The following is a 57,671-nucleotide window of genomic DNA, read 5'->3' on the forward strand; positions in this document are numbered from 1 at the left end:
TTTCCACCATATCGTCCTGAAGGCGCTGGTGGATTCCTATACCGCGACGCCGGTCGGTGCGCTTATCAGCGGCCAGAAAATGCTGATCACGCTCACCGATACACTGCGGGCGACCTTCTCCATCATGCTGCGGCTCGCCAGCCCCTTCGTGATCTACGGCCTGATGTTCAACGTCGCGGTTGGTCTCATCAACAAGCTGGCGCCGCAGATTCCGGTTTACTTCATCTCGACGCCTTTCGTTCTGGCGGGCGGTCTTTTCATGCTTTATTTGTCGGTCGCGGCCCTCATCCGTCAGTTCGTGGATGGTTTCGGCCCGGTCTTCATCGGTTTTTGATCTGGAGAAAGCCATGGCTTCGGACAAGCGCTCAGCAAAACTCAAGCGTCTGGTAACGGTCCAGCGCCACATGGAAAAAATGGCCGAGGTGGAGCTGGCCGATACCACCCGCGTGCGTACCGAAGTGGCGCAATCCATGGACAACGTGCTGGAAGCCATGAGTTCCATGGAGCCGGTGCATCAGACGTTTTCCAGACATTATTCGGATCGTTACGGCCGCCTTGTCGTCAAGGACCGCCAGCTTGCCGGCGTGCAGCAATTGCAGGAAAACAAGGTGCTGAAGGAAAAGACCAAGGCCGATCGGCTTGAGGACAGAATGCACCTTGCCCGCGATCTCGAGGATCGCGAGGCCGACGACAATGCAATCTATGATCTGCTTGAAATGACAAACGCATCTCGGACACCAGCCTCCAGCAAGGTTGGCGATCCATAGTCCGTTCCATTGTTGCATCGCGGGCGTTCGAAAGACGTCTCCGGCGATGTTTCTTGATTGAACGGACGCGTCGGCTTTCCATGCCACACGTTCGTCAGCTCGGGAGATCGGGACGTGGCGATATCGGTTATAAGTGATCTGGTGATGGATGTGGTGCGCGCTGCGGACCCCCAGGAAGTACAGATCGCCCAGGAAAAACTCAAAGCGAACAAGGCGGCTTTTGCCGCAACCAGCCTTGCAGATGCGGGCAAGGGCTTTGGCGCCGCCGTCGATATGCTGGATGGCGCCTCTTCGAAGGCGGGCCTTGGCGATACCAATATTCGTTCAGCGCGCACGGAGATTCCTGAAACCTACCGCAAATATGAAGCCTCGGTTCTCCAGACCTTCGTTGCCAACATGCTGCCGAAAGACAGCGAGGAAGTTTATGGCAAGGGTAATGCCGGCGAAATCTGGAAAAGCATGATGGCGGAACAGTTTGCCGACACGATCTCCCGAAATGGCGGCGTCGGCATTGCGGAGCAGGCCTACAAGGATGCGTTGCGGAAAGCCGAAAGCAAAGGCATCACCGACGTATCGATGAATGAAAAAGACCATAATGCTGCAATTCGGATGGTGGCGGAGTTCGAGCGGCAGGTCCTCGGCGTTTCCAATGATAAAACGGACGAGGCTTGAGAATGAAAAACCTTAACGAGGAGACAAGCATGGACCTTATGTCGAACGACCACCGTATCCAATCCGTTCTCGGCCGCCTTGAGATGATCATCGACAATGAGAACGATAATATCGGTAAGGATCCGCAATTCGACTTCAAGGTTTCCAACGCCCATAAAAGCCGCTGCCTCTATGAACTCACCATGCTGTTTCGCGACACACCGCGCGAAGACATCGCCGGTGGTTATCTGGAGCAGGTGAAGGGCATCAAGTCCAAGCTCGCAACCAATGCCAGCCGCGTTGAGGCGCATCTGAACGCTGTTCGTGCTGTTGCGGACCTGCTGAAGAACGCGATCCAGGAAGCCGATACGGACGGCACCTATTCGCAGGAACAGTTCATGTACGGTGCCGCCTCCTGATGTTGAAGCTTCTTCTCACCGGCGTCTGGGTTTGCGCCGTCACGCTCGGCGCGGTGTATTTCTCCGTCCAGATGGCGACGGCGCCGGGAGATGAGGCGGGCGCGAAAAAGACCAATCTGCAATTGGTCAAGGGTGAAAGCATCACCATTCCCGTCATCAATGATGGCGGGGTGAACGGCTATTTCCTCAGCCGGATTTCGCTGCGCGTCGACAAGGACAAGATGGCGAAGATCGAGCTGCCGGCAACGCAGCTGATGACCGACGAATTGTTCACGCTGCTGGCGGGTTCTTCCATGGTCAACATCGCCAATATTTCCACCTTCGATCCCGCGGCCTTCAAGCAGCGCATCCGCGAGGGGCTGAACAAGAGGCTTGAAGACGAGGTGGTCGAGGATGTGCTTATCGAGCAGCTGGATTATCTGTCGAAGGCCGATATTCGCGAGCAGAACGGCAATGGCACGCCCCGTTCGGTCAAGATCGTCGAGGGCGAGAAGGCCGAAGCTGGAAAAGAAGCGGCCGCCGCGCCCAGCCACTAACGTCGCAGGGGGCGGCTCACGCGCCCGCCGACGGACGGTTTCCCGGTCTGGTTAACCGTTCCTTTGCACGAGCCCGAATATTCGAGCGATTGCTTTCAGCATAACTTCAACCTGCACCTGTATAAACAGATCCATGAGCCGCCGTCCCGCAACCATGCGCCGGATTGGCGGCGGTGGGTTTGGCATTCGGGGGTTGGTAATGAGTTTCGCGTCAGGTTTTGCGCGGCCGGGATCGCAACGGAATATCCAAGGACTGCGTGTCTGTGATCTCGACTGGAATGGGGCACTGGAACTGGTCAGCGGCCGGGCTTCGGCTTGCGAAGGGCACACGATGCTCTCCTTTCTCACCATCGATAAAGCCCGACTGTCGCTCAAAGATATCGCTTACCGCGAGATTCTCGAAAGCTGCCTGCTTCTGCCGCAGGGCAAGGCGATGAATGCCGCCGCCCGTGTGGAAAATGGCAAGCCTCTGCCTGTTGTCATCGATGGTGTCGCTTTCGTCATGGCGCTTCTGACCTATATGGCGGTGCCGAAACGGATCGGCGTTGCAGGCGACGATGCGGCGCAGCTTAGTGAAGTGCTGGCAAAGCTGCGCGCCCACGCACCATGGCATGATTTTGTGATGCTGGGCCGGGACGCCTCCGGGGTGAAGGTCGATATTCTGCTTGCCGGCATGAGCGGTGAAAATCAGGAGACATGGTTGCACAGGACCGTCAGCCGTCAGGACGTGCGCGTCGCAATCGCGGTCGGCCCATTGTTCAAGGTGCTGTCGTCCGAAGTGGCGGGCATGCCGGAAATCTTTCGCAAGCTGCATATGAGCTGGCTCTACAGCCTCTGTGCTGAACCGTGGCACATTGCGCTCGGCAAAGCTGAGACGGGTTCGCGAAGCCCACGTTAACCATTTGTTTGCCACGATCCTTTAACCTCTCGTAAGGTTTTGACAGTCGCCCGTTGCGGGCGGCACCGAGCGTGGCAGACGGCTTCAGATGGTTGATAACAGTCCGGATATGATGGCGATCCGCCCCGACGAGGACGATGTCGCCGTACTCCCGTCGCAATGGCGCAGACATTGTCTGCGGCTTTTGACTGCTGGTTGCGTCGTTGCCGCTACCGTTACCGGCGCGGCCCTTCCGTTGCTGCTGATCGATTCCGGCTTTCGCGGATATGTTTCGCAGGCCCGGATCGAGGTCACCCAGGCGTCCTATGATGCGCCCGATGCGACCCGCTTTTTGGCGATGGCGCGACGCACCCTGTTATCTCCCGCCGGGCTTGACCGGATCAGCGGCGATCTGAAGCTGAAACCCGCCGATATGGTGGGCGTTCGCAATCAGGGTGAGCTTGGCCTGCTCGTCGATCTTTTGACAGGCGCGGACGCACGTCCGCTTTCGCCGCGAGAAGCACTGAATGGCGCGGTGGGTGAGGCGATACGGCTGGAACTGACGCCGGATGAAAATACGCTGATCGTGACTGCGAAGGCCGCGACGCCGGAAGGCGCGATGCGGCTGACCGATTATCTTTCGATGCGGGTCATGGCGGATGGCAAGGCCGGCACCATGACGCCCGCCATGCGTGAGACCGAGCGGGCAAGGACAAGGCTGGACGAGGCGGAAGCGGCATTGAACGGCTTCCAGATGCGCCATGGCGATGCTGTTCTATCGGAAGTGCAGCAGCTCGAACAGCAATTGCGTGAGGTGAACGACAGCCGTGCGGGCAGCACACAGTACCAGCAGTCGCTTCAGGCAGATTTGACGGTAGCCTCCACCCTTAAGCCGAATGATGTTTTGTCGAAGCCTTTGCCGGCCGGCGCGGCTTTCGCAGCGCTTGAGGATATCAGGCAGAAACACGCGACCGCCAGCATGACACTTGCCAGTGTCTCGGTTGATTACGGTCCCAAACACCCTCGCCGCATCGCCGCCCAGAATGCGGTGGATGCCATACAGGCGCTGGCGGCTCCCGCATTGCGCCAAGTGGTTGAAGGTTTGCGTGTGGATGAAAAGCGCGTCGCCCAGGAGATTGCGACCGCGAATGGCGAGCGTAAGAAGCACCTTGACCGCTTAGAGGCTCTGGGCGTCGCCCCCGGTGAGCTTTCGCGATTGCAGGCTGAGCTTGAGACAGCGAGAAATGCCTATCTGGAAGCGAGCGAGCGCCGTGAGCTGTCCTCTTCCTCCACACCCGCCATCGAAACCCGCCTTGCAAAGAAGGCTGGACCCGGCGAGCTGTCGCGTGATCTGACGCAGGCGGCGATGATGGCAGGTGGCGGCGGCCTGATCGGTCTGCTGGGCAGCCTTTATCTTCTGAGCTATCGTCGCCATGACGAGGAGCAAGAGGACGCGCTGGTCGTCGAAAATGAAGCGCAACTTCCCGCTTCCATGGATGGGCCGGAGCAATCGCTGCAATTTTCCGAATTCGAGCAAATTGAGCCGGCGGTTTTCGATGATCTGGAAGTCCTTGCCGCAGACGATTACGTCCAGCCTGAAGACGCCGTCGCAGACTATTATGCCGAAGCTGCAAATGATGCCGATGATATGCCGCTGGACGAGCGCGTGCGGCAGGTGCTGATGGGTAACCGAACGGTCAGAAGCGCCACTCAAATGTCATCGGAGCTCCCGCCATTGCTCAATGAAGCCCTTGCCGGACACTTCGATCATGAACAGGCCGAAGCCGAGGAGTTGGCGGAATTGAGACGCGAGCTGGCGCATCTAAGAGAGCGTCTCGCCGATTACGCCGATCACCAGGACGACTACCGCAAAACTGCCTGACGAGGCTGTATTTTTGCTTGCATTCCTGCAAAGGGGGCACCATACGGGGCCAACGTAATCCAGCAGGAGCAAGACGCATGGCAGTTGTGATTGACGGGAAGGCGAAGGCGGCTTCGGTAACGGAGGCGGTCCGCATATCGGCAGAAGCGCTTGAGACGGAAAAGGGCGTGAAGCCCGGTCTCGCGGTTGTCATCGTCGGTAATGATCCGGCCAGCCATGCTTACGTGAACTCCAAGAGCAAGATGGCCAAGCAATGTGGTTTCAACTCCGTCCAGCACACGCTGCCGGAAGAGACGACGCAAAGTGAGCTTCTGAAGCTGGTCGGCGAACTGAACGCCGATGCCTCCATCCACGGCATTCTGGTGCAGCTTCCCCTGCCGAAGCACTTCAATTCCGATGAGATCATCCAGTCGATCCTGCCCGAGAAGGACGTAGACGGCCTGAGCGTGTTGAACGCCGGCAAGCTGGCGACGGGCGATCTCGCCACCGGGCTTATTTCCTGCACGCCGGCCGGCGCCATGCTTCTGGTGCGCGGCATTCACGGCGACGATCTTTCCGGTCTGAATGCCGTCGTCATCGGCCGCTCGAACCTGTTCGGCAAGCCGATGGGCCAGCTTCTTCTCAATGCCAATGCCACGGTGACGATGGCGCATTCGCGCACCAGGGATCTCGCCACAGTCTGCAAGACGGCCGATATTCTCGTGGCGGCCGTTGGCCGCGCGGCGATGGTGAAGGGCGACTGGGTGAAATCAGGCGCAACCGTCATCGATGTCGGCATCAACCGCATTCCCGCACCCGAAAAGGGCGAAGGCAAGTCGAAGCTGGTCGGCGATGTCGCCTTCGATGAGGCAAGCGCGGTTGCCGCTGCGATTTCGCCCGTTCCGGGCGGTGTCGGCCCGATGACGATCGCCATGCTGATGGCCAACACCGTCATCGCCGCTTATCGTTCGCTGGGCAAGACAGCGCCGACGTTCTGAGTTTTTGCGATCAGGCCGGCTGCTACGCTTTTGGAGCCGGCCCCGTCGAAGAGCGCACCACAAGCTCCGCCTTCCAGAGTTCCTGATGCGGTTCCATTTGCGCGAACTTGATCCGATTGATCAGGCGTTGACCGACGCGCACGCCCGCGGCACGAAGCGATGAGCGGGTGGTGGTGAGCGGCACGGAAAAATTATCCGGCTTCAGCAGCGGCAGCACGTCGTCATGGGCGATCAGCGAAATATCCCTGCCGGGTTTTAAGCCGCGCTGGTTAAGCGAGCGGATCGCGCCGAGCGCAAGCGCGGTACTGGCGCAGAGAATGGCGGTCGGCTTTTCCGGCCGGGACAGCAGCGCCTCCATACCGAGATAACCTTCCTCATCCGTCATGCTGCCATGTCTTTTATTGTTCGGGTGCAGGGTCAGGCCGTTCGCAGCCAAGGCCTTCTCCACCCCGAGACAGCGCCGATAGGTAAAGTCATAACCCTCCGGGCCGTTCAGAAGCCCAATGCGCGTATGGCCAAGCTGGAGGAGAAGCTGGGTCGCATCGCGAAACGCACCCTCATTATCCACATCGAGATAGGGATAATTCTCCTCCACGCCGACGGACCTGCCATGCACGAGGAAGGGCAGGGAGAGCGACTGCATCATGGCGATGCGCGCATCGTTCTTTTTCATATAAGCGAGATAGATGCCATCGACACTGCCGCTTGCCGCCAGCCCGCGCAGCGCTTCGCGTTCCTTCTCCGGCTCCGTGGGCATGATGACGAGGTGAAAGCCGCTGCGCGACGCTTCCTCCCCAAGGCCACTCAGGAATTCGCCGAAATGCACGTCGGAGCGGTGGTGTTCGCCAATCGGCATGACGAGCCCGATGGAGCCGACCTTACCGGTCGCTAGCCGTTGTGCTGCGGCATTCGGGCGATATCCCGTCTTTTCGGCGGCCTCCATGACACGGCGGCGTGTCTCGGCGCTCACCTCGGGATAACCGTTGAGCGCCCTGCTGACGGTGGTCTGCGAAATGCCGAGCAGTTGCGACAACTGTTTCAGGTTCATGTCCGTATTTCCTCCATGCGCGCGCCTTGGGAAACGGCAAAAGCCTCTCCTCAGATTCCCAAAGCGCTTTAGATTTTTACCAGCCTCTGCCGCTTTTCTCAATCGAAAACGATAGCCGCCTTTCTAAATAAATATGACTATTCGCAAGGCACGACAACCTTTCCGTAGAAACAGCCTCTTGACTCTTTCTCAATGACAATGAGATGAATAGGCAGCCAAAGCGCTTTGATTGGAAGAGGACGCTTTGAGGCTTTTATGTGATGGGAGGTAAATCACATGCGGAAGACTCTTTTGGCGACGGCGGCTTCGATGTTGCTGCTGTCGGGTGCGGCTTTTGCCGCCGACCTGAAATTCGCGCCCGGTGGGGACGCCAAGTTCAACTGGAAAAGCTACGAAGACTTCAAAGCGGCCCATGCCGACCTGAAGGGCCAGACACTGACGATTTTCGGCCCATGGCGCGGTGAGGACGAGGCGCTGTTCCAGTCGGTGCTTGCCTATTTCTCCGATGCGACCGGCGTGACCGTCCGCTATTCCTCGTCGGAAAATTACGAACAGCAGATCGTCATCGACACACAGGCGGGTTCGCCGCCCAATATCGCCATTCTGCCGCAGCCTGGCCTTCTGGCCGATCTCGCCGCCAAGGGATTCCTCGTGCCGCTCGGCGATGACACGGCCAAATGGGTCGAGGAAAATTACGGCGCCGGCAAGTCCTGGGTCGATCTTGGCAGCTACAAGGGCAAGGACGGCAACAAGGCTTATTTCGCATTCCCGTTCAAGGCCGACGTGAAATCGCTCGTCTGGTACGTGCCTGAGAATTTCGAGGAAGCGGGCTATAAAGTCCCTGAGACCATGGAAGACCTGTTCAAGCTGACCGACCAGATCGTCGCCGATGGCGGTACGCCCTGGTGCATCGGTCTCGGCTCCGGCGGTGCGACCGGTTGGCCGGCAACCGACTGGGTGGAAGACCTGATGCTGCGCACGCAGTCGCTCGACGTCTATCAGAAATGGACGACGAACGAGGTGAAGTTCACCGATCCGGCCGTAGTCGAAGCGATCAACGAATTCGGCAAATTCGCCAAGAACGAAAAATATGTGAGCGGCGGCGTGGCTGCCGTGGCCTCCACCGACTTCCGCGACAGCCCGAAGGGCCTCTTCGACATTCCGCCGAAGTGCTACCTGCACCATCAGGCATCGTTCATTCCGTCCTTCTTCCCTGAAGGAACCAAGGTCGGCACGGATGCGGATTTCTTCTACATGCCGACCTATGCGTCCAAGCCTGAACTCGGCAAGCCGGTTCTCGGTGCCGGCACGCTGGTTACCGTCACCAAGGAAGCGCCTGCCGCCAAGGCATTCGTCGAATTCCTGAAAACCCCGATCGCCCATGAGGTGTGGATGGCGCAGTCCAGCTTCCTGACGCCGTATAAGGGTGTGAATGTCGACACCTATGCCAACGAGCAGATGAAGCGCCAGGGTGAAATCCTGACCACGGCGACGACCTTCGGTTTCGATGGTTCCGACCTGATGCCCGGCAAGATCGGTGCCGGCGCATTCTGGACCGGCATGATCGATTTCGTCGGCGGCAAGTCCGCCGATCAGGTCGCGGCCGATATCCAGAAGGCCTGGGACGGCCTGAAGTAAACATACTGGATCAGGCCCGGCGGCTTGCTGCTGCCGGGCCTTTACCAAAGGAACGGCCCGACGACCGCATAAATCAGCGCGGCGCGGAAAGGATCAAGGGAGGGGACCATGGCTCAACAACTCGTTTCTGCCATCGGCGTCATGGTGGCAGGGGTTTTTGCCTGCGCCGCCTATTATTGGCTATCCGACAAATTGTTGCAGGTCATCTTTCCCGTCCGCTCGGGAGACGTGCTGCAGGCATCGCGCAATCTCAACCGCCGCGCGGCGGTTCGGCCATGGCTGTTTGTTGGCCCCGCCTTGATCCTGCTTCTCGTCTATCTGGTTTATCCCGTTGTCGCGACGCTGATCCTGTCGTTTTACGACCGGACAGGCAGCGAGTTCGTCGGCCTTGCCAATTACCGCTGGGCGTTCTTCGATGCCGGTTTCCGCCAGTCGATCTTCAACAACATCCTCTGGCTCGCCGTCGTGCCGGCCGCCTGTACCTTCTTCGGCCTCGTCATCGCCGTCATGACCGACCGCATCTGGTGGGGCAATATCGCCAAATCCATCGTCTTCATGCCGATGGCGATCTCCTTCGTCGGCGCGTCCGTCATCTGGAAGTTCATCTACGAATACCGTGCCGAAGGTCAGGTGCAGATCGGCCTTCTGAACGCCGTCGTCGAGTTTTTCGGCGGCAGTCCCGAGGTTTGGATTTCCATGCCCTTCTGGAACAATTTCTTCCTGATGGTCATCCTGATCTGGATTCAGACCGGTTTCGCCATGGTCATCCTTTCGGCAGCGCTACGCGGTATTCCGGAAGAGACCATCGAGGCTGCGGTCATCGACGGTGCCAATGGCTGGCAGATTTTCTGGAAAATCATGGTTCCGCAAATCTGGGGCACCATCGCCGTCGTCTGGACGACGATCACCATTCTCGTTCTCAAGGTCTTCGACATCGTGCTGACCATGACCAACGGCCAGTGGAACACCATGGTCCTCGCCAACCTCATGTTCGATTGGATGTTCCGCGGCGGCGGCGATAGCGGCCGAAGTGCCGTCATCGCGCTCATCATCATGGCGGCCGTCACCCCGATCATGGTCTGGAACATCCGCCAGGCCAACCGCGAGATGGAGGGTCGCTGAGATGAATATCGTCAAACGCCTGCGCCGCGTCGGCCTGCCGCGCCTCATCGTCCATGCCAGCGTGCTGGTCGTAGTGCTTCTCTGGCTGTTGCCGACACTCGGCATTCTCGTCAGCTCGTTGCGCGACAAGGACCAGATCACCGTCTCCGGCTGGTGGACGGCCTTCTCAAGCTCTGAACAGACGGCGGCCGTTCGCCTTGCCGATGCCACCGTCCAGAAGCAGGATGGCAGCCGTTACGTCATATCAGGCAATGTCTTCGAAAACGGGAAGGGCGGCAAGGTCGCAGCCTTTGGCGTTCGCGTGCAGGAACCGACGGCTTTCAAGGCCGGCGAAGCCGCGGACATTGGCGATGGCGAGACGCTGCTCGTCAACGAAGACGGCACTTACGAATATAGCAAAGCCTCAAGCTTCGAAGGCTCTCGCGGCAAGCGCGTCTATATTTCCGTCGCCACGCCGCCTGTCTTCACGCTCGACAATTATCGCACGGTCCTGACCTCGGAAGGCATCGGCCAGTCCTTCGTCAACTCGCTGACGGTGGCCGTTCCCGCAACCGTCATCCCCATCCTCATCGCCGCCTTTGCCGCTTATGCCCTGTCGTGGATGAACTTTTCCGGCCGTAATCTCTTGATTGCCATGGTGGTGGGCCTGATCGTCGTGCCGCTGCAGATGTCACTCATCCCCCTTCTGAGACTGTACAATGAAATCGGCACTATCTTCGGCGTTCCGTCCAAGACCTATGCCGGCATCTGGCTGGCGCACACCGCCTTTGGCCTGCCGCTCGCCATCTATCTGCTGCGCAACTATATTTCCGGCCTGCCAAAAGAGATCATCGAAAGCGCCCGGGTGGATGGCGCGAGCGATTTCGAAATCTTCGTCAAGATCATCCTGCCGCTGTCCTTCCCCGCACTTGCCTCCTTCGCCATCTTCCAGTTCCTGTGGACCTGGAACGACCTGCTCGTCGCCATGGTTTTCCTCGGTACGCAGAAGGACGAGCTGGTGCTGACCGGTGCGCTCAACGCGTTGCTCGGCTCGCGCGGCGGCAATTGGGAAATCCTTACCGCCTCGGCTTTCGTCACCATCATCGTGCCGCTCGGCGTCTTCTTCGCCCTTCAACGCTATCTCGTGCGCGGCCTGCTGGCAGGCTCCGTCAAGGGAGGCTGATAATTCCATGAACGCCCATACCAAACAGGACACTTCCATGATCGCTCCGGTGACTTCCGCTTTGACGCCCAACAAGGATTGGTGGCGCGGTGCGGTTATCTATCAGATCTATCCGCGCTCCTATCAGGACTCCAATGGCGACGGCATCGGTGACCTCAAGGGCATCACCGACCGGCTGGCGCATATTGCTGGCCTCGGTGCCGATGCCATCTGGATTTCCCCGTTCTTCACCTCGCCAATGAAGGATTTCGGTTACGACGTCTCGAACTATGTCGATGTCGATCCGATGTTCGGCACGCTTGCCGATTTCGACGGCCTGATTGCCGAAGCCCACCGCCTCGGCATCCGCGTCATGATCGACCTCGTTTTGTCGCACACCTCCGACCAGCATCCATGGTTCGTGGAAAGCCGCGCCAGCCGCAACAATCCCAGGTCCGACTGGTATGTCTGGTCTGACGCCAAACCGGATGGCACGCCGCCCAACAACTGGCTGTCGATCTTCGGCGGCTCGGGCTGGCAGTGGGATCCGACCCGCATGCAATATTACATGCACAACTTCCTGACCTCACAGCCGGACCTCAACCTGCATAACGCAGAAGTCCAGGAAGAACTGCTGAACGCCACCCGCTTCTGGCTGAAGCGCGGCGTCGATGGTTTCCGCCTCGACACCATCAACTTCTATTTCCATGATCTGGAATTGCGCGACAACCCGGCGCTCGCACCGGAGCGCCGCAACGCCTCCACGGCGCCTGCGGTCAACCCCTATAACTTCCAGGAACATCTCTACGACAAGAATCGCCCGGAAAACATCGCCTTCCTGAAGCGCTTCCGTGCGGTGCTGGACGAATTCCCTGACATTGCCGCCGTCGGCGAAGTGGGCGACAGCCAGCGCGGTCTCGAAATCGTCGGCGAATATACCTCCGGCGACGACAAGATGCAGATGTGTTACGCCTTCGAATTCCTCGCACCCGATGCGCTCACTCCGCAGCGCGTTGCCGATGTGCAGGCGGATTTTGCCAGAGCAGCACCGGAAGGCTGGGCCTGCTGGGCTTTCTCCAACCACGATGTCGTGCGCCACGTCAGCCGCTGGGGCGAGCATGTCGAGGATAAGGACGCCTTCGCCAAGGTGCTGTCGGCACTGTTGATGACGCAGCGAGGCTCCGTCTGCATCTATGAGGGCGAGGAACTCGGCCTCACCGAAGCCGATATCGCGTTTGAGGATTTGCAGGACCCCTACGGCATCCAGTTCTGGCCGGAATTCAAGGGCCGCGATGGTTGCCGCACGCCGATGGTGTGGGATGCGGGCCATGCGCAGGCCGGTTTCTCGACCTCGGACAAGACCTGGTTGCCCATTCCGGCCGAGCACAGGCAGAATGCCGTCAGCGCCCAGCAGGGCAACGAGGCCTCGGTGCTGGAGCACTATCGCCGCTTCCTCTCCTTCCGCAAAAAGCACCCGGCGTTCGCCAAGGGCGGCATCGAGTTTCAGCCGGTGGAGGGCGAGATTTCGAGCTACACCCGCACGCTCGGCAACGAAACCGTGCTGTGCCTCTTCAATCTGTCTGCAACGCCGGCAAAAGCCACGCTGCCGGAAGGGAACTGGGAGGTTCTCGAAGGCCACGGCTTTGCAAGCGGCCTTGAGGGCAGAAGCGTAGAACTTCCGGCATGGGGCGCTTTCTTCGCCCGTTACGCCTGACAGAATAGGGAGGAACACCCATGACAAGTCTCGTTCTCAAGGATATCCGCAAATCATACGGGCAGGTAAAGGTCCTGCACGGCATCGATCTGGAGATCGAACAGGGCGAATTCATCGTCTTCGTCGGCCCCTCGGGCTGCGGAAAATCGACGTTGCTGCGCATGATCGCCGGTCTGGAGGAAATCACCGGCGGCGAGATGTTCATCGACGGTCAGCTGGTCAATGAAATCCCGCCCTCGCGCCGGGGCATTGCCATGGTGTTCCAGTCCTACGCGCTCTATCCGCATATGACGGTCTACGACAACATGGCCTTCGGCATGAAGATCGCCAAGGAGAGCCGTCAGGAGATCGACCGCCGCGTCCGTGCCGCTGCCGAAATCCTGCAACTGACGCAATATCTGGAGCGTCTGCCCAAGGCCCTGTCCGGTGGCCAACGCCAGCGGGTCGCCATCGGCCGCGCCATCTGCCGCAATCCCAAGGTCTTCCTGTTCGATGAACCGCTGTCGAACCTTGATGCGGCGCTGCGTGTCGCAACCCGCATCGAAATCGCCAAGCTCAACGAGCAGATGGCCGAAACGACGATGATCTACGTCACCCACGATCAGGTGGAGGCGATGACGCTGGCGGACCGCATCGTCGTGTTGAATGCCGGCCGGGTGGAACAGGTCGGCCCGCCGCTGGAGCTTTACGAAAGGCCGGCCAATCTCTTCGTGGCCCGCTTCATTGGCTCGCCCGCCATGAACATCATTGCGGCAAAGATTGCCGGAACCGGTGAACGCACCTCGATCGAACTGGCTGGAGGCAAGACACTCGCCGTCACTGTTCCGACGCCCGCAACCGAGCAAGGCAAGGCCGCGAGCTTCGGTGTCCGGCCGGAAGATCTGAGCATCGTCACCGGCGATGACTATCTTTTCGAAGGCAAGGTCTCGATCGTCGAGGCTCTGGGCGAAGTGACGCTGCTCTATCTTGAGGCTCCGAAGGGGCAGGAGCCGATCATCGTCAAGATACCGGGCATCGTCTCCGTCGCAAAGGGCGAAACCCTGCGGTTTGCAGCACCGCAGGAAAAGCTCCATCTCTTCGACGCCGAGGGCAAGACCTACCGCCCATAATCGCTGGCGATATCTACAGACATGCCCCGGAACCTTACCGTTCCGGGGCTTTTTTGTGAGTTTTTGCCACTGTGGAAAAACATCGGGAATGTCCCGCTTCCGGTCTGTTTGAGACAAGTCTGATATGAATTGTTAAAGACTATGGCCTAATCTTGATCTGTTGAGAGAGCATGGGAGTCCGGGACGTGCAGAGCAGTGCGGGTGTCATCAGGAACAATTACCTGAGCAAGGAAGAATCCTTCATGTACGACCGCGAAGGCCGGTTTCGCATGGAAGACACCATGAATGCGGCGCGCATCGAATATACCGAGAAGGCCGTCATGCACATGGCCGCCCGCCGTTGTGACGTCATCCGCATCTCCCAGACCGAAGCGGTGCTGGCGCTGCTGACTAAATACAGCCTGCCGAACCAGTTCTATCTCGATATTCCCGACGCCCGCATCACCAAGATCGGCTGCGTGATGTTGCGCGTCAACGCCAACAACACCATCCACGTCCGCTTCCTGCGCATGTTGACGCAGAAGGAACTGGACCGCGTTTTCGTGTTCAGTACGCACCCGGGGCACAAAGACCGGAAGCTCGATATCCGGTCTTTCTGAGATATCCAGAGCTGTCGAGGGGATTTAAGAAAGCCCGCCCAGAACCGTCTGCTTCAGCTTCACTTCAGGCACTTCGGTGAAGGCGAGATCGCTGCGGCCGAAATAGGATTTCTGGTTGGTGGCTGACCAGTCGTTGCAGACCAGCTTGTAGCGTTGTTTCGTTTCCGGCTTTTCCGGCATGGCGTAGAGATAATCGCCGGTGCGCGCAGCAAGCGGAATGTCGCCATCCTGGTTGCAACGCTCAAGGATTTGGGCAAGCGCGTCACCATCCACTTCCGTCACCATCAGCTTGCCGTCGAAACGCAGCGAGGCGTTGAAATCGTAGCGGCGAATATCGCCCTGCGGCAGACCGGCGCCGAGCGACGTATGGCCGATGAAACCGACATCCGCGCCAGTTTTCGCAGCGATAAGCTGCGCCACATGGCGGCCGGCCTCATCGACAGTCATTGCCTTGGCGGATTTACCGACAACCGCCTGTTCTTCTGCCGTCAGGTGCTTTTCGAGCGTCTGTTCGATCAGGCTTTTGAGGGCCGGGGAGGCGGGAGTGTCGCTATCGATCGCGATCGTTTCAATGGCTGGAGCCTTGCCGGGGGTGGTGATGGTCGCAACCGTCATCGAGGTGCACCATGAGCCGGTATGGACATAACGCGTGGCGCCCTGTTCATGCACGAAGTTCAGGTGATCGTGACCGCCGACCAGCAGCGTGCCATCCGACAGCAGCGGCAGAATATCGCGGTCGGCAACGACGCCGGCATGGCTGAGAACGATGTTGATCGCATCCGGTTTAACGATTTGCGGAAGATTGGCCTTCGCCCATTCCACCGGCTGCGGAATGTCGAGCATTTCGCGTGTCGCCTTCGGATAGGTGTTGATCGCATTGGTGGCGAGACCTGCCACGACGACCTGCCGTCCACCGACGCTCACCTCGGCACTGGCAGGTGCATAAGGCTTTCCGCTACGCTTGTCGACGATGTTGGAAAGCACGGTGATACCCAGTGCCTGGGCGCGGCTGACGAAATTGGCAAGATCGTTGTCGATATCGGGTTCATGATTGCCGATATTGATGACGGTGGGGGCGAGCTTGGCGAGTGCGGCCAGGAACGTCCATTCGATTTCGCCGGCCGAACGGGTGGCCACCGCATTGCCCAGTTCGAACAGGTCGCCATTCAGCAGAATGATGTGGGGCGCCTTGTCGGCAGCAATGCGCGTTTCGATGGCAGCAAGAAGCTGGCCGATGCGTTCATAGGCGGAATGCAGATCGGAGATGACGATGGCGCGCAGGGCCACGTCCTGCGCCATCGCTGGTGTTGCCAACGCAATCAGCGGCAGCACGGCGGTGCCGGCCATAAGCTTCAGCACATCGCGGCGTTTGCTTGAGAAAATTGTCATGTCGTGGCCCCATCATCCGAAACTGCACCGTCGTCCCACGGTTGCTCGAGAAGGCCCTATAGGGCGATCATCACAGCCGCATGACAAGTGTGACTTTTAAGAAATGGGAAATAAAGCTGTTTCTGCGCCGGATTATCGGGGGCGAGAAAGTGCGGTGAAATGATACCGCAAAGCAGGGTTGAAAGGCGAAAGCCGTATCGGCCTTCGCCTCTCAAAAAATCAATGGAAGAGCACGCTGGCGCCCTGATCGGCCGGGCCGGCATTGCGGCGGAAGGGGGCGAAAAGTTCGCGGCCCATACCCCATTCATTGCCGGAAAGATCGGCGCGTGCCGGTTCGCGCTTTGCCAGTTCGGCAGCGGAAACGAGAACTTCCAGCGTTCCGGAAATAGCATCGAGACGGATGATGTCGCCATCGCGGATGAGTGAGATCGGGCCGCAGTCGGAGGCTTCCGGCGTCACATGGATGGCGGCCGGCACCTTGCCGGATGCGCCGGACATGCGCCCGTCCGTCACCAGCGCCACCTTGAAACCACGATCCTGCAACACGCCGAGTGGCGGCGTCAGGCGGTGCAGCTCCGGCATGCCGTTGGCCTTCGGCCCCTGGAAGCGGACGACGGCGATGAAGTCGCGGTTGAGCTTGCCGTCCTTGAAGGCGTCCTGAAGTGCCTGCTGGTCGTCGAAGACGATCGCGGGTGCTTCGATAATGTGGCGTTCCGGTTTGACGGCGGAAATCTTGATGACCGATTTGCCGAGATTGCCCGTCAGCATCTTCAGGCCGCCGGTCGGCTGGAACGGCGTTTCGATGCTGGAAAGCACCTTCGGGTCGTGGCTCTGCTCGGGGGAGGGCTGACGCGCGACCGCGCCCTTTTCGTCCAGCATGGCATCCACGGTATAGGCTGCGAGACCCTGTCCGAAGACGGTGCGCACATCGTCATGCACAAAGCCCTGTTTCAGAAGCTGCTTGATGAGGAAGCCCATGCCGCCGGCGGCGTGGAAGTGGTTCACATCCGCAAGCCCGTTGGGGTAGACGCGGGCGAGCAACGGCACGATATCCGAGAGATCGGAAATATCCTGCCAGGTGAGAATGATGCCTGCGGCGCGCGCCATGGCGATCAGGTGCATGGTGTGATTGGTGGAACCACCCGTCGCATGCAGGCCGACGACGCCGTTGACGACCGACCGTTCATCGATCATTTCGCCCGCCGGCGTAAATTCATTGCCCTGCGCAGTGATGGCGAGCGCCCGCTTGGTCGCTTCGCGCGTCAGCGCATCACGCAGCGGTGTGCCGGGGTTGATGAAAGAGGAGCCGGGCATATGGAAGCCCATGATCTCCATCAGCATCTGGTTCGAATTGGCGGTGCCGTAGAAGGTGCAGGTGCCGGGGCCATGATAGGATTTCGATTCCGCTTCCAGAAGCTCCTCGCGGCCAACCTTGCCTTCGGCATAAAGCTGGCGGATGCGGGATTTTTCGTCATTCGGCAGGCCTGATGTCATCGGGCCGGCGGGAACGAAAACGGCGGGCAGGTGACCGAAGGCGAGTGCCGCGATCACGAGGCCGGGCACGATCTTGTCGCAGACACCGAGATAGACGGCGGCGTCGAACATGTTGTGCGACAGGCCGATGCCGGCAGCCATGGCGATGGCATCGCGGGAAAACAGCGACAGCTCCATGCCGGGCTGGCCTTGTGTCACGCCATCACACATGGCCGGAACGGCACCTGCCACCTGGGCGATGCCGCCAGCTTCTTTGGCCGCATCACGGATGATCGCGGGAAAGATCTCATAAGGCTGATGCGCGGAGAGCATATCGTTATAGGCGGTGATGATGCCGAGATTGGGAACCCGGTCGCCGGCAAGGATGTCCTTGTCGGCGGGGGAACAGACCGCAAACCCATGTGCGAGGTTGCCGCAAGACAAAACGGAACGGTGAACGCCTTTTGAGACCTGCAGCCGCAACCGCTCGAGATAGGTCTCGCGGTAGGGCTTGGAACGTTCGACGATGCGGGCGGTGATGGCCTGAATGCGGGAATCGGCGGACATGGGCGTTCATCCTGTTCGTTGGTCGGCAACCGGCGTTCCGGGAGGTGAACGGCCGGTTGTCGTGTTTCTGTCTTCATGTCTTCGGGCGTTTTCGCGGGCCGCGGTTACGGCAGCCGCGTTGGCTTATGGCGCCCAGTATATGTCGACGGGCGTTTCTGCCCGGTTCAGCACGGCGCGGATCGGCATTTCGTCCTCATCCTCACCCGACTGCGCTTTTTCAAGCGTCGCTTTCTTGGCCGCACCTTCGATATGCAACACCAGAAAATCGGCGTCATGCAGGCTTGAGAAGTTGAACGTCAGCCGCTCCTCACCCGCATTTTCCGCCGCCATGGTCAGAACACCACGCGGTTCGTCGAGGTCGAGCGCCTCATAGAGATTGTCTCCGCCGGGGAAGAACGATGCCGTGTGGCCGTCCGTTCCCATACCCAGAATGACAACGTCGAAAGGATCGCAGATCGCCTCGGTCTTGACGGTCGCAAGCGTTGCCGCATCCTCCGGCGAGGCCGCCGGCTGGAACAGCGGCACGAAATAGGCCGCCTTTGCCTTGTCCTGCAACAGGTTATCGGCAACGAGGCGATGGTTCGAACGGTCGCTTTCCGGCGGCACGAAACGTTCGTCCACCAGCGTCACGCTGATATTGGGCCAGTCGAGATCGTGTTTGGAAAGCGCCTGAAAGAACAGCTTGGGCGTCGAGCCGCCGGAAACGGCGATGCTCGCCGTGCCGCGCTCCTGCGTTGCGGCCGAAAGGCGGCTGGCAACTTCAATTGCCAGCGCGGAGGCGAGCTCAGTGGCGCTGTCGAAGACATGCAATGTCTCACTCATCTCCGTCATCCTCAATCTCCATCGTGCCAGGTGCGGCCGTCACGCTCGATGAGCGCGATCGAGCCGCTCGGACCCCAGGTGCCGGCAGTATAACCCTGCACGCCCTGCGCCAGATCTTCCCAGCTCTTGAGAATGGGGTCGACCCAGTCCCATGCCGCTTCCACTTCGTCGCGGCGCATGAACAGCGTCTGGTTGGAGCGGATAGTGTCCATCAACAGCCGCTCATAGGCATCGGGGCTGCGCACGTTGAAGGCTTCGGCAAAGCTCATATCCAGCGACACTTGACGCAGGCGCATGCCGCCCGGGCCGGGGTCCTTGATGAGGAGCGACTGCTTGACGCCTTCATCCGGCTGCAGGCGAATGACCAGCTTGTTGGCCTCGATCTTGCCGGCCGCATCGTCGAAGATCGAATGCGGGATCTGCTTGAAGGTGACGACGATTTCCGAAACGCGGGTCGCAAGGCGTTTGCCGGTGCGGATGTAGAAGGGCACGCCGGCCCAGCGCCAGTTGGCGATTTCGGCCTTGATGGCGACAAAGGTTTCGGTGTTGGAAACGCCGCCTTCCAGCTCTTCCAGATAGCCCTTCACCGGACCCCCGGCGGAAGCGCCGGCGCGGTACTGGCCACGAACGGTCAGCTTTTCGACATTGCTGGTGTCGATAGGCTTCAGCGAACGCAGAACCTTGAGCTTTTCATCACGCACAGCTTCCGATTTCATCGAGGCGGGCGGTTCCATGGCTACGAGGCAAAGCAATTGCAGAATATGGTTCTGCACCATGTCACGCAGCGCGCCGGCCTTGTCGTAATAACCCGCACGGCCTTCAAGACCGACGGCTTCCGCAACCGTGATCTGCACATGGTCGATGTGGGCGGAATTCCACAACGGCTCGTAAAGCGCGTTGGCGAAGCGCAGCGCCATCAGGTTCTGCACTGTCTCCTTGCCGAGATAGTGGTCGATGCGGAAGATCTGCTCTTCCTTGAAGACGTGGCCGATGGTGTCGTTCAGTTCCTGCGCCGAAGCAAGGTCACGGCCGATCGGCTTTTCGACGACGATGCGGGTCGAGCGGGTGATCAGCTTGTGTTCGCGGATCCTGTCGGCAATGTCGCCGAAAATGCCCGGCGCGACGGCCAGATAGAATGCGCGTATGCGCTCCTTGCCCTCATCGAGCAGCTTCTTCAGCACGTCCCAGCCATTGCTGCCCTTGGCATCTACAGGCACATAGAAAAGCCGGTTGAGGAACAGCGTGACCTGCGCGTCGTCATATTCGCCGGCCTTCAGGTGCTCCTTCAGCGCGTCCTGCGCGAATTTGCGATATTCCTCATGGCTCATGACCGAACGCGACGCACCGATGATGCGGGTCGGCTCCGTGAACTGGCCTTCGACCTGCCGGTGATAAAGGGCCGGCAGAAGCTTGCGCTCGGCAAGATCGCCCGTGCCGCCGAAAACGACACAATCAAAAGGTTCAACAGGAATGATCTGACTGCTCATATCGATTCTCTCGATCTTCAAAGGTTGGGGCATCAATAATCTAATCGATTTAAAAATGCCAGACTCAGTTATGTGAAATTATGATTTTGGTTTGATGACAATCGTAATTGCTCATGCCGATGCCCTTGTCAAATAGCCCTGGGAAGGGTGAACGCGGTGTCGGAACAAGCCTTTAGCGGGTGGTGGAACTGAAAAAAAGAAGAAGACGAGCACAGCGGCAATCTTGCGCCAGTGCAGCTTCTGCGCCGCATCCGCGGTATTTTGTTCGGCCTCTTCAACGCTGTCCAGCAGCAACTCCGCATCGCTGGACTGTCGCTCGGCGACGCGTATCCGCATTCCGCCGAAAGCAAATGTGTAGTGCCAGAATATCGAGGCTGCCTGAGCGGGAACGACGATGGTGCGAATTCCGTAAGCGTTCAGGAACGAGCACGTCACCGCTGTCTCGGCAAGGCCGTAACCGGTCGCGATTGTCACAAACCTGTCGTTCTGGTTTTCCATGGCATCTCCAGAAATTGGCGGAACAATTAGAACCTGTCTCGCAACGCGTACCAGGAAAGCGCCATGAAAAGCAGCGGCGCACGAAGAGATGCCCCGCCGGGGAAGGATGGCACCTTCAGCCGCGCGAAGGGCGCCAGCATGTCCTGTCTGCCGAGAACGAGATCGGCATAGAGCTTGCCGCAATAATTCGACAGCATCACCCCATGGCCGGAATAACCGCCGATGGAGGTGACGCCCGGCATGACTTCCCGCACGAACACTTGCCGTGGCAGGGTGATGCCGACGGAGCCGCCCCAGGAATGGGTGATGTCGATATCCTTCAGCGCCGGATAGATTTCAGCGATCTGCCGGCGGATATGACTGGAAATGTCACGCGGCGTATCGGCCGTGTAGGCTTCGCGCCCGCCGAACAGCAGCCGGTTGTCGGCCGTCTTGCGGAAATAGCGCACCACGAAACGCGAATCCGCTACGGCTTCCTTGCCGGGAATGATGTCGGGAAACGCATCTAACGGTGCTGTCGCACCGATGAAGGAGCGGATCGGCATAATATGGGCGGCCGTTATCGGCTCCAGATTGCCGATATAGGCATTCGTCGCAATCAGCACCTTTGTCGCGGTAAGCGTGCCGAAGGGCGTTTCGATGATGGTCTTGCCACCGGATTGGCGGATGGATTTCGCCGGTGTCATTTCGTAAATGCCGGCACCCGCAGCTTTCGCCGCCTTTGCCAACCCGACCAGCAGCTTCAGCGGATGGATATGGCCGGTGCCGGTATCACGCGTGCCGCCAAAATAATGGGTAGAGCCAACGCATTTGCGCGCTTCGCCGCGTTCCATGTAGGAAATATGCGGGTAGCCGTAGCGATTGTTCATCGCATCGACGCTTTTGCGGTAGTCGTCCTCATAAGCGGCCTTGTGCGCCACATAGAGTTGCCCCGGCAGATATTCCATGTCGATGCCGCGATTGCTCGCGAAGTCGCGCACGTAATTTTTGGCGTCCTCGGCAATGTCGAACAGCAGTTTCGATTGCTCGAAGCCGATCTGTTCCTCCATCTCGTCGGGAAAAGAACGCTGGCCGGTGCCGAACTGGCCGCCATTGCGGCCCGACGCGCCATCGCCGAAACGATGCGCCTCTATGAGGGCGACCGAGACGCCGTTTTCGGCGAGGTTACACGCGGCTTGAAGGCCGGTATAACCGCCGCCGATGATCGCGACATCCACCTGTTTCGAGCCGTCGAGCGCGGAATAGTCCGGCCGCTCGCCGACGCTTGCCTGATACCAGGAAATTCCGGGCGCAATCGGGCTTTGCCATGTCATGCTCGGGATACCTCACACGTTGAGAAGCAGGAATTCCCGCTCCCACGGGCTGATAACCTGCATGAAGGTTTCGAACTCCCCGCGTTTCAGGCCGGCATAAAGGCCGACGAATTCATGGCCGAACACCCGGTCGAACTGCTCTTCGCCTTCCAGCAGCGCCACGGCCTCCAAAAGCCCGCGCGGCAGGTCGATGGAGCCTTCGTTGGCCGTCTCGGCGGTCGGTTCGGTCGGTTCGATATTGTTGACGATGCCAAGCCAGCCGCAGCCAAGCGACGCAGCAAGAGCGAGATACGGATTGGCGTCCGAACTCGGCAGGCGGTTTTCGACGCGACGCGCCTGCGGGCTGGAAATCGGCACCCGGAAGGCGGTCGTGCGATTATCGTAGCCCCAGGCATTGTTGACCGGGCAGGCCATGTCGGGCGTCAGGCGGCGATAGGAATTCACGTAAGGCGCGAGCATGACCAGTGCGTTGGGAACGTAACGCTGCATGCCGCCCACGAAGGAGAAGAACTCCTTGGAGGGGCCGCCATCCTTGTTCGAGAAAATATTGCGGCCGCTATCGATCTCCACCACCGACTGGTGGATATGCATGGCCGAACCCGGCTGGCCCTGCATCGGCTTGGCCATGAAGGTGGCGTAGATACCGTGCTTCAGCGCCGCCTCGCGGATGGTGCGCTTGAACAGGAAAACCTGGTCGGCAAGCTCGATGGGATCGCCATGACGCAGGTTGATTTCCAGCTGCGCCGGACCTTCCTCGTGGATCAGCGTGTCGATCTCGAGGCCCTGTTTTTCCGAGAAATGATAGATGTCGTCGATCAACTCGTCGAACTCGTTGATGCCGGCGATGGAATAACTCTGCCCGCCGACGATGGAGCGGCCTGAACGGCCCTTCGGCGGATGCAGCGGATAATCCGGATCGTCATTCACCGCGACGAGGTAAAATTCGATTTCCGGCGCCACGACCGGCTTCCAGCCCTTTGCGGTATAAAGCGAAACCACGTTCTTGAGCACGTTGCGCGGCGTGTAGGGAACGGAATTGCCCTCGGCATCCACCACGTCGCAGATCACCTGCGCGGTCGGGTCGCTCTCCCACGGCACGACGGACAGCGTGGAAAGATCAGGCACCAGCTTCAGGTCGCTGTCGCGCGGCTCATAGCGGAAATTCGCCGTCTCATCGGGATATTCGCCTGAGATCGTATGGCGGTAGAGCGCAGACGGCAGGGCAAGCGATGTATCGCCCGTGAACTTCGCCGTCGGCATCATCTTGCCGCGCGCCACGCCGGCAAGGTCGGGGGTGATGCATTCTATATCCTCGATCCCGCGTGCTCTCAGCCATTGCGCGGCTTCGCGCCAAGTGGAAACACCACGGGTGGAGGAAAGGTCGAGGGGAGGTGTCTTTGCCATGGTTGCCTGTTTTTTCGGGCGGAGCATGGTTTTCTTGGGGGGCATGTATCACCGGGTCTGTGTTTCGACTGGCGCCATCATAACCGTAGTTTGGCAATTGGCGAGGGGGAAAGCGCCATTGACAACGGGCGGCACTTCGAAAAGAGGAGAGGAAAAGGATCGGATGGAATGATGACAGAGAAATGTGACGTGCTGATTTTGGGGGCGGGTGCGGCCGGCATGATGTGCGCCATCCGCGCCGGCCAGCGCGGCCGCTCCGTCATCATTCTCGACCACGCGAAAGCGCCGGGCGAAAAGATCCGCATCTCCGGCGGCGGCCGCTGCAATTTTACCAATATCCATGCCGGGCCGAAGAACTACCTCTCCGCCAACCCGCATTTCGCCAAATCCGCGCTCGCCCGCTACACGCCGCGCGATTTCATCGCGCTGGTGGAAAAACACCGTATTGCCTGGCACGAAAAAACACTCGGCCAATTGTTCTGCGATGACAGCGCCAAGGACATCATCCGCATGCTGCTTGGCGAAATGCAGGCGGTGAATGCGAAGCTGCGGCTCGAAACGTCGGTTTCGGCGGTCGCCCGTGATGGCGGGCGTTTTCGCGTAACGACTTCTGGCGGCGTCATCGAGGCGGAAAGCTTAGTCGTTGCGACGGGCGGCAAGTCGATCCCGAAAATGGGGGCGACGGGTTTTGCCTATCAGATCGCCGAGCAATTCGGTCTGCCGCTCATCGAGACACGTCCCGGCCTCGTGCCGCTGACGCTCGATCCTGCTGCACTCGAAAAGCTGAGCCCGCTTGCCGGTGTCGCGGTCCCAGCCGAAATTTCCCACGGCAAGACGGCTTTCAACGAAGCATTGCTATTCACCCATCGTGGTTTGAGCGGCCCGTCGATCCTGCAAATCTCCTCCTATTGGCGCGAGGGCGATACGATCCGCCTGAAACTGGAGCCGGGGCGGCATATCGTCGCACTGCTGAAAGAGGCCAAACAGAAGAACGGCCGCCAGTCGGCCCAGACCGCCCTTGCGGAAATCCTGCCAAAACGGCTTGCCCAGCATGTGGTCGAACAATCCGGCCTGACCGGCAATCTCGCCGATATGTCCGAAAAGGCTCTTACAAAGCTGGCCGCGCAGGTGCAGGACTGGCAGATCAAGCCTGCCGGTTCGGAAGGTTATCGCACGGCGGAAGTTACGCTTGGCGGCGTGGACACCACTGGCCTCGATTCCCGCAGCATGGCGGCGAAATCGATGGCCAACCTCTATTTCATCGGCGAATGTGTTGATGTGACTGGCTGGCTGGGTGGTTATAATTTCCAGTGGGCCTGGGCATCGGGGCAGGCGGCAGGCGAATTTGCCTGAAACAACGCCCTGTTAACATCTTGTTAATGGGCGCGGAGTCATCCTGATAGAATGCCAGCAAAGCCGGGTCATCCAATGATCCCGCTGCACATGATGTCCTGCTGGAGGCTCTTAACAGGGCATGGGTCGGTTGAGTTTTTCGTCAGGAGCCCGCGCATGAACAGATCTGCACATCGCCGCCCTCGCGCCATTGCCATCGCCCGCGCTGAAAGCGAGAGCCGGCAGTTGGCCCTTCGCCTGAGCGTTATCGCAGCCGGCGCTATCGCCACCCTGATCGCTCTCTTTTACTGACCGACCGCTCTTCGCCCTCATCATGCTGATCAGCGCGCTGAAAAGCCGCCACAGCCGTGATGCCTGCGCCATGTCGGTATAAAATTTCTCTTCCTGCTGAATGGCCTCGCGCCGCGTGCGCGGCTGCTGGTTTTCGATGATGGCCCGGGCTGCAAAAATCGCATGCATATCACTCTCCTCGTAATGCGGAGGGCCATGATGCACGCCGTTTTTTGATTTATCTGCGCAAGAAAATGCGCTACGTTTTTCACTAATGAAAAACGTCACTTGGGATTCCTACCAGCTTTTCCTCGATGTGTCACGCGGCGGCGGCCTGACGGGTGCTGCCGCCGTGACGGGTTTGAGCCCCGCAACCGTGGGACGCCGCATGGTCGAGCTCGAAGAACGCGTCGGCAAGGCCCTGTTCCAGCGCAGCCAGGCTGGATACGCCCTGACAGCGGATGGCCATGTGCTGTTCGACCGGCTGCAGGCGATGGAGAGTGCGGCGAAGGATATCGAAGGGTGGCAGAAGGCGTCATCGGCATCTTCTGTCGTGCGTATTGCCGTCGGCACCTGGAATGCCTGGCTGCTGACCAGAAATTTTTCCGCCATCTGCACGGATCGCGATGATTTCCGCATCGATCTTTTCATTGCCGAGCAGAGGGCGTCTCTGGCCCATCGCGAAAACGATATTGGCATCCGCGCCTTTGAACCGCAGGAAAAGAACCTCGCCGCCATCAAGACGGGGGAGGTGGCCTATGCGCCCTACAGGCTGTGCAACGCCGCCACTTCCATTGCTGACCGTTGGCTGGCGGTGGCGGAGGAAAGCGCGATTTCCACCTATTTGCGCTGGCCGCATGAAAACCGGCAGAATGATATTGTGGTAACGGTGAACCGGCCGACGGCGCTGCTCGATCTGACACTGGCCGGGGCAGGGGTTGCCGTGCTTCCCTGTTTCGTTGGCGATGCCGATGCACGGCTGATGCGTGAGGGTGGCGAGATCGAGCCGCTTCGCCACAATCAGTGGATCGTGATGAACAACGACGATCGCCACCGCCGCGATATCAGGACGGTGGCGGACCGGATGACCCGTCTCATCAAGGGACATTCCGATTTATATGCCGGGCGCAAGAGCCGCCCGGCTTGAAGCATTTCAGGCTGCGGCACTTCCCTGCGCGACGATGACCGGGATCAGCAGATCGCCCCAGTTGCCGCCGCCACCGTGATGGCGGGCCGAGCGGACCAGTTCGACGGAAACGCCGGCCTCGACGGCTTTCATGACGGCCTGGTTGAGGCGGTGCAGATCATTGGCCAGCATGCGGATGGCGACCTGCTGATCCTGCGTCATGGCGGAGGACTGCTCCTCGGCGCGTTCCTTGACGTGGGTCTTGATGGGGTTATGGGCATTCATGGCATTTCTCCTCTCATTATTGGTTGGGGTTCTTGATGCGATTTGCAAGCCCTTCCCGGCGACGGGAAGGGCGTTTAGGGAGCTTTATTCCGCGGCCGGGCGGAACTGGTCGTGCTCGGTGGATTCCTTCATGGCGGTGGTCGAGGACATGCCGCCAGAGATCGCCACGGACACGGCGTCGAAATAGCCGGTGCCGACTTCGCGCTGATGTTTGGTGGCCGTGTAACCGTTCACCTCAGCTGCGAATTCCGCTTCCTGAAGCTCGGAATAGGCCGCCATCTGCCGGTCCTTGTAACCGCGTGCCAGTTCGAACATGCCGAAATTCAGCTGGTGGAAGCCGGCAAGGGTGATGAACTGGAACTTGTAGCCCATCGCGCCCAGTTCGCGCTGGAACTTGGCAATCGTCGCGTCATCGAGGTTCTTTTTCCAGTTGAACGACGGCGAGCAATTGTAAGCCAGCTTCTTGCCGGGATGCGCCTTGTGCACGCCTTCTGCAAACCTGCGCGCCTGCTCTAGATCCGGCTTGGATGTCTCGCACCAGATCAGGTCGCAATAGGGCGCATAGGCCACGGCGCGGGCAATGCAGGGTTCAAGGCCGTTCTTGACCTGATAGAAGCCCTCAACGGTGCGGCCGGCATCATAATCCACGAAAGGCTGGTCGCGCTCGTCGATATCGGAGGTCAGAAGCTTGGCGGCTTCCGCATCCGTGCGGGCGATGACCAGCGTCGGCACACCCATGACGTCAGCCGCGAGCCGCGCTGCCGTCAGGTTGCGAATATGCGCTGCCGTCGGGATCAGAACCTTACCGCCGAGATGGCCGCATTTCTTTTCCGATGCCAGCTGGTCCTCATAGTGAACACCCGCCGCACCCGCTTCGATAAAGGCCTTCATGATCTCGAAAGCGTTGAGCGGGCCGCCGAAACCGGCCTCGGCATCGGCAACGATCGGCGCGAACCAGGTATCGACCGAAAGGCCCTTGCCTTCCGCCGTCTCGATCTGGTCCGCACGCTGCAAGGTGCGGTTGATGCGCTTGGCAAGCTCCGGCGCGGCATTGGCTGGATAAAGCGACTGGTCCGGATACATGGCCGACGCCGTATTGGCATCGGCTGCAACCTGCCAGCCGGAAAGATAGATCGCCTTCAGTCCGGCGCGAACCATCTGCATGGCCTGATTGCCAGAAAGCGCGCCGAGCGCATTGACGAAACTCTCCTCGTTGATCAGCTTCCACAGCCGGTTTGCGCCCATCTCTGCCAGCGAATGACGGATTTCGACGGAGCCGCGCAGCCGCTCCACGTCGGCGGCGGTATAGGTGCGTTCAATCCCGTCGAAACGTCCCTGCGGTGCACCCGGAACAAGTTTGTAAAAATCCGTCATACTTCTCTCTCCCATGACAAGTGTAGTTTCGGAAGCGGCCTGTCATCAACATCGTGAAGCGCCGTTCGATGTGACTACATTTACATTTTTGGAGATTTAAGCGCCAGAAGAAACATAAAAACAGTGACTTGAAAGAGGTTATCCTGTAGGATGCATGACAGGGTAGCGCTGTAAAATTGTAAATTTTGTAAAAGCGATGCTCTAGCGAGTTTGTAACAGACTTGTATGAGTTGACGGGATGGAGGGGTGACACTGTGTCGGAAAACAAGATTTTTGCCGGGCCGCGCGTGCGCCGCATTCGCAACGGTCTGGGGCTGACGCAAACCGCCATGGCCGAGGCGCTGGCGATCTCACCCTCCTATCTCAATCTCATCGAGCGCAACCAGCGGCCGCTCACCGTGCAGCTGCTGCTGAAGCTTGCCTCGGTTTACAAGGTCGATCTTGATGACCTGCAGGGAGAGAGCGCCGGTTCCGCCGGGCAATTGCGCGAGGTTTTTGCCGATCCGCTGCTTTCGGGCGAGGTGCCGTCGCCGCAGGAACTGATCGAGGTTGCCGATGCCGCGCCCAATGCGGCGAGCGGCGTCCTCAAGCTCTACAGGGCCTACCGGGAGCAGGCGCAGCGCCTTTCCGACCTGTCGGATCTTCTGGCGCGGGAGGGGCATGAGACCGCGCTCTCCTCCACCCGCCTGCCGATCGACGAGGTGCGGCATGTCTTTGAAAACCGACCGGCCTATTTCCATACCATCGATGCGGCGGCGGAAGACCTCCATAAACAACTGTCGTCAGGCGACGACCTCGCCTCCGGTCTGCGCGCATGGCTGCAGAAAAACCACGGCATCGTGGTCAGAACCCTGCCGGTGCACGCCATGCCCAATCTGCGGCGGCGTTACGATCGCCATTCCATGCGGCTGTTTTTATCCGAGCGCCTGTCGCAGCCGGATCAGATCAGGGAAATGGCGATGGAGACCTGTCTTCTGGCGCTTCGCGAAGAGATTGGCGGGGAACTGGAGGCGCTGAGCCTGAAAGGCGAGGAGGCGCGGCGCATCGCCCGTTTCGAACTGGCACGATATGCCGCCCATGCCTTGATGATGCCCTATGGAGCATTTCTTGCCGCCGCCCAGCGCGCAAAATATGACCTCGATGTTTTGCGGTCGCGCTTCAACGTGTCGTTCGAACAGGCCGCTAACCGCCTCGTCAGCCTGCAACGGCCAACGGCGGCGGCAATCCCGTTTTTCCTGATGGAGATCGACAATGCCGGCAACCGGTTCCGCCTCGCAGGCGCAGGTGGTTTTCCGAGGGCGCGGTTCGGCGGCCTCTGTCCGCGGCTCAATATCCATGCGGCTTTCGCCCAGCCGGGGCAAGTGCTGGTGGAAGCGGTGGAAATGCCTGATGGTGATGCCTTCCTCACTGTTTCGCGCACGCTGGAAGGCCCGCAGGCGGGTTTTGGTGAAAGGGTGAGGCGCACGGCTGTGCTTGTCGGCTGCGATCTCTCTCAGGCAGGAGAGACGGTCTATGGCCCCGCCGCTTCGGGCGCGCCGCCCGTCGCCGTCGGCCCTTCATGCCGGCTGTGTGAAAGACAGGGCTGTCTGTCGCGCGCCGAAGCGCCGCTGACACGGCCGCTCGGTCTGGATGAAATGGTAACCGGTCTCAGCGTTTTCGACTTCCAGTAGGTGTTTCCATTCGCTTTTTCCCGGCCGGAACACATTTGGTTGAAAATGCTGTGCTGCACATTTCCCGCTTGCTCCCTTTTGTTTTCCTTTCTAGTCTCGCTAAAAAAGGGGATCACGCTTCCGTCGTGAGGATGCGTTAACAGGAGACATCATGAAAAACCGTTCTCTCCGCCTGACCTTGGCTCTCACCACCGCGCTCGTTGCAGCAGGCTCGGCAATGGCCCAGGAGAAGGTCGTCCACGTCTATAACTGGTCGGATTATATCGACGAATCAGTGCTTGCCGATTTCACCAAGGAAACCGGCATCAAGGTCGTTTATGACGTGTTCGACAGCAACGAACTCGTGGAAACCAAGCTTCTGGCCGGCAGCTCCGGTTATGACGTCGTGGTGCCGACCGGCCCCTTCCTGGCCCGCCAGATCAATGCCGGCGTGTTCCAGAAGCTCGACAAGTCCAAGTTGCCGAATCTGAAGAACATGTGGCCTGAAGTCTCCGAGCGTCTGGCGAAATACGATCCCGGCAACGAATATGCCGTCAACTACATGTGGGGCACCACCGGCATCGGTTATAACGTCGCCAAGGTGAAGGCCGCTCTCGGCGATGTTCCCGTCGATAGCTGGGATATTCTCTTCAAGCCGGAAAATGCCGAAAAGCTGAAATCCTGCGGCATCAATATTCTCGATGCGTCGGACGAAACCTTCGCGATTGCCATGAACTATCTCGGCAAGAATCCGGACAGCAAGGAAACGGCTGATCTGGAAGCGGGCGGCGAGGTCTACAAGAAGATCCGTCCCTCTGTGAAGACGTTTAATTCCTCCGCCTATATCGATGAGCTGGCGAATGGCGATAGCTGCATCACCATCGGCTGGTCGGGTGATATCCTGCAGGCGAAAAGCCGCGCCGAGGAAGCCAAGAACGGCGTCGAAGTGAACTACATCATCCCGAAGGAAGGCACCTATATGTGGTTCGACAACCTTGCCATCCCGGCGGATGCCAAGAATGTCGAGGAAGCGCATGCCTTCATCAATTATCTGATGCGGCCGGAAGTCATCGCCAAGGCGTCGAACTATGTTCAATACGCCAATGGCAACCTCGCCTCGCAGGCGCTGATGGACGAGTCGGTCGCCAAGAACCCCGCTGTCTATCCCGATGCCGAAACGATGAAGAAGCTCTTCACCATCTCGCCTTACGGACCGAAGGAACAGCGTGTTTTGAACCGCGTCTGGACGCAGATAAAGACTGGCAGCTGACACCGCAGCCCGCTGGTTGAGGAACGGCCGGCGGGCCTGTTTCTCTGATGCTTTTGCCGGCAGGTCACGTTACCTGCCGGTGCTGCCCGCCCCAGGCATCCGACCGAAAATAGATGCGGTTTTCGGTCCGATGCTCAAATCGACAAGACCAACGGGATTTGAGGGTAGGGTGCATGGCGAAAACTCTGGGGCCGGTCAAACGTAAATTCAGCCCGTGGGACAACCCCGATGCGGTGCCCTTCATCCGCTTTGAAAACGTCACCAAGCGTTTCGGCGATTTCGTCGCCGTCAACAATCTGACGCTTGATATTTACGAGCGCGAGTTCTTTTCGCTGCTTGGTCCGTCGGGCTGCGGCAAGACCACGCTGATGCGGATGCTGGCCGGTTTCGAGGAACCGACCGAGGGCCGCATCCTGCTGCAGGGCAGGGATATTTCCGGCGTGCCGCCCTATAAGCGCCCGACGAATATGATGTTCCAGTCCTATGCGCTTTTCCCGCATATGTCGGTGGAAAAGAACATCGCCTTCGGGCTGGAGCAGGACGGCCTGCCGAAGGCAGAAATATCTTCCCGCGTCGAGGAAATGCTGCGGCTCGTCAAGCTCAGTGAATTCGCCAAACGCAAGCCGAGCCAGCTTTCTGGCGGCCAAAAACAGCGCGTGGCGCTTGCCCGGTCGCTCGCCAAGCGCCCGAAGGTGCTTCTGCTGGACGAACCCCTCGGCGCGCTCGACAAGAAGCTGCGCGAAGAAACCCAGTTCGAGCTGATGGACATCCAGACCAATCTCGGCCTCACCTTCCTGATCGTGACCCATGACCAGGAAGAAGCGATGACGGTGTCGGACCGGATCGCGGTCATGGACAAGGGCAACGTCGTGCAGGTGGCGACGCCGGCCGAGATTTACGAGGCGCCGAACACGCGCTACGTCGCTGATTTCATCGGCGACATCAATATTTTCGACGCCAATGTCGTCGCCAACGCCTCAGACATCGGCAAGCCGGGTCTGGTGACGCTCGATTGCGACGGGTTGAAGGTAACGGTGGAGCAGGAATGCGCTGCTGCGACCGGCAGTCAGGTAGCTTACGCCATCCGCCCGGAAAAGGTCCGCATCTCGCTTGACCAGCCTGCCGACAGCGCCGTCAATTCCGCCTATGGCGAGGTCTGGGATATCGGTTATCTCGGCGACTTCTCGGTGTTCATCGTCAAGCTTGCCGATGGCCGTGTCATCCGCGCCGCGCAGGCGAACGTCTCGCGTCTCGTCGATCGCCCGATCACCTTCGGCGATATGGTGTGGCTGAACTGGAAACCGGATTCAGGTCTTGTCCTGACACGCTGAGGGAGGCTTTCATGGCGATCACCACTCCCGAAAACCGGCAAAGCCCCTGGCGCTGGCTGGTCGTCGCGGTTCCCTATTTCTGGCTGCTGCTGTTCTTCGCAGCGCCGTTTTTCATCATCTTCAAGATATCGCTGTCTGATACGGCAATCTCCATGCCGCCCTATACGCCGGTCTTCGAAGGATTTTCGAAGCTCGGCACGTTCTTCTCGCAGCTGGATTTCGAGAACTACCTGTTTCTGACGGAAGACCCGCTCTACATCGACGCCTACCTGTCGTCGCTGCGCATCGCCTTCATCTCCACCTGCCTGCTTTTGCTGATCGGTTATCCCATGGCGCTGGCCATGGCGCGCGCGCCTTCAGCCGTGCGGCCGACACTGGTGATGCTGGTGATCCTGCCGTTCTGGACCTCGTTCCTGATCCGCGTTTATGCCTGGATCGGCATTCTGAAGCCCGAGGGACTGCTGACGGTGCTGTTCCAATGGCTAGGTTTTCTGGGGCCGGACCAACAGGTAAACATTTTCCGCACCGAGACGGCGATCTTCATCGGCATCGTTTATTCCTATCTACCCTTCATGGTGCTGCCGCTTTATTCGGCGCTGGAGAAACTAGACAACACGCTTCTGGAAGCGGCGGCCGATCTCGGCTGCCCGCCATGGAAGGCCTTCTGGAAGATCACTTTCCCGCTGTCGCTTCCGGGTGTGGTCGCTGGGTCGATGATCTGCTTCATCCCAATCACTGGCGAATTCGTTATCCCCGATCTGCTCGGCGGCGCGCAGACATTGATGATCGGCAAAACGCTCTGGACGGAATTTTTCGGTAATCGCGACTGGCCATTGGCATCCGCCGTGGCCGTGCTGCTGCTGCTGTTGCTGGTGGTGCCCATCGCCATCTTCCAGAACCAGCAGAAGAAGGTGGGGTGAGGCCATGAAGCGCGGAAAATTCGACATCACCGTCCTGACGCTCGGTTTTGCCTTTCTCTATATCCCGATCATCATCCTGATCGTTTATTCCTTCAATGCCTCCAAGCTCGTCACCGTCTGGGGCGGCTTTTCGCTGCAATGGTACAAGTCCATGTGGTCGAACCAGGGGCTGATGGATGCGGCCTGGGTGACGCTGCGCGTCGGTATATTAAGCGCCACCATCGGCACCATCCTCGGAACGCTGGCGGCGCTGTCGCTCACCCGCTTTGCGCGGTTTCCGGGACGTGTGCTGTTTTCCGGCATGATCTATGCGCCGCTCGTCATGCCTGAAGTCATCACCGGCCTGTCGCTGCTGCTGCTATTCGTCGCCGTTGGGGTGGATCGCGGTTTCTGGACGGTGGTCATCGCCCACACCACCTTCACCATGTGTTATGTGGCAATCGTCGTGCAGTCGCGCCTGCTGACCTTCGACCGCAGCCTCGAGGAAGCAGCGCTCGATCTCGGCTGCCCGCCGGTGAAAACCTTCTTCCGCATCACCCTGCCGTTGATTTTCCCCGCGGTCATCGCCGGTTGGATGCTGGCCTTCACGCTGTCGCTCGACGATCTGGTGATCGCCAGCTTTGCCACCGGCCCCGGTGCAACCACGCTGCCGATCAAGATTTACTCGCAGGTACGCCTCGGCGTGACGCCGGAAATCAATGCCATCTGCACGATCCTCATCGGCCTTGTGACGATCGGCGTCATCGTCACCTCCATCACGTCCAAACGCACCGAACTGCAGAGGATGCGGGACGAACACGCCGCCGCCCGCAACTGATTATCGGCTCGGCTCCGATTTCTTCGCGTTACTGTTGAAATCGCAATAAAATTAGAAACCTATAATTTAGTTTTGGGACTCTACGGTCTCAAAATAGGAATTATCGTCGGTGATTGCTCGATTTTGGTTTTAACCGCTTGTTAATAGGAGTTGGCGGAAAGTAAACCTAACGCAGGGTTGTCAAATTTCTGACGGCCGGGATTGATAATTTCCATATGGCGAGGTTGTCCCCCTTTCTCTCGTTAAAAAAAGCACAACTAATACAGGCGGCCGAAAGGCCGCCTTTCTTTTTGCCGAGATACCGGGCGCGGCTCAGCTGTTTTCCGGATGATCCATCGATTTCGAGACGAGAAGCACGGGAATAAGTCCGGCAAGGATGATGATGATCGCCGGCACGGCGGCATCCTGCACTCTGGAGCGGGAAGCATCCTCATAGACCAGCGTGGCAAGCGTGTTGAAACCGAAAGGCCTGAGCAGGATGGTCGCCGGCAGTTCCTTCATGGATTCGATCAGCACGAGCAGAAAAGCAGTCAGCGCCGCCGGCCGCATGTTCGGCAACAATACCTTGAACAGCGTTTGCAAACGATTGCGCCCAAGCGTCCGCGAGGCCATGTCGATATGCGGCGAAAGCTTCTGGAAACCGGCATCGAGCGTGCCTTCCGCCATGGTCATGAAGCGCACGCTATGGGCATAGATGATGGCGAAGGCTGTGCCGGAAAGCAGCAATCCACTTGAAAACCCGAAATGCGACCGAATGAATCCGTCGACCCCATTGTCGAGGCTGGCGAGCGGAATAAGCACGCCGATGGCAAGCACCGTTCCCGGCACGCCATATCCCATGGAGCCAAGGCGGGCGGCGACCTTCGATGTGCGCGAGCGCTCGGTTCGAATGGCGTAGGAAAAGATGAAAGCCGCGATCAGGGTGACGAAAGCGGCGGAGAGCGAGACCTCGAGGCTGTGGCCCAGCGCTTTCAGAAGTTTCGGTGCAAACAGCGCATCCAGCCGCTTGGCGGCATAACCGCCAAGCACGATGACGGGAATGAAAAATCCGCTTGCCACGGGCAGGAAGCAGAACAGGCTCGCACACCAGCGCCGCCAGCCGGTCAACATCTTCAGCCGGTGGCGCTGCGCCATGCTCGTCGCTTTCGGTGCACCGAAACGCTGTTTCTCACGCGCATTGCGTTCGATGAAGATCAGCGCGCCAACGATGATGAGGATGACGGCGGCGATCTGCGTCGCATTGGCGAGATTGCCGCGATTGAGCCAGGTCTCGTAAATGGTGAAGGTCAGCGTCTGGACACCGAGATATTCGACTGCACCGATATCGTTCAGCGTCTCCATCAAGACTAGCGAAAGCCCGATGGCAATCGCTGGCCGCGCCATCGGCAATTGTACGGAAAAGAACACGCTGAGCGGCTTTGCGCCAAGCGTGCGGGCCGCTTCCGCCGCAAACCGGCCCTGCATGGAAAAGGCGGCGCGAGCCGAGAGATAGACATACGGGTAAAGCACCGAACTCAGGACGATCACCGCGCCGCCAAGCGAGCGTATGTCGGGAAACCAATAATCGCGGATGCTGTGATAGTCGAAGGCGGCGCGAATTGAGCTCTGAACCGGGCCGGTGAAATCGAGGAATTCGCCGAAAGCATAGGCGGCCAGATAGGAGGGAATGGCGAGTGGCAGCACAAGTGCCGCAGACAACAGACGCCGCAGCGGAAATTCGAATGTCGTGACGAGCCAGGCGCAGGCAATGCCGAAGAACGCCGTCGTTGCGGCCGTCATCCCCAGCAACATGAATGTGCGAAACCCCGCACGCGGCAGAACGTTGGCGAGAAGATGCTGCCATCCTTCCGTGCTGCCGGTGAGCGCCAGCCAGAAGATCGCCAGAATCGGCATGGCGGCAATGGCCGCGACGATGACCGCCGCGACAGGCAGTATCGAAACGCGTTTTGTGGCTGGAAGGGAAACCGTCATGGGCATGCGGGCCTGTCTTGCGAAAGCCTTGATCGGCGATCGTTGCGCCGGTGGCTTTCGCATTGCTACGCCCGCATGACCTCAGTTGGCAAGAACCCGTTGCGATGGAAAGGTGATTTCCACCAGCGTGCCTTCATTCGGCGTCGAGGTGATGGAGAAATTTGCCCGGTTGGCATCCACCATCGCCTTCGTCAGTGGCAGGCCAAGCCCGGTGCCGTCGCCGCGCACGCGCTTGCTGGATGAGGCCACCTGCCGGAATGGCTTCATGGCCTGTTCCAGCTCCGCCCGCGTCATGCCGATGCCGGTGTCGCGAATGCGCAGCGCCACGCTGCCATTCGCCTCATAGGCGGTGGAAACGACGATCTGGCCGCCCGACGGCGTGAAGCGGATGGCGTTGGACAGGATGTTCAGCACGATCTGCTTGATCGAGCGCAGGTCGGCAACGATCTGTGGCACGGATTGCGACAGTGCGGTGCGGATGATGACACGCTGATTGTTGGCCTGCGGCTGCACCAGCGAGACCGCTTCGGCCACCGTCTCGTTCAGCGGCACGGCGATGAAATCCACATCCATCTGCCCGGCCTCGATCTTGGAAATGTCGAGCAGATCATTGACGATGTCGAGCACGTGCCGGCCGGAACGGCCGATATCATTGGAGTATTCCGCATAACGCGGATGACCGATCGGCCCGAAACGCTCGGTCGCCATCATGTCGGCAAAGCCGATAATGGCGTTGAGCGGTGTGCGGATTTCATGGCTGACGCGCGCCAGGAAATCGGTCTTGTGGGCATTGGCGGTTTCCGCTGCCCGCTTCGCGTTGCGAAGCTCTTCCTCCGTGCGCTTCCACTGGGTGATGTCGCGGATGACGGCGCAATAGCCATGCGAGGATTTAAGCCGCCCGATGGTCATGAACAGTGGCAGGAAACCGCCGGATGCTTCGCGGCCGATCACCTCGCGGCCATCATTCAACACGCTGGCCACACCGTTATTGGCAAGGCCGGAGAGATAATCCAGCACGGCGCGCTGGCTCTCATGCGCAAACAGGGTGACGAAGGGCTTGCCGGCGATTTCGCCGTTGTCATAGTTGAACAGCGCGCTGGCGGAACGGTTGAGCGAGCGGATTTCGCCGCTGTCTCCCAGTAACACCACGCCGTCGGTGGCGGTTTCCAGAATGGAATGCAGTTCCTCGACTTCACCCTGCAGCACGGAAACGCTGCCGGCTTCTGCACCCGCTGTTGCTGCCGTATTTTCGTTGGCTGCTGCAACAGGCGTCTGCTTTTCTTCCAGCGGAACCAGCGACAGCATCAGTGCCTTGGTTTCTTCCCAGCGGACGGACTGTAACCGCGCCTTGACCGGAATGATGTCGTTTTCGGCACTGACCACGACCATGCCGCCCTCATTGTCAGGCATCTCGTCCAGTTCCTGCCGCTGCAGCAGCGCTTCCAGCCCGCCCACATCCTGGAGTTCCTCAAGCGAGGTGTAGCCCGTCAGCCGCAGGAAATCCGGATTGGCGTGGATCAGCCTGTCGCCGGCATGGACAAGAAGCGCTACCGGCATTTGATCCAATGTCTCGGCCGTCAGGACACCGGCGGGGCGAGGGGGAGGGCTAATCATCGCAGCGGCAATATCGGCCGTCGGCTGCAGGTCCGTTGCGGTGCCTTCCTTCTCGCCGGTATCGATTTCATTCGCCGGTGTGGGGGCAGCAATTGGCCGCTCACCGCGAACATAGTCGGCGAAGAGGTCGTCCTCCTCCACTATTTCTGTCGCCTTGGCAGGCTCTTGAACGTTCTGCGTTTTGTCCACCGGCATTTCCGGGGCGATATCTTCGCGACTATCCTGCGGAACCGGCTCGGCGGAACGAGCCTCTTCGTCCGCTTTGCGGTTCTCGTCGGCCAGGGTATCGATGGGTGCAAGCGTCCGGCCGATTTCCCGGAAGGCAGCCTGTTCGCCTGCGGTCAAACCCTCGCGTGAGCGCGAACGGCGGTCCTCTAGATGAACGACCTTGTCGGAATAGGACGGCTCGGGCGCTGGAACGGTCGCCGGCACGGGTGCTTCGAATTCCGGCGGGCTGTAATCGTGACGCTGGTCTTCGGCCAAAGCCTCGCCCGTCGTTTCGTCAGCTTCCACCGCCGGGGCCTCGTCTTCGGCCTCGTCATCCTCATCGATAAAAGCCAGCAATTCGCGGCTTTCATCCTCGGCATCCAACTGCGGCGAAGCTTCGGTCTGAAAAACATCTTCCGCGTTCAGGAAGGTAAGGCCGGTGGCATGCGGATCTTGCGCGGCGTCGGCAAGCCGCACGATGCCGAAACCCCGGAAACCATCAAATTCACGCGAGCGCGTATAGGTGGGCAGGGCGGCGAGGTCGATCGGCACCATCAGGGAGGTGCCTTCCACCGGCCAATAGATCGTCTTGCCCGACCATGTGTCGCGACGGCTAAGAAGTTCGCGAATCTTGCCATCCGGATCAAGGTTGAAGAGTGCGGCCACATCGGCAAAGCCCATGCCTTCGACAGCCGCCGCCTTTGCGCCGACAGCTTCTGCGAATTCATGCGAAATCGAGCTGAAGCGCCCCTCGGCATCGATTTTCCAGACGAAACGGGATGCGCGCGCACCGGCATTAAAGACAAAAGCCGGTGCTTCTTCTGCTGCGTCCGTTTCCGCCGGAATATCCTCTTCCGTCGGCACAGCGGCCTGCGCCGTCACGGTTTCGGCGATCTCTTCCGCTGGTACGCTTTCAGCTTCTTCCGACACCTCTTCAGCATGGTCGTGACCGGTGGCACGGTCGATTGCCGGCGCCTCTGCCTCATCCGCATCGAGTTCGAAGAGATCGGCAATATCGTCGGTCATCGCCTCCTGCGCGGCGGCATCGGCATCTTCGACAGGGATATCCAGTGGGGCCTCGGCCTGTTCTTCTGCCGGCAAGGGAAGGGCGTCCAGTTCCTGTTCGGCCACAATCTCGTCTTCGCCATCGGCGTGCAGTTCCGGCACGTCCTCCACATCCTCGATACCGGCAACGGCATCAAGCACGGAATCAAAGGAGGCCGCGGCGGCGACAACAGGTGCGGCCTCCGCGACTGGCAAATCGGGCTGAACGGCAGCCGGGGTTTCCTGCGGCTTGTCTTCGGCAAAGCCATTGACAGGATCGAGTGTGCCAAGCGCGGTCTCGACCACGAACATCAGGTTGAGTTCGGGCGACGTCGTGATCTGGCCGGTCGCCGCCGGCAGATAACCCTTGCCGGTCGGCACGGGGCGCTTGACGAGATGACCGGACTGGCCGGCGGCCATGCGCACCAGCGTCCTTGCCGTGTGCGGCGTAATGCCGAGAGAGGGGAAGCGCGGCGAAGCAGCAACGATCTCGTTGTCGCCATTCAGAACCGCCATATGAATATCGGGGTCGTCAAAACCTTCGATCATGCGCCGGGCGCATTCCGTGGTGTCCGGCGCGGCCTGGTCGGTAAGGGCGGAAAACAGTATTGCTGGCTGGCCCGGTTCTGCTTCAATGATTTCCGCCCTGGCGGTCACGGCAATGCTGCGGAAACCGGCATTGATGCGAATGGTAAACGGCAGGCTGTCGCCCGCCTGGGAAAGCCGCGCCGCCGTCGCCGCCAGCTGCCGGAAGGTCACATCCTGCCGCTTCGGGCCCTGTTCCAGAAAATCGTAGACCATCGGCGTGCCGAACAACGCCGCACCCCGGCCGTTGGCCCAAAGGGCGCTCTGAAGGTCGAGCGAGAACAAAGCCATCGCCTCGCCGCGCCCGAAACCTTCACGCACCCGTTCATGCACTGCTATATCGATAAAGGGATACTGGACGGCGGGCATGTCGAAACCTATTCTGGCACTACCGGACCTTGCGGGCTTTTCAGCCTCCTCATGAAGCTGAAAGGTAAACCCGCTATGGCACCACGTTAACAGAATTTTAAATAACTTCACAGGCCGGCGGGGTCCACCATCCGGCGGATGAATCGCCAAACAGAGTTAACATGAACAGGCCTTGCCTTCGCCCGTTATCCGTCTCGGCGCAATGAAAGCGCTTGCCTTTCGATGCCTTTTTTCGCAAAATTCACTGAGGCACTTGCAAATGGGGGAAACACCTTTTATGTCACCCCCCGTGACGCCGCTTCGGCGTTTCATGTGCGGTTGTAGCTCAGTTGGTTAGAGCGCAGGTTTGTGGCACCTGAGGTCGGTGGTTCGACCCCACTCAACCGTACCATTCCCTTCTCCCGATAAGTTCAAATGCTACAAGGACTTACCGGGAGATGGGAGTATTTTTCTCCCCGCCTGATATCCCGATTTTCAGACATCCCCGGAAATAATCACAGCGATTTCGGCAGTCAGCACCCGCGCTTCCTATCGCATGTGAACCGTTGCCGTTTTCGGCTCGGGAAAAACCATTTGGCTAAAATCTCTTGCGCTGGTATTGTCCACCCAACGAAACCTATGAAAGCCAGCAGCATAGCGTCTTTGCTTGTGCGCGGCGAAATGGACAAGACAGTGATCGACCCCGGAAACGGCCCAAAGCCGTCGGACCAAGGGGCATCGGTGGCGGACAAAGGGAAAGCGAAGCGATCCCGTCGTGGCAAGAAACACAAGCGTGACGGGAAACCCCGTGACGCCGCTGTGCTGTCGCATGATGTTGCCGCGGATGTTCCGGCCGGTTCCCCTTACGTGTCGGCTCTCGAGCCGGATGCCGAACCGCGCAAACGAAAGCGCCGGCGGCGTTCTCGCGGCAAAGGCGCGTCCTCCCAGCAGAGTGCGCCTGCATCTGGTGAACAGGCGCAGGTTCCAATTGCAACGGACGCCATAAATCCAACCTCTGCACCGCCCGGCGGTGTTCGCAAATCGCGCAACCGCAAGCGGGTTCACCGCGATCCGCGTGGTCGTGATCCGCAGGGCCGACCGCTGGTTCCCTCCCCGGCAGCGAGACATGTCGGCAAGCAGAACGGTCGTGCCAATGGGGCTTCTCAGGAACCGCACCGGCAGCAATCAGACATGTCCGCCCGTCAGGCGGGTCGTCAGCATGAGCATGGCCAGGACACGCCGGCAGATATGTATGCGGCGCTCGATCTCGGCACCAATAATTGCCGCCTGCTGATCGCGCAGCCGACAAGGCCCGGCCAGTTCCGGGTCGTTGATGCCTTTTCGCGTATCGTCCGGCTGGGCGAGGGATTGGTATCGACCGGCCGCCTTTCAGACGATGCTATGGATCGCGCGGTGGAGGCCCTCAAGGTCTGTGCCGCGAAACTCGCGGGTCGTCCCATACGGCGCATGCGGCTCATTGCCACCGAAGCTTGCCGCGCGGCAACCAATGGTGAGGAATTTCTGGCGCGTGTCACCCGCGAAACCGGGCTCAGGCTCGAAATCATCAGCCGTGAAACGGAAGCCCGCCTTGCGGTCTCGGGTTGCGCCTCGCTTGTCGGGCGTGAAGCACGCTCCGTGGTGCTGTTCGATATCGGCGGCGGATCGTCGGAAATCGCCGTCATCAAGGTCGGCGAAAACCGCTCGAACCGGCTCGCCAACCACATCACCCACTGGACCTCGCTGCCGGTCGGCGTCGTCACGCTTTCGGAACGCCATGGCGGCCGCGATGTGACGCCTGACGTGTTTGCGGCCATGGTGCGGGAAGTTGAAGGGCTGCTGGATGCCTTCCATTGCCCGCCTCTCGCGCCGCTTGTGCATCACGAGGATTTCCATCTGATCGGAACATCCGGCACGGTGACGACGCTTGCGGGTGTTCATCTCGATCTGCCGCGCTATGATCGCCGCAAGGTGGATGGCCTCTGGCTTTCCGATGCAGAGGTGACCGCCATGCAGGACAAGCTGCTGGCATGGGATTTCGCTGGCCGCGCCGCCAATGCCTGCATCGGTCCTGATAGGGCCGATCTGGTTCTGGCGGGCTGCGCCATTCTTGAGGCCATTCGCCGCCGCTGGCCGTCACGCCGCATGCGGGTGGCCGATCGTGGCCTGCGTGAAGGTCTCTTGACGGATATGATGGCGGATGACGGCGCATGGCGGCGCAACCGCATAAGGCGCATGCAGATCGTACGGCAGGACAGAACAGAAGGTTTGACATGAGCAAGGCGCCGACAAGCACCAATCGTACCGGCCGAAAGATCGGCCAGAAGGTCAAGAAGACCAAGCTCAAGGCCTCATCGCGCCGCTGGCTGGAACGTCATATCAACGACCCCTATGTGCAGCGCGCCAAGCTGGAAGGCTATCGCGCCCGTGCTGCCTTCAAGCTGTTGGAAATCAACGACAAGCACCAGATTCTGAAGGGCGCGACGCGCATCATCGACCTTGGCGCCGCACCCGGAAGCTGGTCGCAGATCGCTTCCAAGGTGACGGATTCGACTGAGGATGATATCCGCGTCGCGGCCATCGATTTTCTCGAAATCGATCCGATCCCCGGCGTGAAGATCCTGCAGCTCGACTTCCTCGATCCGACCGCACCGGACCAGCTGATGGAAGCTGTCGGCGGCACGCCCGATCTTGTCTTGTCGGATATGGCGGCGCCAACCACGGGCCACCAGAAGACCGACCACATCCGCACCATGCATCTGTGCGAAGTTGCAGCCGATTTCGCCGTTCAGGTGTTGGCGGAAGGCGGCCATTTCCTGGCCAAGACCTTCCAGGGCGGCACGGAAAAGGCGCTGCTGGACATGCTGAAGAAGAACTTCAAGCAGGTCCTGCACATCAAGCCGGCGTCGTCACGCTCGGAATCGGTCGAGATGTTCCTGCTTGCCAAGCACTTCAAGGGCCGCAGGAACGAGCCCGCTGTCGATGCCGAAGCCGAAGAGGCCGCCGAAGACTGATCATTCCGCCGGTTGCGAAACCTTGCCGCGGTGGCCGGAGACGGCCGCACCGGCCTTTGCGTCCATGCGGATGATCGGCACGATGGCGAACAGCGACACCAGCGCCACGATGGTGAAGGCGATGTGGAAATCGGCAAGCTGCAGATGCGTGCCTGACATTGCACTGCTGACTTCCAGAATGGATGCGGCGAAAGCCACACCCAGCGCCAGGCTGATCTGTTGCATCACCGAGGCCATCGAGGTTGCCTGACTGGCCTGGCTGTCTTCGATATCGGAATAGCTGAGTGCGTTCGATCCGGTGAAAAAGAACGACCGGGCAAATCCCGCCGTGACCAGAAAGATCATGATCAGCGGGTAGGGTGTTTCCGGTGTGAAGAAGCTGTTGGCAAGCGTCGTGAACGCGCCGACGACGCCCGCTCCGATCAGCGTTGACCTGAATCCTGTTGCCGCAAACACGCGCTTGGCCATGAATTTCGTGGTGATCGCACCGATTGCGCCGGCAAAGGTGATCATCCCTGATTGGAACGGGTTAAGCCCGAAGCCGATCTGCAGCATCAGCGGCATCAGGAACGGAATGGCGCCCGTCGAAATGCGGAAGATGGTGCCGCCAACGGAGGCCGCCCGGAACGTCGCATTCTGAAAAATGCGGAAATCCAGAATGGGGGCGGGATGGCGCGCGGCATGGCGCACGTAAAGAAAACCGCAGATAAAACCGATGATCGTCGAGGCGATGCCGATGGCGGGCGGCAGTGCCGGCAGGCTGACCACTGACACGCCGAAGACAACGCCGGAGGCGGCGATACCGGACAGAATGAAACCCTTGCCGTCCATCGGCGGCGGATTGGTGGTTTCGATTTCCGGCAGGAAGATGGTCGACAGCCAGATGCCGATAATACCGATGGGCACGTTGATCAGGAAAATCCAGTGCCAGGAAAAATAGGTGGTGATGAAACCGCCGATCGGCGGGCCGGTGAGCGGCCCCACAAGCGCCGGTATCGTCAACAGCGCCATGGCGGAGACGAGTTCGGTCCGTTTCGTCGTTCGAAGCAGAACGAGACGGCCGACGGGCGTCATCATCGCCCCGCCCATGCCCTGCAGGAAGCGCGAGAGCACGAACTCGAACACCGACGACGAGACCGCGCAACAGATCGACCCCACCACGAAGACGCCGATGGCGAAACGAAAGATTTTCTTTGCGCCGTATTTGTCGGCCATCCAGCCGCTGATGGGAATGAAGATTGCCAGCGACACCATATAGGCGGTCAGCGCGAGCTTGAGGGTGATCGGGCCGACATTGAGGTCTGCTGCAATCGCTGGAAGCGAGGTGGCGATGACGGTGGAGTCCATCTGCTCCATAAAGAGAGCGACTGCCAGGATGAGGGGGATGATGCGGTTCATGGGGCTGCCTGCGGCTTTCCGCTGCGACAAAGGTGTCTCTCGTTCCTCCTACGCCTGATGGGACCGCTTGCCAACATGTTAATTGTCTATTTCTAACGCTCCGATCAAACCTGCGTGAGGCCGGTTTCCTTGAAACTTTCTCGCTCTATTGTCCGTTGGGTGAGTTCAGTTGGTGATAACGGCCAGTTGGCGAAATCGGAGACAAGATGATGACCCAATCCTTGAGCATGAGCAGACGCGGCCTCATCGGTGCAGCCGGCGCAACCGTCCTCGGTGCGCCGCTGCTGATGGCGCGCACCGCAACCGCCCAGACCAACCAGCCGCAAACCTCCATGGAGATAAAGCACGCCATGTCGCCGGAAACCAACCGCTTCAAGCTCGGCAATTTCGAGGTGCTGGTGGTGAAGGACGGCGCGCGCGCCGCCCCAAACCCTGGTGAGACCTTCGGCACGGATCAGTCGGCGGAGACGGTCGGTAAATTGCTGGAAGATAATTTTCTGCCGAAGGAGCAATTCGTCAATTCCTTTTCGCCGGTTCTCATCAATACCGGCACAGACCTTGTGTTGTTCGATACCGGTTTCGGCGAGGCCGGCCGTGGGGCCGGCAATGGCCGCCTGATCGAGGGCATGGCGGCGGCCGGTTACACGCCGGAGGATGTGACCGTGGTGGTGCTGACCCACATGCACGGCGACCACATCGGCGGGCTGATGGAAAAGGGCGCGCCGGCCTTTTCGAAGGCGCGTTACGTGGTCGGCCAGGCGGAATATGATTTCTGGACGGATGAGAAGCGGGTCGGCACGCCTGCCGAGGGTGGGCGCAAGGGCGTTATCGCCAACGTCAAGCCGCTGGCGGAAAAGGCGACCTTCATCGGCGACGGCGCCAATGTCGTGTCCGGCATCACCGGCATTGCGGCCTTCGGCCATTCACCGGGCCACATGATCTTCCGGGTCGAATCGGAAGGTAAACAGCTGATCCTGACGGCGGATACGGCAAACCATTTCGTCCTGTCGCTGCAGAGGCCCGATTGGGAAGTGAAATTCGACATGGACAAGGCGGCTGCGGCTGCCACCCGCAAGAAGGTCTATGACATGATCGCCACCGACCGGCTGCCTTTCCTTGGCTATCACATGCCTTTCCCGTCCGTTGGTTACGCGGAAAAGCTGGATACGGGTTATCGTTTCGTGCCGAAGTCCTACCAGTTCGACATCTGATATCTGCTGCAATGCAGCAACAGGGAGAACCCGGAAGTCCATTCCGGGTTTTTTCTATTCCCTTCCTGTCATGAACGTGTTACCAGCCCTCGCCAACTTCCAAGCAATCCTTGCAGGGCGCCGGGGTGAACTTTTCGTTCCGGGACGGCCACGCATTTTTCATTATGAAGGAATTTGGTCATGGCACGCATCATTCAAACACCCACTGGTTTGGACGCTCTCACATTTGACGATGTGTTGCTGCAGCCCGGGCATTCCGAAGTTATGCCGGGACAGACGAATATCGCCACCCGCATTGCCCGCGATATCGATCTCAACCTGCCGATCCTGTCTTCGGCCATGGATACGGTCACGGAAGGCCGTCTTGCCATCGCCATGGCCCAGGCCGGCGGCATCGGCGTCATCCACCGCAACCTCACCCCCATCGAGCAGGCCGAAGAAGTCCGGCAGGTGAAGAAATTCGAAAGCGGCATGGTCGTCAATCCGGTCACGATCGGCCCGGATGCGACGCTTGCAGAAGCGCAGGCGTTGATGAAGGCGCACGGCATTTCCGGCATTCCCGTGGTTGAAAACGGCGGTTCCGGCGGCCACAAGAACGGTCGCCTCGTTGGCATCCTGACCAACCGCGATGTGCGGTTTGCCTCCGATCCGCAGCAGAAGATCTATGAGTTGATGACCCGGGAAAACCTGGTCACGGTCAAGGAAAGCAGCGTCGATCAACAGGAAGCGCGCCGGCTGCTTCATAAGCACCGCATCGAAAAGCTGCTGGTTGTAGACCCCAAGGGCAATTGCGTTGGCCTCATCACCGTCAAGGATATCGAAAAGTCGCAGCTGAACCCCAACGCCACCAAGGATGCGCAGGGCCGCCTTCGTGCCGCCGCCGCCATCAGCGTCGGTGCCGATGCCATCGAGCGCGCCGAGCGCCTCATTGATGCCGGCGTCGACCTTCTGGTCGTTGATACAGCACATGGCCATTCGCAGCGCGTGCTGGATGCCGTCTCTCTGGTCAAGAAGATGTCGAACTCGGTTCGCATCATCGCCGGCAACGTCGCGACCGCCGATGGCACCAAGGCGCTGATCGATGCCGGTGCTGACGCCGTCAAGGTCGGTATCGGTCCCGGTTCCATCTGCACCACCCGCATCGTCGCCGGTGTCGGCGTGCCGCAGCTGGCGGCCGTCATGGCTTCGGTTGAAGCGGCCAATGCCGCCGATATTCCTGTCATCGCTGATGGCGGCATCAAGTTTTCGGGCGATCTGGCCAAGGCAATCGCCGCCGGCGCTTCCGCCGTCATGATCGGCTCGTTGCTCGCCGGCACGGATGAAAGCCCGGGCGAAGTGTTCCTGTATCAGGGCCGTTCCTTCAAGGCCTATCGCGGCATGGGCTCCGTTGGCGCCATGGCCCGCGGTTCGGCAGACCGTTATTTCCAGGCGGAAGTGCGCGATACGCTGAAGCTCGTGCCTGAGGGCATCGAAGGTCAGGTTCCTTACAAGGGTCCGGTCTCCGGCGTCCTGCATCAGCTGGCCGGCGGCCTCAAGGCCGCCATGGGTTATGTCGGCGGCAGCAACATCAAGGAATTCCAGGAGCGCGCCACCTTCGTGCGCATTTCCAGCGCCGGCCTGCGTGAAAGCCACGCCCATGACGTGACGATCACCCGCGAAAGCCCGAACTATCCCGGCGCGGTTTGATCTTTCAAACCGAATCCGTAAAAAGATAGACTGAGTATTTGGCGCTCCCCGATTCCAGCCGGATCGGGGAGCGTTTTCATGATTGGGAGAGAAAGCATGTCACCGACGACCGCAATGTTCTGGCCGATGATCGCCCATGTCTTTCTCGTTTTCGGACTTTACATACTGCTGCTCTACCGGCGTAAAAAATACACCTTCACGGATCGTGAATCGGCCATCCGGCTTCGCGATAAGAGCGAGGAAGCGCGGGAAAGCTATCTGGTAAACCGCAATATCGCCAACCAGTTCGAACTTCCCGTCCTGTTCCACATCGCCTGCCTGCTGCTTTACATCACCGATGCGGACAATATCGTCACCATCGTGCTGGCCTGGTTGTTCGTGCTGTCGCGTTACGCCCATTCTTATGTTCATGTCACCAGCAATCGTCTCCGCCGTCGTGGGGCATTGTTCGGCATCGGCTTTGCCCTTCTGGTCTGCCTGTGGGGCTGGCTCGCCATTTGGTTGGCTCTGGAGTGAAACAGCATCGTCAGGTTGCTCCATAAGTGAGACAGTCGACGCCTCCAAAATAAGCCGATTTGCGATGGGTCAATTCCATGACGCCCCATCCCCGTTAATCTCTGCCCCGCCGTCGAGGATTTCAGGCGAGCAGAGATTGAGGAGTATGTCATGACAAAAACAATGAAGGCAGCCGTCGTCCGCGCGTTTGGAAAACCGCTGACCATCGAGGAAGTGGCGATACCGGATCCCGGCCCCGGTGAAATTCTCATCAATTACAAGGCGACGGGCGTTTGCCACACCGACCTGCACGCCGCAACGGGTGACTGGCCGGTCAAACCCAACCCGCCCTTCATTCCCGGCCATGAAGGTGCCGGTTATGTCGCGAAAATCGGCGCTGGTGTCACCGGCATCAAGGAAGGTGACCGTGCCGGCACGCCGTGGCTTTACACCGCCTGCGGCTGCTGCATCCCCTGCCGCACCGGCTGGGAAACCCTGTGCCCGAGCCAGAAGAACTCAGGTTATTCCGTCAATGGCAGCTTTGCCGAATATGGCCTTGCCGATCCGAAATTCGTCGGCCGCCTGCCTGACAATCTCGATTTCGGCCCGGCCGCACCCGTGCTGTGCGCTGGTGTCACCGTCTATAAGGGTTTGAAGGAAACCGAAGTCAGACCCGGTGAATGGGTGGTCATATCAGGCATTGGCGGGCTTGGTCACATGGCGGTGCAATATGCCAAGGCCATGGGCATGCATGTCGTTGCCGCCGATATTTTCGATGACAAGCTGGCGCTTGCGAAAAAGCTGGGAGCAGATGTCATCGTTAACGGCCGTGCGCCTGACGCGGTGGAGCAGGTGCAGAAGGCAACCGGTGGCGTCCATGGCGCGCTGGTGACGGCAGTCTCCCCCAAGGCCATGGAGCAGGCCTATGGCTTCCTGCGCTCCAAGGGTACAATGGCGCTTGTCGGCCTGCCGCCGGGCTTCATCTCCATTCCGGTGTTCGACACGGTGCTAAAGCGCATCACGGTGCGTGGCTCCATCGTCGGCACACGGCAGGATCTGGAGGAGGCTCTGACCTTCGCCGGTGAAGGCAAGGTCGCCGCCCACTTCTCCTGGGACAAGCTGGAAAATATCAACGATATCTTCCACCGCATGGAAGAGGGCAAGATCGACGGCCGCATCGTTGTGGACCTCGCCGCCTGAGGCGAATGACAGGGCCTGCGGCGCTCACGCAAAAGTGTGGCGCCGTCGCCGCCCGCTGCGTTCCCCGCAGGGCGATCTGCGTTATCCTCCCGTCGCATCCGCGTTCAAGGAGGACAGGCGATGGACAAGCCCAAGATTACGCAGGCCATGATCGACGCTTACGATGAATATACCCATCTCAGCCTCGACCGCCGTAAATTCATGGAAAAGCTCACGCTTCTTGCCGGGTCCGGTGCGGCTGCGGCCGCCATCGCACCGCTTCTTTCCGCCAGCAGCGCCCATGCGGCCATCGTCGCGCCTGATGATGCGGGCATCGTCGCGGAGGACGTGACCTATCCCGCCCCCGGCGGTGAGATGAAGGGTTATCTCGCCACACCGAAATCGGCATCGGGGCCGATCGGTTCCGTCATCGTCATCCACGAGAATAGAGGCCTGAACGATCATATCCGCGATGTGGCAAGGCGTGTGGCGCTTGCCGGTTTCCGGGCGCTAGCCGTCGATTTCCTCTCGCCGCAGGGCGGCACGCCGGCGGATGAGGACAAGGCGCGGGAAATGTTCAGCGGTCTCGACATGGACGCAACGGTCGCCAATGCCGAGGCGGGTCGGGTCTGGCTTGCCGCAAGACAGGGCGCGAATGGCAAGGTCGGCGCGGTCGGCTTTTGCTGGGGCGGCGGGCTCGTCAACCGCCTCGCCACCAAATCCGCAGGCCTGAATGCCGGCGTTGCCTATTACGGCCAGCAAGCGCCGGCAGCCGATGTACCGGCCATCAAGGCACCCTTGCTTTTGCAATATGCGGGTCTTGATGAACGCATCAATGCCGGCATCGATGCCTATAAGAAAGCGCTGGAGGAAAACGGCAAGACTTTCGAAATTTTCGTCTATGACGGCGTCAACCATGCCTTCAACAATGATACGTCCTCGGCGCGCTACGACAAGGCGGCTGCCGATCTCGCCTGGGGGCGGACGGTGGAGTTTTTCAAAAAATATCTGGCGTGATTGGGTTTCGGCTGCGCATCTCGTCTTCTCGCCGGTGGGGAAGGTGTTGTCCATTGATAGCGAGCCGAAGGCGCGTGTGGCTTACCCCCCTCTGCCCTGCCGGGCATCTCCCCCACAGGTGGGGAGATCGATATGCCGTAAGGTCTCGCCCATCTCAAGCTTGAGAGTGAAGTGGCGGTAGCGCCCCTTGCCGATCTCCCTCCTCGTTGGGGGAGATGCCCGGCAGGGCAGAGGGGGGTAAAGCCACACGCACCCTCGATCCGCTGCTCTAAACTCCACCAGCCCCACGCTTCAAATGCTCATCGAGCCGGGGCATGATTTCCACGAAATTGCACGGCAAGTGGCGATAATCGAGCTGCGCCTTGAGAATGCCATCCCACGCATCCTTGCAAGCCCCCGGTGATCCCGGCAGCACGAAGATGAACGTGGCGTTCGCCACGCCGCCGGTCGCGCGTGACTGGATGGTGGCGGTGCCGATCTTGTCATAGGAAATGCGATGGAAGACGGCGGAAAAGCCGTCCATGCGCTTTTCGAACAGCGGCTCCAGCGCTTCCGGCGTCACGTCGCGGCCGGTAAAGCCGGTGCCGCCGGTGGTGATCACCACATCCACGCTGTCGGCAAGTGTCCACTCGCGCACGGTGTTGAAAATGGCTTGTCTGTCATCCGGCACGATGGCGCGGGCGGCGAGGCGGTGTCCGGCCTCCTCGATCCGGGCGACGAGCGTATCGCCGGACTTGTCGTTCTCCAGCGTGCGGCTGTCCGACACGGTCAAAACCGCAATGCCAAGGGGAATGAAGGGTCTTTCGCCTGCCATGGCCTAATCCTCAAATGGTTCGCGTCGCCTGAAAATACCAGCCGGGGCGTTTCTTCCGAAGCGATGTTTCCGCGTTTCGGGCGGCATCGAAGGAATGAAAAACCCCAAAGCAGGTCGCACCCGACCCGGACATGCGGACAAGCGCGGCACCCTCCTGCGACAACATGCCGACGATCTCGCCGATCTCCGGCAGCAACGTCTGCGCGGGTGGTTGGAGATCGTTGCGGCTTTGCGCCAGAAAATCCATCCAGCCAATTGTCGCATGTGCCGGCAGGCGGGGATTGGTCTTGTTCTGCAAGCGTCGGAATATATCCGGCGTCGAGACGGCTTTCAACGGATTGGCGAGCACCAGAAAGAGGCAGGGCAGATCGATGACCGGTTCGATCTCCTCGCCAATGCCGCGTGCGATAAGGGGCCGGCTTTCAAGGCACATCGGCACATCCGCGCCGAGTGTGAGAGCGATTGAGGCGAGCTTTTCCGGCCCTATCGTGACATGCCAGTGTCTCAACAGCGCCCGCAATGTCGCTGCAGCATCCGCCGAGCCACCGCCGATGCCGGAAGCCACCGGAAGGTTCTTTTCGAGATGAATGGCGACCGGTCGGGTTGGTTGGCTCGTTGACACAAGCGCATCGCGCAGCAGGTCTCTGGCGCGGGTGACCAAGTTGTCGCCGCCATCGCCGGCGCGCAGAAGATCGCCGAAAGGCCCCGAAATCGAGAAGCTATCGGCATCGGCATCGCGAATACGGATCACGTCACCAGCTTCAGTGAATGTCACCAGCGTTTCCAGCAGATGATAACCATCCGCCCGCTGGCCGGTTACATGCAGTGTCAGATTGATTTTTGCCGGGGCCGCCTCGATGGTCTCGGTGGCCCCGGAAACTTCATGCACGCGCATGCGGTGTCAGGATTTCTTGTCCGGGGCAGGCGCAGGAGCCGGTGCCGGAGGAGCCGGCGGTTGCGGCGCGGCTTCCTTCTTGGCAGTGTTTTCGGCGTCCTTTTCCAGCGGCGGCAGGCCGTTGGCGATCTTTTCCTTCACCTTGGCCTGGTCCACATCGTCGCTATCGCCGATCAAGGCGCGGTTCCACTGATAGACGGCCTCAATCTTGCGGCCCACGCGCCAGTAGGCGTCGCCCAGATGGTCATTAATGGTCGGATCGCCGGCCTTGAGTTCGATTGCTCGCTCCAGTTCGGTCACGGCCTCATCGAAGGCACCTAGGCGATAATGCGCCCAGCCAAGCGAATCGACGATGTAACCGTCATTCGGGCGAAGCTCGACGGCGCGGCTGATCATCTTCATGCCGTCGTCGAGATTGATACCCTTGTCCACCCAGGAGTAACCGAGATAGTTCAGCACCTGCGGCTGTTCCGGGTTCAATTCCAATGCGCGCTTGAAATTCGGTTCGGCCTTGTCCCATTGCTTCAGGCGCTCATAAGCGATGCCGCGCTGGAAGAACACCGACCAGTCGGATTTCTGCGGCACGGCACCGATCACCTCGATGGCCTTGTCGTAATTCTCGGCCATGGCCTTGTAGTCCTTGGCATCGGAAAGCACGCTGCCATAGGCGAGATAAGAGCGGATGTCTTTCGGGTCGGATTCGAGCAGGGATCTGAGATGCGTGCGCGCCTCATCCACCTTGCCGGTCTGCGCCAGCGTCAGTCCGAGCTGCAGCTCGGAGATGCGGTACATCGGCGAGTCCTTCGGCACTTCGCGGTAGAAAACGATGGCGCGTTCGGGCTGCTTCATGGCTTCAGCAAGGCCGCCGAGAAGAATAAGCGTGTCGGGGCTCTTCTTGTCGAGGGCACGTGATGTCTGCAAATAAAGCGTGACGATCTCTTCGGCGCCTTCGCGGTTCAGCGCGCCGGCAATGGAGAACATCACGGAAGCAGCGCCTTCGACGGCATTGGTGATCTGCTGTTCCGGCTTCTCGCCCTTTTCGATTGCCTCGCGAAGCGCCTTGAGAGGCGCATAATTCGGCGCGAAAGTGTCGCCGACCGCAATCGCGTCGAGCGCCTTCTGCCTGTTGCCGGCGGAAGCCTCCAGCCGGGCAAGCGCCATCACCGCGCGCATATAGGTGTCGGAAGCAGTCGCACCGCCTTCGCGGTCCGTCACCGCTTCGTTGAGGCTCTTGCGGGCGGCGTCAGTGTTGCCGGAGACAAGGGCGATGGCCGCCGCATTGTATTTCTGGAAAATCGAGATCCAGCCCGGGCCCTTCATGTTGTTGACCAGCGCCAGCGCTTCCTTCGGCTTGCCGGAACCGGCGCGCGCCCAAGCGGTCAACAGCGTGTTGACCATGCGGTCGAGATCGTTCGGGCCGGTATATTTCAGGATTTTTTCGGCCTTGACGAATTCCTTGTCCTTGATGGCGTCCAGACCACGCACAATGGTCGTCACGCGCTCCACCGAGGTATCGTCCTTCATCGAATCGGCGATCTTGGCGCCAGCCTCGAAATTGCCGCTCAACAGTTCGGCGATCATCAGGCGCTGGCGGATTTCGGTATTGGCCGGATCATATTCCAGCGCCTTCTTGTAGAGCGAAATCGCGGTCGGATAATCCTGATCGACATCGGCATTGCGCCCGGCAAGGAAAGCGCCGGAGAAGGTGTTCACCTTGCCGGGATCGAAAGTGACAGCCTTCTCTTCCGGTTTCGTCTTCGTCTCCGCAAAGCCCGGGCTTGCGCCCGCGCCGATTGCGAGAGCGGCGGCTAGAGCCGCGCTGCAGAGAAGACGGAGTGCTGGTTTACGCCGCATGAGGGAACCTTTGCCTTTGTGCGAATGCACGGAAAAATCAGTTTCCATTGTTTGGTCACGATAGAATGGCTTTTTTGAAGCAACCCCGCAAGAAATTATGGCCCGGCCACAATCGCGCCTTGCGAAGAATCTGGCCCGAAACATCGGGCGGATGGTCCTGTCCATCCGCCGTTTGTGTGGGCCTTGAGCCTCAGTTCAGACGCTCGATGCAGAAGTCAATCACTTCCAGAAGCGCATTTTTCCATGGGGTCTGCGGCAGCGGCGCAAGCGCATCACGGGCAATGGTGCCGTAATGCGTGGCGCGGCCGATCGTATCGCCAAGACCATTATATTTGGTGATCAGGCCCAGCGCCTTTTCGAGGTTCTCATCGCTGCTTTCGCCCTTTTCGATGGCGTTACGCCAGAAGGCGCGCTCATCCTGCGTGCCGCGACGATAAGAAAGGATGACCGGCAGCGTGATCTTGCCCTCGCGGAAATCATCGCCGGTATTCTTGCCGAGATCGGCGGATTTGCCGCCGTAATCCAGCACGTCATCGACGAGCTGGAAGGCGAGGCCGAGATTCATGCCGTAGGATTTCAGCGCGCTGCGGGTGGCCTTGTCGGTTTTCGCCACGATCGGGCCAACTTCTGCCGCCGCCGCAAACAGGGCCGCCGTCTTGGCGCGAATCACCTGAAGATAATCGTCCTCGGTGGTTTCCATGTTTTTGGCGACGGAAAGCTGCAACACCTCGCCTTCGGCGATCACTGACGCGGCGGTCGACAACACGTCGAGCGCATCGAGCGAGCCGACATCCACCATCATGCGGAAGGCCTGGCCGAGCAGGAAGTCGCCGACGAGAACGCTCGCCTGATTGCCCCAGATGGTGCGGGCGGTGGACTTGCCACGCCGCAGGTCGCTCTCATCCACCACATCGTCATGCAGCAGCGTCGCCGTATGCATGAATTCCACGCTGGTGGCGAGCTTGATGTGATGGTCGCCCTCGTAACCGAACATCGAAGCCGAGGCGAGCGTCAGCATCGGCCGCAGGCGTTTTCCCCCGGACGAAATCAGATGGTTGGCCACCTCGGGTATCATCTGGACATCGGAACCGGCTCTGGAAAGGATAAGCTGGTTCACCCGTTCCATGTCGGCACGGGTCAGGTCGACAAGCGGCTTGACGGATGCGAGTTTGTTTTTGCTTTCTTCAAGCGGTATGACGACGCCCAAGGGACAGGACTCCTGTTCGAATTTGGATTCGACAATAAAAACTGGCGCCTTGCGCGGCAAGGGGCGAATTGCCGCTAGCCATTCAAAAAGATGGGAATTTAGGGCTTATCCATGCGTGAACTGATCCGTACCAACGATGCCGTGCTGCTCTCCTTCGCCGAAAGCCTGATGAAGGACGCCGGCATCCACTGCCTTGTCGCCGATCAGGCGATGAGCATTCTGGAGGGTTCGCTCGGTCTTTTGCCCCGAAGGTTCCTCGTGGAAGAGGATCGTGCCGATGAGGGCCGGCGCATCCTCATCGATGCCGGGCTGGGGGACGAGTTGCGGGGCGAAGAGGCTTGAGGCGACGTGGGCGACGATATTTCCGAAACGATTGATGCCTTTCACCGGGGCCGGTTTCACATTCTCCAGCCGAAGGGCAGGGGGCATCGGGCGGGCATGGACGCCATGCTCCTGGCCTCGTTGGTGGCGGATGACCGCCCCTGCCGGATCGCCGATCTTGGTGCGGGTGCAGGTGCAGCGGGTTTTGCGGTTGCCGCCCGGCTGGAGACGGCCGAGGTAACGCTTTACGAACGCTCGCCGGAAATGGCGGATTTTGCTCGCCGCAGCCTATTGTTACCGGAAAACGCTGCCTTTTCTGCTCGGGTGAGCGTGCGCGAGGCCGATGTGACCCTGCGTGCCAGGGCGCGCGTCGAGGCTGGTCTGCCGGACGGGTATTTCCACCACGTCATCATGAACCCGCCCTACAATGATGCGGGTGACCGCCGCACGCCGGATTCTCTGAAGGCCGAAGCCCACGCCATGACGGAGGGCTTGTTCGAGGACTGGATCAGGACAGCAAGTGCGATCGTGGTTCCTGGCGGACAGCTTTCCCTGATTGCAAGGCCGCAATCGGTGGCGGAGATCATCGCCGCCTGCGGCGGCCGCTTCGGCGGCATCGAGATCACCCTCATCCATCCACGTCCCGGTGAGGATGCCGTGCGCATGCTCGTCACCGCCATCAAGGGCTCGCGGGCGCGGCTGTCTTTCCGGGCGCCGCTCATCATGCACGAGACCGGCAGCCATGCCTTTACCCCCTTTGTGGACGACCTGAGCAATGGCCGCACAGCCTATTACCGTAATGTAAAGGCAATCAGACCCGGCTTATAAATATCGCCGTTCCGCCGGCCGCACCATTGTGTTTTCCGGGGCGATACATACATGCCTGACGAACAGGCATATGCTGCGAGGATTGAATTGTGGGTTTTTTGAAGCATCTGGTACCGAAACGCTTTCGCAAAAAAGAACTCGTCATCCCTGTCGTGCGTATGCATGGCGCGATCATGGCGGGCGGCAGCCAGTTTCGTCCCGCGCTCAATCTAGCCTCCTATGCACCGCTGCTTGAAAAGGCCTTTGCCATCAAGGATGCGCCGGCCGTCGCCATTTCGCTCAATTCTCCCGGCGGCTCACCGGTGCAGGCGCGGATGATCTATAACCGCATCCGCCAGCTTGCCGAGGAAAAGGAGAAGAAGGTCCTGATCTTCGTGGAGGATGTGGCGGCTTCCGGCGGTTACATGATCGCGCTTGCCGGTGATGAGATCATCGCCGACCCCACCTCGATCGTCGGCTCGATCGGCGTCGTCTCCGGCGGCTTCGGTTTCCCGGAAATGTTGCGGAAGATCGGCGTGGAGCGCCGTGTCTATACCGCCGGCGAAAACAAGGCGATCCTCGATCCCTTCCAGCCGGAAAAGGAAGGCGACATCGAATATCTGAAGTCGCTTCAGGTCGAAATCCACAATGTTTTCATCGATATGGTCAAGATGCGCCGCGGCCCGAAACTGAAGGACGAGCCGACGCTGTTTTCCGGCCTGTTCTGGACCGGCATGCGTGGCCTCGACCTCGGCCTGATCGACGGGCTGGGCGACATGCGGGAGGTGCTGCGCCGTCGTTATGGCGAAAAGGTCAAGCTCCAGCTCGTCAGCGGCGGACGCTCCTTGTTCGGCAAAAGGGTGCCGGGCGTCAATGCGGCACTTGGCCTGAATACCGGGACGCTGGCGGCTGGCGCGGTCTCGGGTCTTGCGGAGGCTGCCGAAGAAAAGGCATTGTGGTCGCGTTTCGGTCTTTAATGTCGCGGGAATAGGGCCTTATGGCGCAGCTTATTACAATCATCCTTCTGGTGGTGGGATCCATCATCCTTTACCGCCGCTTCGTGCGCGACGCGCAAAAGCTATCTGCAAAATCGAAACTGCGCGAAAAAGAGCGCGAGACCGGCGCCATCGGCACGCTGATAAAGGACCCCGAGACGGGCGAATATCGCGTCAAGCGCGAGGATGAGGCGTAAGCCGGCGGCTTTACGCATAAAACCTTGACCCCTTCGCCACGCCGTGGCACCAGTCCGCATCCGAAGTAAGTCAATGCTTACTTGTCCTCCAAACGCCGCGATGACTGCAATGACCGATATTCCAGACCATATGAACCCGAAGCGTTCCTTTCAGGCGCTGATCCTGACGCTGCATAATTACTGGGCCGACAAGGGCTGCGCGGTGTTGCAGCCTTACGATATGGAAGTGGGCGCGGGTACATTTCATCCGGCGACGACCCTGCGCGCACTCGGGCCGAAGCCGTGGAAGGCCGCCTATGTGCAGCCTTCGCGTCGTCCTTCCGACGGTCGTTACGGCGAAAACCCCAACCGTCTGCAGCATTATTACCAGTATCAGGTCATTCTGAAGCCCAACCCATCCAACCTTCAGGAACTCTATCTCGGTTCGCTGAAGGCCATCGGCCTCGATCCCCTGCTGCACGATGTGCGGTTCGTCGAAGACGATTGGGAAAGCCCGACGCTCGGCGCCTGGGGTCTTGGCTGGGAATGCTGGTGCGACGGTATGGAAGTGTCGCAGTTCACCTATTTCCAGCAGGTCTGCGGCATCGAATGCTCGCCGGTCGCCGGTGAACTGACTTACGGTCTGGAGCGCCTGGCCATGTATGTTCAGGGCGTCGACAATGTCTACGACCTCAATTTTAACGGCCGCGAGGGCGAAGAGAAGATTTCCTATGGCGACGTCTTTTTGCAGGCCGAGCAGGAATATTCCCGCCATAATTTCGAATTTGCCGATACCGGCATGCTGCATCGCCATTTCATCGACGCGGAAAAGGAATGCCAGGCGCTTCTCGCCGCCGGCGCGCCGGGTGATGATGACAACCAGCGCCTGCACAAATGCGTCTTCCCGGCCTATGACCAGTGCATCAAGGCCAGCCACGTCTTCAACCTGCTGGATGCGCGCGGCGTGATCTCGGTAACGGAACGCCAGAGCTATATCCTGCGCGTGCG

The 57,671-nt window shown here is 59.8% G+C and carries 51 protein-coding genes and 1 tRNA gene (2 of these 52 cut by a window edge); 34 read left to right on the forward strand and 18 right to left on the reverse strand.

Going from position 1 to position 57,671, the window contains the following annotated elements; genetic code table 11:
• The 8 genes from fliR to JZX89_RS17370 all read left to right on the forward strand — a co-directional run.
• Positions 1-334, forward strand: the end of a protein-coding gene (gene fliR, locus JZX89_RS17335; RefSeq protein ID WP_149898581.1) for a flagellar biosynthetic protein FliR. Its footprint begins 422 nt before the window's first position; 334 of the gene's 756 nt are visible here — the last part of the coding sequence; its start codon lies off the left edge, out of view; its stop codon occupies positions 332-334.
• A gap of 13 nt (positions 335-347) precedes the next feature.
• A complete protein-coding gene (locus JZX89_RS17340) occupies positions 348-767 on the forward strand; it encodes a hypothetical protein (protein WP_046800606.1) in 420 nt (139 codons plus the stop codon).
• Positions 768-881: 114 nt separating this feature from the next.
• Positions 882-1,439, forward strand: coding sequence for a rod-binding protein (locus tag JZX89_RS17345; RefSeq protein WP_046800607.1), 558 nt, complete (start codon positions 882-884; stop codon positions 1,437-1,439).
• Positions 1,440-1,468: 29 nt separating this feature from the next.
• Entirely contained in the window at positions 1,469-1,837 is a 369-nt protein-coding gene (locus JZX89_RS17350; protein WP_046800735.1) for a hypothetical protein, read from the forward strand.
• Positions 1,837-2,373, forward strand: a complete 537-nt coding sequence (locus JZX89_RS17355; RefSeq protein ID WP_207134845.1) for a hypothetical protein — start codon at positions 1,837-1,839, stop codon at positions 2,371-2,373. The genes JZX89_RS17350 and JZX89_RS17355 overlap by 1 nt, the downstream gene beginning before the upstream one ends.
• 199 nt (positions 2,374-2,572) lie before the next feature.
• On the forward strand, positions 2,573-3,271 hold the full coding sequence (locus tag JZX89_RS17360) for a WecB/TagA/CpsF family glycosyltransferase (protein WP_207134846.1): 699 nt from the start codon (positions 2,573-2,575) through the stop codon (positions 3,269-3,271).
• An 88-nt stretch (positions 3,272-3,359) separates the two neighbouring features.
• Positions 3,360-5,132 carry a GumC domain-containing protein gene (locus JZX89_RS17365; protein ID WP_207134847.1) on the forward strand — a complete coding sequence of 591 codons (1,773 nt, stop codon included), beginning with the start codon at positions 3,360-3,362 and terminating at the stop codon, positions 5,130-5,132.
• Positions 5,133-5,209: 77 nt separating this feature from the next.
• Positions 5,210-6,109, forward strand: coding sequence for a bifunctional methylenetetrahydrofolate dehydrogenase/methenyltetrahydrofolate cyclohydrolase (locus JZX89_RS17370; protein ID WP_207134848.1), 900 nt, complete (start codon positions 5,210-5,212; stop codon positions 6,107-6,109).
• Between the two features lie 22 nt (positions 6,110-6,131).
• Here JZX89_RS17370 and JZX89_RS17375 read toward each other — a convergent pair whose 3' ends face one another.
• Positions 6,132-7,157: a LacI family DNA-binding transcriptional regulator gene (locus tag JZX89_RS17375; protein ID WP_174373083.1), complete on the reverse strand. Its 1,026-nt coding sequence runs from the start codon at positions 7,155-7,157 to the stop codon at positions 6,132-6,134.
• Between the two features lie 276 nt (positions 7,158-7,433).
• Between JZX89_RS17375 and JZX89_RS17380 the strand changes: the two genes are divergently transcribed.
• From JZX89_RS17380 to JZX89_RS17405, 6 genes are all read left to right on the forward strand, one after another.
• Positions 7,434-8,795 (forward strand): ABC transporter substrate-binding protein, encoded by a 1,362-nt coding sequence (locus JZX89_RS17380; protein WP_207134849.1) that lies wholly within the window; start codon positions 7,434-7,436, stop codon positions 8,793-8,795.
• Between the two features lie 108 nt (positions 8,796-8,903).
• A complete protein-coding gene (locus JZX89_RS17385) occupies positions 8,904-9,917 on the forward strand; it encodes a carbohydrate ABC transporter permease (protein ID WP_194287513.1) in 1,014 nt (337 codons plus the stop codon).
• A gap of 1 nt (position 9,918) precedes the next feature.
• A complete protein-coding gene (locus JZX89_RS17390) occupies positions 9,919-11,079 on the forward strand; it encodes a carbohydrate ABC transporter permease (protein WP_153513190.1) in 1,161 nt (386 codons plus the stop codon).
• Positions 11,080-11,116: 37 nt separating this feature from the next.
• Positions 11,117-12,772, forward strand: a complete 1,656-nt coding sequence (gene bglA, locus JZX89_RS17395) for a beta-galactosidase BglA (protein WP_207134925.1) — start codon at positions 11,117-11,119, stop codon at positions 12,770-12,772.
• 20 nt (positions 12,773-12,792) lie between these two features.
• Positions 12,793-13,881: an ABC transporter ATP-binding protein gene (locus JZX89_RS17400; RefSeq protein WP_207134850.1), complete on the forward strand. Its 1,089-nt coding sequence runs from the start codon at positions 12,793-12,795 to the stop codon at positions 13,879-13,881.
• Between the two features lie 242 nt (positions 13,882-14,123).
• Entirely contained in the window at positions 14,124-14,480 is a 357-nt protein-coding gene (locus tag JZX89_RS17405; RefSeq protein WP_174373143.1) for a hypothetical protein, read from the forward strand.
• Positions 14,481-14,504: 24 nt separating this feature from the next.
• Here JZX89_RS17405 and JZX89_RS17410 read toward each other — a convergent pair whose 3' ends face one another.
• The 7 genes from JZX89_RS17410 to JZX89_RS17440 all read right to left on the reverse strand — a co-directional run bounded on the left by JZX89_RS17410 (position 14,505) and on the right by JZX89_RS17440 (position 23,478).
• A complete protein-coding gene (locus tag JZX89_RS17410) occupies positions 14,505-15,869 on the reverse strand; it encodes a metallophosphoesterase (protein WP_207134851.1) in 1,365 nt (454 codons plus the stop codon).
• Between the two features lie 219 nt (positions 15,870-16,088).
• Positions 16,089-17,909 (reverse strand): phosphogluconate dehydratase, encoded by a 1,821-nt coding sequence (edd, locus tag JZX89_RS17415; protein ID WP_149898595.1) that lies wholly within the window; start codon positions 17,907-17,909, stop codon positions 16,089-16,091.
• Positions 17,910-18,032: 123 nt separating this feature from the next.
• Complete coding sequence (pgl, locus tag JZX89_RS17420; protein WP_207134852.1) at positions 18,033-18,731, reverse strand: 6-phosphogluconolactonase; 699 nt, start codon at positions 18,729-18,731, stop codon at positions 18,033-18,035.
• 11 nt (positions 18,732-18,742) lie between these two features.
• Positions 18,743-20,218, reverse strand: coding sequence for a glucose-6-phosphate dehydrogenase (zwf, locus tag JZX89_RS17425; RefSeq protein WP_149898597.1), 1,476 nt, complete (start codon positions 20,216-20,218; stop codon positions 18,743-18,745).
• A 111-nt stretch (positions 20,219-20,329) separates the two neighbouring features.
• Positions 20,330-20,716: a hypothetical protein gene (locus JZX89_RS17430; protein ID WP_207134853.1), complete on the reverse strand. Its 387-nt coding sequence runs from the start codon at positions 20,714-20,716 to the stop codon at positions 20,330-20,332.
• Between the two features lie 26 nt (positions 20,717-20,742).
• Positions 20,743-22,029 carry an NAD(P)/FAD-dependent oxidoreductase gene (locus tag JZX89_RS17435; protein WP_207134854.1) on the reverse strand — a complete coding sequence of 429 codons (1,287 nt, stop codon included), beginning with the start codon at positions 22,027-22,029 and terminating at the stop codon, positions 20,743-20,745.
• A gap of 12 nt (positions 22,030-22,041) precedes the next feature.
• Positions 22,042-23,478, reverse strand: a complete 1,437-nt coding sequence (locus tag JZX89_RS17440; RefSeq protein WP_207134855.1) for a glutamine synthetase family protein — start codon at positions 23,476-23,478, stop codon at positions 22,042-22,044.
• 123 nt (positions 23,479-23,601) lie between these two features.
• On the opposite strand from JZX89_RS17440, the gene JZX89_RS17445 reads away from it, so the two are divergent.
• On the forward strand, positions 23,602-24,786 hold the full coding sequence (locus JZX89_RS17445) for a BaiN/RdsA family NAD(P)/FAD-dependent oxidoreductase (protein WP_207134856.1): 1,185 nt from the start codon (positions 23,602-23,604) through the stop codon (positions 24,784-24,786).
• Between the two features lie 111 nt (positions 24,787-24,897).
• On the opposite strand, the gene JZX89_RS17450 is transcribed toward JZX89_RS17445, so the two are convergent.
• Entirely contained in the window at positions 24,898-25,344 is a 447-nt protein-coding gene (locus JZX89_RS17450) for a hypothetical protein (RefSeq protein WP_246746757.1), read from the reverse strand.
• On the opposite strand from JZX89_RS17450, the gene JZX89_RS17455 reads away from it, so the two are divergent.
• Positions 25,331-26,203, forward strand: coding sequence for a LysR family transcriptional regulator (locus JZX89_RS17455; RefSeq protein WP_207134857.1), 873 nt, complete (start codon positions 25,331-25,333; stop codon positions 26,201-26,203). The two genes, JZX89_RS17450 and JZX89_RS17455, sit on opposite strands and share 14 nt — an antisense overlap.
• 6 nt (positions 26,204-26,209) lie before the next feature.
• Here JZX89_RS17455 and JZX89_RS17460 read toward each other — a convergent pair whose 3' ends face one another.
• Together JZX89_RS17460 and aceA are read right to left on the reverse strand one after the other, a co-directional pair.
• Entirely contained in the window at positions 26,210-26,467 is a 258-nt protein-coding gene (locus tag JZX89_RS17460) for an SMc00767 family acetate metabolism repressor (RefSeq protein ID WP_003515151.1), read from the reverse strand.
• Between the two features lie 84 nt (positions 26,468-26,551).
• Positions 26,552-27,841, reverse strand: coding sequence for an isocitrate lyase (gene aceA / locus JZX89_RS17465; RefSeq protein WP_174373073.1), 1,290 nt, complete (start codon positions 27,839-27,841; stop codon positions 26,552-26,554).
• A gap of 254 nt (positions 27,842-28,095) precedes the next feature.
• Here aceA and JZX89_RS17470 point away from each other — a divergent pair, with 254 nt between their 5' ends.
• From JZX89_RS17470 to JZX89_RS17490, 5 genes are all read left to right on the forward strand, one after another.
• Positions 28,096-29,511, forward strand: a complete 1,416-nt coding sequence (locus tag JZX89_RS17470; RefSeq protein WP_207134858.1) for a helix-turn-helix domain-containing protein — start codon at positions 28,096-28,098, stop codon at positions 29,509-29,511.
• Between the two features lie 151 nt (positions 29,512-29,662).
• Positions 29,663-30,760 carry a polyamine ABC transporter substrate-binding protein gene (locus tag JZX89_RS17475; RefSeq protein WP_207134859.1) on the forward strand — a complete coding sequence of 366 codons (1,098 nt, stop codon included), beginning with the start codon at positions 29,663-29,665 and terminating at the stop codon, positions 30,758-30,760.
• A 173-nt stretch (positions 30,761-30,933) separates the two neighbouring features.
• Positions 30,934-32,091: an ABC transporter ATP-binding protein gene (locus JZX89_RS17480; protein ID WP_207134860.1), complete on the forward strand. Its 1,158-nt coding sequence runs from the start codon at positions 30,934-30,936 to the stop codon at positions 32,089-32,091.
• 11 nt (positions 32,092-32,102) lie between these two features.
• Positions 32,103-33,011: an ABC transporter permease subunit gene (locus JZX89_RS17485; RefSeq protein WP_207134861.1), complete on the forward strand. Its 909-nt coding sequence runs from the start codon at positions 32,103-32,105 to the stop codon at positions 33,009-33,011.
• 4 nt (positions 33,012-33,015) lie between these two features.
• A complete protein-coding gene (locus tag JZX89_RS17490; RefSeq protein WP_207134862.1) occupies positions 33,016-33,828 on the forward strand; it encodes an ABC transporter permease in 813 nt (270 codons plus the stop codon).
• 312 nt (positions 33,829-34,140) lie between these two features.
• On the opposite strand, the gene JZX89_RS17495 is transcribed toward JZX89_RS17490, so the two are convergent.
• Both JZX89_RS17495 and JZX89_RS17500 read right to left on the reverse strand, forming a co-directional pair.
• Complete coding sequence (locus tag JZX89_RS17495) at positions 34,141-35,805, reverse strand: ABC transporter permease (RefSeq protein WP_207134927.1); 1,665 nt, start codon at positions 35,803-35,805, stop codon at positions 34,141-34,143.
• Positions 35,806-35,880: 75 nt separating this feature from the next.
• On the reverse strand, positions 35,881-39,618 hold the full coding sequence (locus tag JZX89_RS17500) for an ATP-binding protein (RefSeq protein WP_207134863.1): 3,738 nt from the start codon (positions 39,616-39,618) through the stop codon (positions 35,881-35,883).
• 314 nt (positions 39,619-39,932) lie between these two features.
• Here JZX89_RS17500 and JZX89_RS17505 point away from each other — a divergent pair.
• The 3 genes from JZX89_RS17505 (at position 39,933) to JZX89_RS17515 (ending at position 42,608) form a co-directional block, all read left to right on the forward strand.
• Positions 39,933-40,009 (forward strand) — tRNA-His (locus tag JZX89_RS17505).
• A 227-nt stretch (positions 40,010-40,236) separates the two neighbouring features.
• Positions 40,237-41,871 (forward strand): Ppx/GppA phosphatase family protein, encoded by a 1,635-nt coding sequence (locus JZX89_RS17510; protein ID WP_207134864.1) that lies wholly within the window; start codon positions 40,237-40,239, stop codon positions 41,869-41,871.
• Complete coding sequence (locus JZX89_RS17515) at positions 41,868-42,608, forward strand: RlmE family RNA methyltransferase (protein ID WP_207134865.1); 741 nt, start codon at positions 41,868-41,870, stop codon at positions 42,606-42,608. The genes JZX89_RS17510 and JZX89_RS17515 overlap by 4 nt, the downstream gene beginning before the upstream one ends.
• Here JZX89_RS17515 and JZX89_RS17520 read toward each other — a convergent pair whose 3' ends face one another.
• Positions 42,609-44,006, reverse strand: coding sequence for an MDR family MFS transporter (locus tag JZX89_RS17520; RefSeq protein ID WP_207134866.1), 1,398 nt, complete (start codon positions 44,004-44,006; stop codon positions 42,609-42,611). It lies immediately after the preceding gene.
• Between the two features lie 209 nt (positions 44,007-44,215).
• Between JZX89_RS17520 and JZX89_RS17525 the strand changes: the two genes are divergently transcribed.
• The 5 genes from JZX89_RS17525 (at position 44,216) to JZX89_RS17545 (ending at position 49,594) form a co-directional block, all read left to right on the forward strand.
• Positions 44,216-45,217 carry an MBL fold metallo-hydrolase gene (locus tag JZX89_RS17525; RefSeq protein ID WP_207134867.1) on the forward strand — a complete coding sequence of 334 codons (1,002 nt, stop codon included), beginning with the start codon at positions 44,216-44,218 and terminating at the stop codon, positions 45,215-45,217.
• A gap of 180 nt (positions 45,218-45,397) precedes the next feature.
• Complete coding sequence (guaB, locus tag JZX89_RS17530) at positions 45,398-46,903, forward strand: IMP dehydrogenase (protein ID WP_149898612.1); 1,506 nt, start codon at positions 45,398-45,400, stop codon at positions 46,901-46,903.
• Positions 46,904-47,017: 114 nt separating this feature from the next.
• The gene (locus JZX89_RS17535; RefSeq protein WP_207134928.1) at positions 47,018-47,419 is read left to right on the forward strand and encodes an MAPEG family protein; all 402 of its coding nucleotides are present in this window, start codon (positions 47,018-47,020) and stop codon (positions 47,417-47,419) included.
• Positions 47,420-47,569: 150 nt separating this feature from the next.
• Positions 47,570-48,598, forward strand: a complete 1,029-nt coding sequence (adhP, locus tag JZX89_RS17540) for an alcohol dehydrogenase AdhP (protein WP_149898614.1) — start codon at positions 47,570-47,572, stop codon at positions 48,596-48,598.
• Positions 48,599-48,718: 120 nt separating this feature from the next.
• A complete protein-coding gene (locus tag JZX89_RS17545; protein WP_207134868.1) occupies positions 48,719-49,594 on the forward strand; it encodes a dienelactone hydrolase family protein in 876 nt (291 codons plus the stop codon).
• 268 nt (positions 49,595-49,862) lie between these two features.
• Here JZX89_RS17545 and moaB read toward each other — a convergent pair whose 3' ends face one another.
• The 4 genes from moaB to JZX89_RS17565 all read right to left on the reverse strand — a co-directional run bounded on the left by moaB (position 49,863) and on the right by JZX89_RS17565 (position 54,364).
• Positions 49,863-50,408, reverse strand: coding sequence for a molybdenum cofactor biosynthesis protein B (gene moaB / locus JZX89_RS17550; protein WP_207134869.1), 546 nt, complete (start codon positions 50,406-50,408; stop codon positions 49,863-49,865).
• 10 nt (positions 50,409-50,418) lie between these two features.
• Complete coding sequence (locus tag JZX89_RS17555; RefSeq protein WP_207134870.1) at positions 50,419-51,303, reverse strand: 4-(cytidine 5'-diphospho)-2-C-methyl-D-erythritol kinase; 885 nt, start codon at positions 51,301-51,303, stop codon at positions 50,419-50,421.
• A 6-nt stretch (positions 51,304-51,309) separates the two neighbouring features.
• The gene (locus JZX89_RS17560; RefSeq protein ID WP_207134871.1) at positions 51,310-53,205 is read right to left on the reverse strand and encodes a tetratricopeptide repeat protein; all 1,896 of its coding nucleotides are present in this window, start codon (positions 53,203-53,205) and stop codon (positions 51,310-51,312) included.
• A gap of 142 nt (positions 53,206-53,347) precedes the next feature.
• Complete coding sequence (locus JZX89_RS17565) at positions 53,348-54,364, reverse strand: polyprenyl synthetase family protein (protein WP_149898619.1); 1,017 nt, start codon at positions 54,362-54,364, stop codon at positions 53,348-53,350.
• 111 nt (positions 54,365-54,475) lie between these two features.
• On the opposite strand from JZX89_RS17565, the gene JZX89_RS17570 reads away from it, so the two are divergent.
• The 5 genes from JZX89_RS17570 to JZX89_RS17590 all read left to right on the forward strand — a co-directional run.
• Positions 54,476-54,706: a putative signal transducing protein gene (locus JZX89_RS17570; RefSeq protein ID WP_142841218.1), complete on the forward strand. Its 231-nt coding sequence runs from the start codon at positions 54,476-54,478 to the stop codon at positions 54,704-54,706.
• A gap of 6 nt (positions 54,707-54,712) precedes the next feature.
• Complete coding sequence (locus JZX89_RS17575; RefSeq protein ID WP_149898620.1) at positions 54,713-55,513, forward strand: tRNA1(Val) (adenine(37)-N6)-methyltransferase; 801 nt, start codon at positions 54,713-54,715, stop codon at positions 55,511-55,513.
• Between the two features lie 86 nt (positions 55,514-55,599).
• A complete protein-coding gene (locus JZX89_RS17580) occupies positions 55,600-56,469 on the forward strand; it encodes a S49 family peptidase (protein ID WP_369809566.1) in 870 nt (289 codons plus the stop codon).
• A 20-nt stretch (positions 56,470-56,489) separates the two neighbouring features.
• Positions 56,490-56,684, forward strand: coding sequence for an NfeD family protein (locus JZX89_RS17585; protein ID WP_149898621.1), 195 nt, complete (start codon positions 56,490-56,492; stop codon positions 56,682-56,684).
• Positions 56,685-56,784: 100 nt separating this feature from the next.
• Positions 56,785-57,671 carry the 5' portion of a glycine--tRNA ligase subunit alpha gene (locus tag JZX89_RS17590; RefSeq protein ID WP_174373058.1) on the forward strand. The gene runs 76 nt beyond the window's last position, so 887 of the gene's 963 nt are visible here — the first part of the coding sequence; its start codon is at positions 56,785-56,787; its stop codon lies off the right edge, out of view.

The sequence above is a fragment of the Agrobacterium burrii genome (assembly GCF_017313405.1).
Lineage (GTDB): Bacteria > Pseudomonadota > Alphaproteobacteria > Rhizobiales > Rhizobiaceae > Agrobacterium > Agrobacterium burrii.

What these genes read in the sequence shown, in the direction of transcription:
- JZX89_RS17440 (WP_207134855.1), bottom strand. Translation starts at nt 23,478, where the DNA reads ATGCCCCCCAAGAAAACCATGCTCCGCCCGAAAAAACAGGCAACCATG.
- JZX89_RS17560 (WP_207134871.1), bottom strand. Translation starts at nt 53,205, where the DNA reads ATGGAAACTGATTTTTCCGTGCATTCGCACAAAGGCAAAGGTTCCCTC.
- JZX89_RS17490 (WP_207134862.1), top strand. Translation starts at nt 33,016, where the DNA reads ATGAAGCGCGGAAAATTCGACATCACCGTCCTGACGCTCGGTTTTGCC.
- JZX89_RS17380 (WP_207134849.1), top strand. Translation starts at nt 7,434, where the DNA reads ATGCGGAAGACTCTTTTGGCGACGGCGGCTTCGATGTTGCTGCTGTCG.
- JZX89_RS17375 (WP_174373083.1), bottom strand. Translation starts at nt 7,157, where the DNA reads ATGAACCTGAAACAGTTGTCGCAACTGCTCGGCATTTCGCAGACCACC.
- aceA (WP_174373073.1), bottom strand. Translation starts at nt 27,841, where the DNA reads ATGACGGATTTTTACAAACTTGTTCCGGGTGCACCGCAGGGACGTTTC.
- JZX89_RS17525 (WP_207134867.1), top strand. Translation starts at nt 44,216, where the DNA reads ATGACCCAATCCTTGAGCATGAGCAGACGCGGCCTCATCGGTGCAGCC.
- JZX89_RS17570 (WP_142841218.1), top strand. Translation starts at nt 54,476, where the DNA reads ATGCGTGAACTGATCCGTACCAACGATGCCGTGCTGCTCTCCTTCGCC.
- JZX89_RS17455 (WP_207134857.1), top strand. Translation starts at nt 25,331, where the DNA reads ATGAAAAACGTCACTTGGGATTCCTACCAGCTTTTCCTCGATGTGTCA.
- JZX89_RS17365 (WP_207134847.1), top strand. Translation starts at nt 3,360, where the DNA reads ATGGTTGATAACAGTCCGGATATGATGGCGATCCGCCCCGACGAGGAC.
- JZX89_RS17515 (WP_207134865.1), top strand. Translation starts at nt 41,868, where the DNA reads ATGAGCAAGGCGCCGACAAGCACCAATCGTACCGGCCGAAAGATCGGC.
- edd (WP_149898595.1), bottom strand. Translation starts at nt 17,909, where the DNA reads ATGTCCGCCGATTCCCGCATTCAGGCCATCACCGCCCGCATCGTCGAA.
- JZX89_RS17430 (WP_207134853.1), bottom strand. Translation starts at nt 20,716, where the DNA reads ATGGAAAACCAGAACGACAGGTTTGTGACAATCGCGACCGGTTACGGC.
- moaB (WP_207134869.1), bottom strand. Translation starts at nt 50,408, where the DNA reads ATGGCAGGCGAAAGACCCTTCATTCCCCTTGGCATTGCGGTTTTGACC.
- JZX89_RS17480 (WP_207134860.1), top strand. Translation starts at nt 30,934, where the DNA reads ATGGCGAAAACTCTGGGGCCGGTCAAACGTAAATTCAGCCCGTGGGAC.
- JZX89_RS17500 (WP_207134863.1), bottom strand. Translation starts at nt 39,618, where the DNA reads ATGCCCGCCGTCCAGTATCCCTTTATCGATATAGCAGTGCATGAACGG.
- JZX89_RS17445 (WP_207134856.1), top strand. Translation starts at nt 23,602, where the DNA reads ATGATGACAGAGAAATGTGACGTGCTGATTTTGGGGGCGGGTGCGGCC.
- bglA (WP_207134925.1), top strand. Translation starts at nt 11,117, where the DNA reads ATGATCGCTCCGGTGACTTCCGCTTTGACGCCCAACAAGGATTGGTGG.
- JZX89_RS17385 (WP_194287513.1), top strand. Translation starts at nt 8,904, where the DNA reads ATGGCTCAACAACTCGTTTCTGCCATCGGCGTCATGGTGGCAGGGGTT.
- JZX89_RS17390 (WP_153513190.1), top strand. Translation starts at nt 9,919, where the DNA reads ATGAATATCGTCAAACGCCTGCGCCGCGTCGGCCTGCCGCGCCTCATC.
- adhP (WP_149898614.1), top strand. Translation starts at nt 47,570, where the DNA reads ATGACAAAAACAATGAAGGCAGCCGTCGTCCGCGCGTTTGGAAAACCG.
- JZX89_RS17400 (WP_207134850.1), top strand. Translation starts at nt 12,793, where the DNA reads ATGACAAGTCTCGTTCTCAAGGATATCCGCAAATCATACGGGCAGGTA.
- JZX89_RS17510 (WP_207134864.1), top strand. Translation starts at nt 40,237, where the DNA reads ATGAAAGCCAGCAGCATAGCGTCTTTGCTTGTGCGCGGCGAAATGGAC.
- JZX89_RS17340 (WP_046800606.1), top strand. Translation starts at nt 348, where the DNA reads ATGGCTTCGGACAAGCGCTCAGCAAAACTCAAGCGTCTGGTAACGGTC.
- JZX89_RS17460 (WP_003515151.1), bottom strand. Translation starts at nt 26,467, where the DNA reads ATGAATGCCCATAACCCCATCAAGACCCACGTCAAGGAACGCGCCGAG.
- JZX89_RS17350 (WP_046800735.1), top strand. Translation starts at nt 1,469, where the DNA reads ATGGACCTTATGTCGAACGACCACCGTATCCAATCCGTTCTCGGCCGC.
- JZX89_RS17355 (WP_207134845.1), top strand. Translation starts at nt 1,837, where the DNA reads ATGTTGAAGCTTCTTCTCACCGGCGTCTGGGTTTGCGCCGTCACGCTC.
- guaB (WP_149898612.1), top strand. Translation starts at nt 45,398, where the DNA reads ATGGCACGCATCATTCAAACACCCACTGGTTTGGACGCTCTCACATTT.
- JZX89_RS17495 (WP_207134927.1), bottom strand. Translation starts at nt 35,805, where the DNA reads ATGCCCATGACGGTTTCCCTTCCAGCCACAAAACGCGTTTCGATACTG.
- pgl (WP_207134852.1), bottom strand. Translation starts at nt 18,731, where the DNA reads ATGAGTGAGACATTGCATGTCTTCGACAGCGCCACTGAGCTCGCCTCC.
- JZX89_RS17360 (WP_207134846.1), top strand. Translation starts at nt 2,573, where the DNA reads ATGAGTTTCGCGTCAGGTTTTGCGCGGCCGGGATCGCAACGGAATATC.
- JZX89_RS17435 (WP_207134854.1), bottom strand. Translation starts at nt 22,029, where the DNA reads ATGACATGGCAAAGCCCGATTGCGCCCGGAATTTCCTGGTATCAGGCA.
- JZX89_RS17520 (WP_207134866.1), bottom strand. Translation starts at nt 44,006, where the DNA reads ATGAACCGCATCATCCCCCTCATCCTGGCAGTCGCTCTCTTTATGGAG.
- JZX89_RS17405 (WP_174373143.1), top strand. Translation starts at nt 14,124, where the DNA reads ATGTACGACCGCGAAGGCCGGTTTCGCATGGAAGACACCATGAATGCG.
- JZX89_RS17485 (WP_207134861.1), top strand. Translation starts at nt 32,103, where the DNA reads ATGGCGATCACCACTCCCGAAAACCGGCAAAGCCCCTGGCGCTGGCTG.
- JZX89_RS17370 (WP_207134848.1), top strand. Translation starts at nt 5,210, where the DNA reads ATGGCAGTTGTGATTGACGGGAAGGCGAAGGCGGCTTCGGTAACGGAG.
- JZX89_RS17585 (WP_149898621.1), top strand. Translation starts at nt 56,490, where the DNA reads ATGGCGCAGCTTATTACAATCATCCTTCTGGTGGTGGGATCCATCATC.
- JZX89_RS17535 (WP_207134928.1), top strand. Translation starts at nt 47,018, where the DNA reads ATGTTCTGGCCGATGATCGCCCATGTCTTTCTCGTTTTCGGACTTTAC.
- JZX89_RS17555 (WP_207134870.1), bottom strand. Translation starts at nt 51,303, where the DNA reads ATGCGCGTGCATGAAGTTTCCGGGGCCACCGAGACCATCGAGGCGGCC.
- JZX89_RS17475 (WP_207134859.1), top strand. Translation starts at nt 29,663, where the DNA reads ATGAAAAACCGTTCTCTCCGCCTGACCTTGGCTCTCACCACCGCGCTC.
- JZX89_RS17410 (WP_207134851.1), bottom strand. Translation starts at nt 15,869, where the DNA reads ATGACAATTTTCTCAAGCAAACGCCGCGATGTGCTGAAGCTTATGGCC.
- zwf (WP_149898597.1), bottom strand. Translation starts at nt 20,218, where the DNA reads ATGAGCAGTCAGATCATTCCTGTTGAACCTTTTGATTGTGTCGTTTTC.
- JZX89_RS17545 (WP_207134868.1), top strand. Translation starts at nt 48,719, where the DNA reads ATGGACAAGCCCAAGATTACGCAGGCCATGATCGACGCTTACGATGAA.